The organism is Serratia sp. NCCP-200, from assembly GCF_059697885.1.
This window is the reverse complement of the sequence record NZ_BAAKUJ010000003.1, coordinates 885470-942627: the sequence shown is the minus strand read 5'-3', so window position 1 is coordinate 942627 and position 57158 is coordinate 885470. Positions and strand designations below refer to the sequence as shown.

At 54.3% G+C, this 57158-nt stretch carries 55 protein-coding genes, 1 tRNA gene and 1 other RNA gene (2 of these 57 running past the window's edge); 34 read left to right on the top strand and 23 right to left on the bottom strand.

Annotated elements, in window-relative coordinates; all coding sequences use genetic code 11:
• The 5 genes in view from lsrF to lsrA are tightly spaced (at most 44 nt apart) and all read right to left on the bottom strand, a layout consistent with a single transcriptional unit that may run on beyond the window.
• Positions 1-709 carry the 5' portion of a 3-hydroxy-5-phosphonooxypentane-2,4-dione thiolase gene (gene lsrF / locus AC6HVW_RS14495; protein ID WP_071683346.1) on the bottom strand. 167 nt of this gene lie to the left of the window's left edge, so 709 of the gene's 876 nt are visible here — the first part of the coding sequence; its start codon is at positions 707-709; its stop codon lies beyond the left edge, outside the window.
• A 34-nt stretch (positions 710-743) separates the two neighbouring features.
• On the bottom strand, positions 744-1766 hold the full coding sequence (gene lsrB, locus AC6HVW_RS14490) for an autoinducer 2 ABC transporter substrate-binding protein LsrB (protein ID WP_179246644.1): 1023 nt from the start codon (positions 1764-1766) through the stop codon (positions 744-746).
• 44 nt (positions 1767-1810) lie between these two features.
• The gene (lsrD, locus tag AC6HVW_RS14485) at positions 1811-2812 is read right to left on the bottom strand and encodes an autoinducer 2 ABC transporter permease LsrD (RefSeq protein ID WP_137751158.1); all 1002 of its coding nucleotides are present in this window, start codon (positions 2810-2812) and stop codon (positions 1811-1813) included.
• Entirely contained in the window at positions 2809-3858 is a 1050-nt protein-coding gene (lsrC, locus tag AC6HVW_RS14480) for an autoinducer 2 ABC transporter permease LsrC (RefSeq protein WP_021181117.1), read from the bottom strand. Before lsrC ends, lsrD begins: the two co-directional genes overlap by 4 nt.
• Positions 3852-5420: an autoinducer 2 ABC transporter ATP-binding protein LsrA gene (gene lsrA / locus AC6HVW_RS14475; protein WP_071683348.1), complete on the bottom strand. Its 1569-nt coding sequence runs from the start codon at positions 5418-5420 to the stop codon at positions 3852-3854. Before lsrA ends, lsrC begins: the two co-directional genes overlap by 7 nt.
• Before the next feature lie 249 nt (positions 5421-5669).
• Here lsrA and lsrR point away from each other — a divergent pair, with 249 nt between their 5' ends.
• From lsrR to AC6HVW_RS14455, 4 genes are all read left to right on the top strand, one after another.
• Complete coding sequence (gene lsrR / locus AC6HVW_RS14470) at positions 5670-6635, top strand: transcriptional regulator LsrR (protein WP_137751157.1); 966 nt, start codon at positions 5670-5672, stop codon at positions 6633-6635.
• 52 nt (positions 6636-6687) lie between these two features.
• The gene (gene lsrK / locus AC6HVW_RS14465) at positions 6688-8280 is read left to right on the top strand and encodes an autoinducer-2 kinase (RefSeq protein WP_037376010.1); all 1593 of its coding nucleotides are present in this window, start codon (positions 6688-6690) and stop codon (positions 8278-8280) included.
• A gap of 11 nt (positions 8281-8291) precedes the next feature.
• Positions 8292-8642: a cupin domain-containing protein gene (locus tag AC6HVW_RS14460; protein WP_071683350.1), complete on the top strand. Its 351-nt coding sequence runs from the start codon at positions 8292-8294 to the stop codon at positions 8640-8642.
• Positions 8643-8773: 131 nt separating this feature from the next.
• Positions 8774-9784 carry an AI-2E family transporter gene (locus AC6HVW_RS14455; RefSeq protein ID WP_021181122.1) on the top strand — a complete coding sequence of 337 codons (1011 nt, stop codon included), beginning with the start codon at positions 8774-8776 and terminating at the stop codon, positions 9782-9784.
• A gap of 448 nt (positions 9785-10232) precedes the next feature.
• On the opposite strand, the gene AC6HVW_RS14450 is transcribed toward AC6HVW_RS14455, so the two are convergent.
• Positions 10233-10365: non-coding RNA, RtT sRNA (locus tag AC6HVW_RS14450), on the bottom strand.
• Between the two features lie 45 nt (positions 10366-10410).
• Positions 10411-10500, bottom strand: a tRNA-Ser gene (locus tag AC6HVW_RS14445).
• Between the two features lie 224 nt (positions 10501-10724).
• Here AC6HVW_RS14445 and ghrA point away from each other — a divergent pair.
• The 3 genes from ghrA to AC6HVW_RS14430 all read left to right on the top strand — a co-directional run bounded on the left by ghrA (position 10725) and on the right by AC6HVW_RS14430 (position 13127).
• Positions 10725-11666 carry a glyoxylate/hydroxypyruvate reductase GhrA gene (gene ghrA, locus AC6HVW_RS14440; RefSeq protein WP_497569494.1) on the top strand — a complete coding sequence of 314 codons (942 nt, stop codon included), beginning with the start codon at positions 10725-10727 and terminating at the stop codon, positions 11664-11666.
• A gap of 106 nt (positions 11667-11772) precedes the next feature.
• Entirely contained in the window at positions 11773-12510 is a 738-nt protein-coding gene (locus AC6HVW_RS14435; RefSeq protein ID WP_166732713.1) for a phosphatase, read from the top strand.
• 38 nt (positions 12511-12548) lie between these two features.
• Positions 12549-13127, top strand: a complete 579-nt coding sequence (locus AC6HVW_RS14430) for a TorD/DmsD family molecular chaperone (protein ID WP_071683353.1) — start codon at positions 12549-12551, stop codon at positions 13125-13127.
• Between the two features lie 40 nt (positions 13128-13167).
• Here AC6HVW_RS14430 and AC6HVW_RS14425 read toward each other — a convergent pair whose 3' ends face one another.
• The 4 genes from AC6HVW_RS14425 to mdtH form a co-directional block, all read right to left on the bottom strand.
• The gene (locus AC6HVW_RS14425) at positions 13168-13731 is read right to left on the bottom strand and encodes a lipoprotein (RefSeq protein ID WP_071683354.1); all 564 of its coding nucleotides are present in this window, start codon (positions 13729-13731) and stop codon (positions 13168-13170) included.
• Between the two features lie 144 nt (positions 13732-13875).
• Positions 13876-15516, bottom strand: a complete 1641-nt coding sequence (locus AC6HVW_RS14420; RefSeq protein WP_186486278.1) for an ABC1 kinase family protein — start codon at positions 15514-15516, stop codon at positions 13876-13878.
• Between the two features lie 31 nt (positions 15517-15547).
• Positions 15548-16195, bottom strand: coding sequence for a glutaredoxin 2 (gene grxB / locus AC6HVW_RS14415; protein WP_071683355.1), 648 nt, complete (start codon positions 16193-16195; stop codon positions 15548-15550).
• A 169-nt stretch (positions 16196-16364) separates the two neighbouring features.
• On the bottom strand, positions 16365-17570 hold the full coding sequence (mdtH, locus tag AC6HVW_RS14410) for a multidrug efflux MFS transporter MdtH (protein ID WP_071683356.1): 1206 nt from the start codon (positions 17568-17570) through the stop codon (positions 16365-16367).
• A 334-nt stretch (positions 17571-17904) separates the two neighbouring features.
• Between mdtH and rimJ the strand changes: the two genes are divergently transcribed.
• From rimJ to murJ, 4 genes are all read left to right on the top strand, one after another.
• Positions 17905-18489: a ribosomal protein S5-alanine N-acetyltransferase gene (gene rimJ, locus AC6HVW_RS14405; protein WP_024486700.1), complete on the top strand. Its 585-nt coding sequence runs from the start codon at positions 17905-17907 to the stop codon at positions 18487-18489.
• Between the two features lie 10 nt (positions 18490-18499).
• Positions 18500-19144 (top strand): YceH family protein, encoded by a 645-nt coding sequence (locus AC6HVW_RS14400; RefSeq protein WP_024486701.1) that lies wholly within the window; start codon positions 18500-18502, stop codon positions 19142-19144.
• On the top strand, positions 19137-20054 hold the full coding sequence (locus tag AC6HVW_RS14395) for a Gfo/Idh/MocA family protein (RefSeq protein WP_071683358.1): 918 nt from the start codon (positions 19137-19139) through the stop codon (positions 20052-20054). The genes AC6HVW_RS14400 and AC6HVW_RS14395 overlap by 8 nt, the downstream gene beginning before the upstream one ends.
• Before the next feature lie 119 nt (positions 20055-20173).
• Positions 20174-21709 carry a murein biosynthesis integral membrane protein MurJ gene (gene murJ / locus AC6HVW_RS14390; protein ID WP_037376007.1) on the top strand — a complete coding sequence of 512 codons (1536 nt, stop codon included), beginning with the start codon at positions 20174-20176 and terminating at the stop codon, positions 21707-21709.
• A 69-nt stretch (positions 21710-21778) separates the two neighbouring features.
• On the opposite strand, the gene argS is transcribed toward murJ, so the two are convergent.
• Positions 21779-23509 carry an arginine--tRNA ligase gene (gene argS, locus AC6HVW_RS14385; RefSeq protein WP_447887951.1) on the bottom strand — a complete coding sequence of 577 codons (1731 nt, stop codon included), beginning with the start codon at positions 23507-23509 and terminating at the stop codon, positions 21779-21781.
• Positions 23510-24367: 858 nt separating this feature from the next.
• Between argS and AC6HVW_RS14380 the strand changes: the two genes are divergently transcribed.
• From AC6HVW_RS14380 to AC6HVW_RS14370, 3 genes are all read left to right on the top strand, one after another.
• Positions 24368-24937: a VOC family protein gene (locus AC6HVW_RS14380; RefSeq protein ID WP_166732708.1), complete on the top strand. Its 570-nt coding sequence runs from the start codon at positions 24368-24370 to the stop codon at positions 24935-24937.
• A gap of 233 nt (positions 24938-25170) precedes the next feature.
• Positions 25171-25920 (top strand): copper homeostasis protein CutC, encoded by a 750-nt coding sequence (gene cutC, locus AC6HVW_RS14375; protein WP_037376006.1) that lies wholly within the window; start codon positions 25171-25173, stop codon positions 25918-25920.
• A 745-nt stretch (positions 25921-26665) separates the two neighbouring features.
• The gene (locus tag AC6HVW_RS14370; RefSeq protein WP_497569493.1) at positions 26666-27163 is read left to right on the top strand and encodes a hypothetical protein; all 498 of its coding nucleotides are present in this window, start codon (positions 26666-26668) and stop codon (positions 27161-27163) included.
• Positions 27164-27222: 59 nt separating this feature from the next.
• Here the strand turns inward: AC6HVW_RS14370 and cmoB are convergent, their stop codons facing one another.
• The 5 genes from cmoB to AC6HVW_RS14345 all read right to left on the bottom strand — a co-directional run bounded on the left by cmoB (position 27223) and on the right by AC6HVW_RS14345 (position 30992).
• On the bottom strand, positions 27223-28194 hold the full coding sequence (gene cmoB / locus AC6HVW_RS14365; RefSeq protein ID WP_021181137.1) for a tRNA 5-methoxyuridine(34)/uridine 5-oxyacetic acid(34) synthase CmoB: 972 nt from the start codon (positions 28192-28194) through the stop codon (positions 27223-27225).
• Positions 28191-28934, bottom strand: a complete 744-nt coding sequence (gene cmoA / locus AC6HVW_RS14360; protein WP_021806664.1) for a carboxy-S-adenosyl-L-methionine synthase CmoA — start codon at positions 28932-28934, stop codon at positions 28191-28193. Before cmoA ends, cmoB begins: the two co-directional genes overlap by 4 nt.
• 95 nt (positions 28935-29029) lie before the next feature.
• Entirely contained in the window at positions 29030-29425 is a 396-nt protein-coding gene (locus AC6HVW_RS14355; RefSeq protein ID WP_024486445.1) for an MAPEG family protein, read from the bottom strand.
• A 101-nt stretch (positions 29426-29526) separates the two neighbouring features.
• Positions 29527-30342 (bottom strand): DUF72 domain-containing protein, encoded by an 816-nt coding sequence (locus tag AC6HVW_RS14350; protein ID WP_497569492.1) that lies wholly within the window; start codon positions 30340-30342, stop codon positions 29527-29529.
• Between the two features lie 77 nt (positions 30343-30419).
• Positions 30420-30992 carry a hydrolase gene (locus AC6HVW_RS14345; protein WP_059200996.1) on the bottom strand — a complete coding sequence of 191 codons (573 nt, stop codon included), beginning with the start codon at positions 30990-30992 and terminating at the stop codon, positions 30420-30422.
• A 201-nt stretch (positions 30993-31193) separates the two neighbouring features.
• On the opposite strand from AC6HVW_RS14345, the gene AC6HVW_RS14340 reads away from it, so the two are divergent.
• The 7 genes from AC6HVW_RS14340 to ruvB all read left to right on the top strand — a co-directional run bounded on the left by AC6HVW_RS14340 (position 31194) and on the right by ruvB (position 36912).
• Positions 31194-31424 (top strand): FmdB family zinc ribbon protein, encoded by a 231-nt coding sequence (locus AC6HVW_RS14340; protein WP_021181142.1) that lies wholly within the window; start codon positions 31194-31196, stop codon positions 31422-31424.
• An 82-nt stretch (positions 31425-31506) separates the two neighbouring features.
• The gene (gene aspS, locus AC6HVW_RS14335) at positions 31507-33291 is read left to right on the top strand and encodes an aspartate--tRNA ligase (RefSeq protein WP_021181143.1); all 1785 of its coding nucleotides are present in this window, start codon (positions 31507-31509) and stop codon (positions 33289-33291) included.
• Complete coding sequence (nudB, locus tag AC6HVW_RS14330; RefSeq protein ID WP_021181144.1) at positions 33291-33737, top strand: dihydroneopterin triphosphate diphosphatase; 447 nt, start codon at positions 33291-33293, stop codon at positions 33735-33737. The genes aspS and nudB overlap by 1 nt, the downstream gene beginning before the upstream one ends.
• Positions 33738-33758: 21 nt before the next feature.
• A complete protein-coding gene (locus AC6HVW_RS14325; protein ID WP_071683364.1) occupies positions 33759-34502 on the top strand; it encodes a YebC/PmpR family DNA-binding transcriptional regulator in 744 nt (247 codons plus the stop codon).
• A 67-nt stretch (positions 34503-34569) separates the two neighbouring features.
• Positions 34570-35091 carry a crossover junction endodeoxyribonuclease RuvC gene (gene ruvC / locus AC6HVW_RS14320; RefSeq protein ID WP_021181146.1) on the top strand — a complete coding sequence of 174 codons (522 nt, stop codon included), beginning with the start codon at positions 34570-34572 and terminating at the stop codon, positions 35089-35091.
• Between the two features lie 180 nt (positions 35092-35271).
• Positions 35272-35886, top strand: coding sequence for a Holliday junction branch migration protein RuvA (ruvA, locus tag AC6HVW_RS14315; protein WP_021806658.1), 615 nt, complete (start codon positions 35272-35274; stop codon positions 35884-35886).
• 18 nt (positions 35887-35904) lie between these two features.
• Positions 35905-36912: a Holliday junction branch migration DNA helicase RuvB gene (gene ruvB / locus AC6HVW_RS14310; protein WP_071683365.1), complete on the top strand. Its 1008-nt coding sequence runs from the start codon at positions 35905-35907 to the stop codon at positions 36910-36912.
• 42 nt (positions 36913-36954) lie between these two features.
• Here ruvB and znuB read toward each other — a convergent pair whose 3' ends face one another.
• Positions 36955-37740, bottom strand: a complete 786-nt coding sequence (gene znuB / locus AC6HVW_RS14305; RefSeq protein ID WP_021181150.1) for a zinc ABC transporter permease subunit ZnuB — start codon at positions 37738-37740, stop codon at positions 36955-36957.
• Complete coding sequence (gene znuC, locus AC6HVW_RS14300) at positions 37737-38495, bottom strand: zinc ABC transporter ATP-binding protein ZnuC (RefSeq protein WP_021181151.1); 759 nt, start codon at positions 38493-38495, stop codon at positions 37737-37739. The genes znuB and znuC overlap by 4 nt, the downstream gene beginning before the upstream one ends.
• A gap of 78 nt (positions 38496-38573) precedes the next feature.
• Here znuC and znuA point away from each other — a divergent pair, with 78 nt between their 5' ends.
• The 3 genes from znuA to lpxM all read left to right on the top strand — a co-directional run bounded on the left by znuA (position 38574) and on the right by lpxM (position 42018).
• Entirely contained in the window at positions 38574-39515 is a 942-nt protein-coding gene (znuA, locus tag AC6HVW_RS14295) for a zinc ABC transporter substrate-binding protein ZnuA (RefSeq protein WP_071683692.1), read from the top strand.
• A 21-nt stretch (positions 39516-39536) separates the two neighbouring features.
• Complete coding sequence (gene mepM / locus AC6HVW_RS14290; protein WP_037376005.1) at positions 39537-40859, top strand: murein DD-endopeptidase MepM; 1323 nt, start codon at positions 39537-39539, stop codon at positions 40857-40859.
• Between the two features lie 190 nt (positions 40860-41049).
• Complete coding sequence (gene lpxM, locus AC6HVW_RS14285) at positions 41050-42018, top strand: lauroyl-Kdo(2)-lipid IV(A) myristoyltransferase (RefSeq protein WP_071683366.1); 969 nt, start codon at positions 41050-41052, stop codon at positions 42016-42018.
• Between the two features lie 222 nt (positions 42019-42240).
• Here the strand turns inward: lpxM and AC6HVW_RS14280 are convergent, their stop codons facing one another.
• The 4 genes from AC6HVW_RS14280 to AC6HVW_RS14265 form a co-directional block, all read right to left on the bottom strand.
• Positions 42241-42393, bottom strand: coding sequence for a Hok/Gef family protein (locus AC6HVW_RS14280; RefSeq protein ID WP_021181155.1), 153 nt, complete (start codon positions 42391-42393; stop codon positions 42241-42243).
• Between the two features lie 292 nt (positions 42394-42685).
• Positions 42686-43567 carry a leucine-rich repeat domain-containing protein gene (locus tag AC6HVW_RS14275; RefSeq protein ID WP_071683367.1) on the bottom strand — a complete coding sequence of 294 codons (882 nt, stop codon included), beginning with the start codon at positions 43565-43567 and terminating at the stop codon, positions 42686-42688.
• 75 nt (positions 43568-43642) lie between these two features.
• Positions 43643-45085: a pyruvate kinase gene (gene pyk / locus AC6HVW_RS14270; RefSeq protein ID WP_021181157.1), complete on the bottom strand. Its 1443-nt coding sequence runs from the start codon at positions 45083-45085 to the stop codon at positions 43643-43645.
• A 190-nt stretch (positions 45086-45275) separates the two neighbouring features.
• Positions 45276-46142 carry a MurR/RpiR family transcriptional regulator gene (locus AC6HVW_RS14265; protein WP_037376120.1) on the bottom strand — a complete coding sequence of 289 codons (867 nt, stop codon included), beginning with the start codon at positions 46140-46142 and terminating at the stop codon, positions 45276-45278.
• A 392-nt stretch (positions 46143-46534) separates the two neighbouring features.
• Here AC6HVW_RS14265 and zwf point away from each other — a divergent pair, with 392 nt between their 5' ends.
• The 10 genes from zwf to mdtJ form a co-directional block, all read left to right on the top strand.
• Positions 46535-48010, top strand: coding sequence for a glucose-6-phosphate dehydrogenase (gene zwf / locus AC6HVW_RS14260; protein ID WP_021181158.1), 1476 nt, complete (start codon positions 46535-46537; stop codon positions 48008-48010).
• Positions 48011-48296: 286 nt separating this feature from the next.
• A complete protein-coding gene (locus AC6HVW_RS14255; RefSeq protein ID WP_021181159.1) occupies positions 48297-48938 on the top strand; it encodes a bifunctional 4-hydroxy-2-oxoglutarate aldolase/2-dehydro-3-deoxy-phosphogluconate aldolase in 642 nt (213 codons plus the stop codon).
• Positions 48939-49129: 191 nt separating this feature from the next.
• The gene (gene dagR / locus AC6HVW_RS14250; protein WP_071683368.1) at positions 49130-51940 is read left to right on the top strand and encodes a transcriptional regulator DagR; all 2811 of its coding nucleotides are present in this window, start codon (positions 49130-49132) and stop codon (positions 51938-51940) included.
• 137 nt (positions 51941-52077) lie between these two features.
• Positions 52078-52494: a PTS sugar transporter subunit IIA gene (locus AC6HVW_RS14245; RefSeq protein WP_021806651.1), complete on the top strand. Its 417-nt coding sequence runs from the start codon at positions 52078-52080 to the stop codon at positions 52492-52494.
• Positions 52495-52499: 5 nt separating this feature from the next.
• A complete protein-coding gene (locus AC6HVW_RS14240; RefSeq protein WP_071683369.1) occupies positions 52500-52985 on the top strand; it encodes a PTS sugar transporter subunit IIB in 486 nt (161 codons plus the stop codon).
• Positions 52986-53017: 32 nt separating this feature from the next.
• A complete protein-coding gene (locus AC6HVW_RS14235) occupies positions 53018-53764 on the top strand; it encodes a PTS mannose/fructose/sorbose/N-acetylgalactosamine transporter subunit IIC (protein WP_071683370.1) in 747 nt (248 codons plus the stop codon).
• Complete coding sequence (locus tag AC6HVW_RS14230) at positions 53764-54624, top strand: PTS system mannose/fructose/sorbose family transporter subunit IID (RefSeq protein ID WP_161629439.1); 861 nt, start codon at positions 53764-53766, stop codon at positions 54622-54624. The genes AC6HVW_RS14235 and AC6HVW_RS14230 overlap by 1 nt, the downstream gene beginning before the upstream one ends.
• A gap of 10 nt (positions 54625-54634) precedes the next feature.
• The gene (dgaE, locus tag AC6HVW_RS14225) at positions 54635-55759 is read left to right on the top strand and encodes a D-glucosaminate-6-phosphate ammonia lyase (RefSeq protein WP_071683371.1); all 1125 of its coding nucleotides are present in this window, start codon (positions 54635-54637) and stop codon (positions 55757-55759) included.
• Positions 55746-56492 carry a 2-dehydro-3-deoxy-phosphogluconate aldolase gene (gene dagF, locus AC6HVW_RS14220; protein WP_071683372.1) on the top strand — a complete coding sequence of 249 codons (747 nt, stop codon included), beginning with the start codon at positions 55746-55748 and terminating at the stop codon, positions 56490-56492. The genes dgaE and dagF overlap by 14 nt, the downstream gene beginning before the upstream one ends.
• 553 nt (positions 56493-57045) lie before the next feature.
• Positions 57046-57158, top strand: partial view of a multidrug/spermidine efflux SMR transporter subunit MdtJ gene (gene mdtJ / locus AC6HVW_RS14215; RefSeq protein ID WP_021181165.1) — the 5' portion only. It continues 256 nt past the right edge of the window; only the first 113 of its 369 coding nucleotides appear in the window; its start codon is at positions 57046-57048; its stop codon lies beyond the right edge, outside the window.

Sequence of the window (57158 nt, the reverse complement as noted above, 5' to 3'; positions counted from 1 at the left end):
CCAGCGCCTCGCGCTCTGGCAGCTTTTTCCCACCGGCGATGACGATGGGGACTGGGCAGCCAGCCACAATGCGTTCGAACCCTTTATCCACGTAATAAGTCTTGATGATTTGCGCCCCCATCTCGGCGGCGATACGTGTGGCCAGTGAGAAATAGCGCTGATCGCGCGCCATATCTTTCCCTACGCCGGTCACCGCCATGGTAGGCATGCCGACTTTCAGACCCGCATCGACCAGTTGGATGATGTTTTTAATCGACTGGTGTTCATGTTCCGTACCGATATAAACCTGTGCCGCGACGGCACAGCTATTCAGACGCACCGCGTCGTCCATGGCGACCGCCACCGCCTCATTGCTCAATTCGGTCAGAATGGAGTTTGCTCCTGAAGCGCGCAGGACGATGGGTTTGTTAGTGGCCGGCGGGATCACGCTACGCAGAATACCCCGGGTACACATCAACACGTCTGCATGCTGAAACAGCGGTGCAATATTGATATCAATCCGCTCCAGCCCGGTCGTCGGGCCTTGGAAATAGCCGTGGTCAAAGGCCAGCATCACGGTTCGGTTAGTGCGGGGGTTGAAAATGCGGGCAAGGCGGGACTGCATGCCCCAATCCAGCGCACCGCACCCTTTTAAACTGAACAGGGCATTTTGCTGCGGCTTATCGATATGGAAGTCTTTACCGTCTTTGATGTCATCTAAATCAGCCATTGTCTTACTCCCTCCAAATAATCGGGGCGATAGGTTAGAAGTTGTATTTGTCGATATTGTCTTTATTGAACACCACGCGCTCAGGTAGCAGCACGATGCCATTGCCTTTTGCCTGGTAGTCATAGCCTTGTACGCTGTTTGGCGAAACCTCGACCTGGCCCACACCAGGAATATCGAGCTTGTCGCCAACCTTCAATTCACCGTTTTTCAGCAGGGCGTTGGCCACGTAAACCGAAATTTTCCCCTGTTCGACCACGTCCCACAGGCCGAACTCTTTAACCGTGCCGCGCTGAATATAAGGGCGCATGACGTTTGGGGTGCTGAAACCGACGATCGCCACGTTGTCACGCTTGAGGTTTTCTGCCGCCTGGGCCGCTGCGGGCAGGGCATTGGCATCCGGGGCGATGATGGCGTCCAGATCGCCGTAGGCTTTCAGGATCCCTTCGGCGGTTTGCAGTGACTTGGTGGCATCGTTGTAACCAAACTGCGTGGTGACCACTTCCCAGCCCGGATGGTCTTTCTCGATTTTACGTTTGGCTTCATTCACCCACTGGTTTTGGTCGGTGACCGTCGGGCTGGAATAGAAGAAAGCGACCTTGGCCTTTTCTTTCTTCACCTGATTGGCTGCCATATCGACCAACATGCCCCCGAGTTGGGCTGGCGTACCCTGATTGATGTAATAAGAGCGGCATTCGGGCTTGGTGTCTGAGTCCCAGGTCAATACCTTCACGCCTCGCTGCATGGCTCGTTTTAACGCCGGGCATAGCCCTTCCGGGGAGACGGCAGAGACGATGACGGCGTTATAGCCCTGGTTAACGAAGTTATTGATCAACTGAACCTGGCCGGAAACACTGGGCTCGGTTGGGCCATCGTAGGTTACGTCAACGCCCAGCTCTTTCCCCGCCTCTAAGGCTCCATTACCGCCGCTGGTGAAAAAGCCGACGCCCACCAGCTTGGGGATAAAGGCAATGCGCTCTGCTGCTTGTACGCCAATGCTTAGCGAAGCCATGCCGAGTACGCTTAAAAGCGCGATTTTTTTGATACGTTGTAGGGTCATGTTGTTCTCCGTATATCGCGTTGTCAGAAGTTGTCTGTCTGAGCTCAAACCTGATGGATGCCGCTGCGCCGTTGGATCCACTCTCTGATTTGATGCCGATGCAGGCTGATGGAGCGGCCAACGACGACAATAATCAGCAGCGCTCCAGAAAGTGCGCTGGAGATCTGATTAGGCACGCCAGCCATTTGTAATCCTTGTTGCAGATAACCGACCAGCAAGACGGCTACGGCGGTACCGAGAATGGAACCTGAGCCGCCGTAAATATTCGCCCCGCCAAGCACTACCGCCGTGATGGCTGGCATCAGGAAGGAGGCGCCGAGGTCGGAACGAGCCGAACCAAAGTAGGAAACCAGCAGCACCGCAGCGATGGCTGAAGCAAAGCCGGTCATTGCATAGAGTGCACACAGCGTTCGGTTAACCGGGGTCGCACTGTATTGCGCCACGCGCTGGCTTTGGCCAATCAGGAAGATGTTGCGCCCGGCGTGTGTCCGGTGCATCAGCAGCCAGCACAGCAGCACACAGACCATAAAGAAGGTCAGCGGTACTGGCAGGCCAAATACCGTCAGGTTGGCGAAATCGGTAAAGGCCATCGGGAATCCACCGATGCCTTCATAGCCGGTGGCACCAGAGATGCCCGAAAGTAGCAGGGCGCTACCGCCAAACAGGTACATAGTGCCGAGGGTGATCACTAGAGGATTGATACCGGTGTAGATGATCAATCCGGCGTTGATCAACCCGCACAGGGCGCCCAAGGCCAGCGTTATCGTTATTGCAAACGGCAAGGGCAGGCCTGCCTGGAACATCACCCCTAGCGCAATGGCGCACAGGCCAATGGTGGAACCAAATGAAATATCAATGCCGCCACTGACGATCACCATGGTTAACGGCAGCGCCACAATGCCAATACAGATAAAATCGCTGGTGCTGAACAGCAGGACATTAATGTCCAGCATGCGTGGATTTACGACCCCGAACGCCAGGATCTCAATCAACAGCAGGGCGGCCAGCGCCAGTTCCCAGCCGAAACGTCGCCATTGTGCCATCATGCGATCTCCCGTTTTTTTCCCTGGGCAGGGAGTTGGGTGGTGTGAGGGGATGTGGGCGACGAGGGAGGAGGATCGATAAACCGCGCATATTTCTGGCGGCGGATATTCTTTTGCAGGGCGCAGCGCAGGCGGCCGTCAAACACCAGAACCCCCAACAAAACCAGGCCAGCAATAAAGTCGTTCCACCAGGCAGGAATGCGCAACAGTACCAGCACGCTGTCGATCTGCGTAAGGAAATAGGCTCCCAAAATGGCCCCCACCACCGTGCCAGAGCCACCAAGCAGGCTGATACCTCCCAGCACGCAGGCGGCAATAGCCTTCATTTCCAGGCCGGTGCCGGTTTGATTAGGAATAAAGCCAATCTGTGCGGCAAACACGATCCCGGCGAGCGCTGCCATTAGCCCATTCAGTGAGAAAGCGATGATGCGGATGGCCTCGGTGCGGATCCCGAGTTGACGAGCCCCCTGCAGGTTGTCACCGGTGGCATAGAAGCTGCGGCCGAATGAGGTTTTCAACAGTAGCCAGGCCATTAACGCCACCAGCAGTAAGGTTAGCCAGCCAATCGGTGAGATGCCCAGCAGCACCGGTGAAGAAAGCTGCTTGAGCGAGCTTGGCAACCCTTCGATCCATTTACCTCCTGTCCATAGCAGCATGATGCCACGATAAAGACCAAGGGTGCCCAGGGTGGCGACTATGGCAGGAATTTTAAACCAGGCGACCAGCACGCCATTAAAAAAGCCCGCCAGCAAACCGAGTAGCAGCGTGACGCCAAAGGCGACGGGCAAGCTGTACCCGGCATTGAGCGTTATCCCAAGCAGCACCGCGCACATCCCGGTGATGGAACCGACGGAGACATCAATGTTACGGGTCAGCATGACCAGCGCCGCGCCGATGGCCAGCAACATCAGGATTTGCGAACTGCTGAAGATCATGGTCAGCGTCTGAAAACTGAAATAGCTGCTATCAATACTCCCCAGTAGCGCAAACAGAGCGATGATGGCCAGCAGCGCCGTCAGTTCTCGGTTGTTTTGTATTATCTTTAGCATGAGGTCTCCCCGTTGGTATGAGGTTGATAGGAGGAGGGAGATACGACGTGTTGTTCGCCAAAGGCCATATGCATGATGGTATCCACAGTAATCTCGTCGCCACACAGAGCGCTGCTTGCCACCTCGCCCTGGTGCATGATGCAGACGCGATCGGACATCATGGCTATCTCTTCGAGATCGGATGAAATAAACAGGATAGCGACATGCTGTTGGGCAATGCTCCGAATGAGCTGATAGATATCGTTGCGTGCACCGACATCGACGCCACGGGTCGGTTCATCAACGATCAGCAACTGTGGTGATGCCTCCAGGCATTTGGCGATCAGTATTTTTTGTTGATTACCGCCAGACAGGGTGCGGGCCGGTTGTTCTGGGTGGTTGAATTTGATATTCAGTGCCCGGCGATAACGTTCAAGCGTAGCGTTATCACGCTGTGGATGGGCCCAGAACCCGCCGTTATTATGGGTCAGGGCACAGACGTTCCAGGATAACGATGAATCCAGATACAGCCCGGAAGACTGCCGGTCTTCCGGTAAATAGATCAGCCCGCGCTGCAACCGCTGGCGGGTGCTCAGTTCTGCGATCTCTTCACCATTGAGCAGGATGCTGCCCGCACTGGCTGGGCGTAATCCATACAGCGTTTCAGCCAACTCGGTGCGCCCGGAACCGACCAGGCCAGCCAGACCCAGGATTTCCCCGGCGTGGACGTTGAGTGTCACCTGCCGGAAGCCTTCTCCAGTGAGTTCCCTCAACTGCAATACGGCTTTGCCCTGAGGGTTGGCTGGCCGATTGCCAGGCAGTTCGAGCCACAGTTTCTGGCTAGCGGAGAGATCCACATTACGGGCGGCTGGGGTGATTGCCTGAATAATCTCATCCGTGGTCAGCGAGGCGGTTTTCCCCGTCAGGGCGATTTTGCCGTCACGCATTACGCTAACACGGTCCGCAATCTGGCGGATTTCCGGCAGCTTATGGGAAATAAAGACGATACCGACACCTTTGCCAAGCAGTTCATGCAGGCGGGCAAATAGTCTGTCCGTTTCGGCAGGCGTCAGCGACGCCGTGGGTTCATCCAGGATCAGGATCTGGGAATCACGCATTAATCCCCGCATGATCTCTACAATCTGGCGGTCAGCCACATCCAGCGACCCTGCCATACTGTTGGGCTCAAGCTTGCATCCCAACAGTTCGAGTAATTGCTGCATTTTTTCAACAGCAGCCCGCTTGGCAGGCAGACCAAACAGAATATTCTCTTTAACCGACAGGCTGGGGAACAACAGCGGTTCCTGCGGCACCAGATAGATCCCCAGTTGATGCGCTTTTACCGGGGTCAGGCTGGCACAACGCTGGCCATTGATCTCGATAGTGCCGCCGTCCGGTGGTACTACGCCAGCAATGATCTTCATCAGCGTGGACTTCCCTGCGCCATTGCCACCGAGCAGGGCATGTACCTCCCCGGCGTGCAAGGTAAAGTCGATGCCTTTCAGCACCTCAACACCGGAATAGTGCTTATTGATATTTTGTACACAGAGCAGAGGTGGGTCTGGGTATTCACCGGTTTGCATCTTGCCTCCGTTCACTCAAAGATGAGCGACTGAGTTGAACAAATATTTTTTAGAAAACTAATTGTTCATAACCTTAGTCATGGTTTGGCGATAAAACCATCACTGCGATCACGTTTTTTGAATAATTGTGTTCTGTAGAAACCGATGTTCAAATTTGGTGTATATTTGTGGCATGACTCACAGCTATTGTTGAGCGATAGCGGAACAATTGTGTTCAAGATTTAAAAATGTTCAAAGAGAAGCGGATTTATGACGATAAATGACAGTGCATTGATTACCGAACATGGCATGTGTGAGGAGGAGCAGGTTGCTCGCATTGCCTGGTTCTACTACCACGATGGGCTGACGCAAAGCGAGATCAGCGCCCGGCTTGGGCTGACGCGCCTTAAAGTTTCGCGTTTGCTGGAGAAAGGGCATCAGTCTGGGATCATTCGGGTGCAGATTAACTCCCGCTTTGAAGGTTGCCTACAGTATGAAGATGCGTTGAAAAAACATTTTGACCTGAAAAACATTCGCGTATTGCCCTCTTTGGCCGATGCTGATGACAGCGCGAGATTGGGGATCGGTGCGGCACACATGCTGATGGAATCGCTGCAGCCGCAACAGATGTTGGCGGCGGGATTTGGTGAGGCCGCCATGAGCACCTTGAAAAGGCTCAGCGGCTTCATTTCTTCGCAGCAAATTCGCCTGGTTACGCTTTCCGGTGGTGTAGGGCCTTATATGACCGGGATTGGTCAGTTGGATGCGGCCTGCAGCGTCAGCATGATCCCAGCGCCATTGCGCGCTTCCTCTGCCGATATTGCCCGTACCCTGCGGGATGAAAATAGCGTCAGGGACGTGCTGCTTGCGGCCCAGGCTGCCGATGTCGCCGTCGTTGGGATCGGTGCGGTGAGTCAAAAAGATGCCGCTACCATTTTACGCGCTGGCTATATCACCGAAGGCGAGCAACTGATGATTGGCCGCAAAGGCGCTGTTGGCGATATTCTTGGCTACTTTTTTGACGCCAGCGGCGAAATTATTCCCGACATGCAAATTCATCAAGAATTGATAGGGCTGAGCTTGAGCGCGCTTGCCACCATACCTACCGTTGTCGGGGTTGCGGGGGGAGTAGCAAAAGCCGAAGCGATCGTGGCGGCATTGAAGGGCGGCTATATCAACGCGTTGGTCACCGATCAGGACACGGCGGCAGAAATGCTCAAACTTATTGGAAAGTAAAGGTTAATAGCGATGTAACAGACTGTCTCAAACACCAGCCGAGGACAAACTCATGGCTCGACTCTGTACTCCTGCCACATCAGGCCAATACCTGATGGCTCTGGATGCCGGTACCGGCAGCATCAGAGCGGTAATTTTTGATTTGGAAGGCAATCAAGTCTCAGTAGGGCAAGCCGAATGGCAACATTTGGCGGTCCCTGATGTACCGGGCTCCATGGAATTCGATCTTGCCAAAAATTGGCACCTCACCTGCCAATGCATCCATCAGGCGTTAAAGATGGCGGCCATTGCGCCGGAGGCGATTGCGTCGGTAGCTGCGTGTTCAATGCGTGAAGGGATTGTGATCTATGATGCAGAAGGTCAGCCGATCTGGGCATGTGCCAACGTAGATGCACGGGCAACGCGTGAGGTCAGCGAGTTAAAAGAGATCCACAACCATACTTTTGAAGATGAGGTTTACCGTTGTTCAGGGCAGACACTGGCACTCAGCGCCATGCCCCGGCTGCTGTGGTTGGCGCATTACCGCCCTGATATCTATCGCCAGGCAGCCGCGGTCACCATGATCAGTGACTGGCTGGCTTACATGCTCAGCGGTGAACTTGCGGTCGACCCATCAAATGCCGGGACGACCGGGTTGCTTGATCTGGTCACACGAGACTGGAGAAAAGGCCTGTTGGAAATGGCGGGCTTGCGCTCTGACATCCTTTCACCGGTAAAAGAGACGGGAACGCCGTTGGGGTCGGTGACGGCCAACGCTGCCGCACTGTCAGGCCTGCGGGCAGGCACACCGGTGATTGTCGGGGGAGGTGATGTCCAACTGGGATGCGTGGGTCTTGGCATTGTCAGACCAGCACAGACCGCCGTATTGGGCGGAACGTTCTGGCAGCAGGTGGTGAACCTTCCTGCGCCGGTTACCGATCCCAATATGAATGTGCGTATTAACCCGCATGTGATCCCGGGAATGGCTCAGGCTGAATCCATCAGCTTTTTTACCGGCCTGACCATGCGTTGGTTCCGCGATGCCTTCTGCGCCGAGGAGAAGCTGATTGGTGAACGTCTGGGCGTGGATACCTATGCCTTGCTGGAAGATATGGCCAGGCGGGTACCATCAGGTGCTCATGGCATTATGCCCATCTTCTCCGATGTCATGCGCTTTAAGAACTGGTATCACGCCGCCCCCTCATTTATCAACCTGTCGATCGATCCGGAAAAGTGCAACAAAGCTACGTTGTTCCGCGCCCTTGAAGAGAACGCGGCCATCGTGTCGGCCTGTAATCTACAACAAATCGCCGAGTTTTCAGGTGTCAAAGCCGATTCGCTGGTGTTTGCCGGCGGTGGTTCAAAAGGCACGCTCTGGAGCCAGATCCTGGCCGATGTCACCGGGCTGACCGTACGAGTCCCGGTGGTTAAGGAAGCTACCGCGCTGGGATGTGCTATTGCGGCTGGTGTGGGGGTAGGGGTCTATTCGTCGTTGGCAGATGCGGGGGAAAGCCTGGTGCGTTGGGATAGGGAACATATCCCGAACCCAGATAACAGTGAGGTTTATCAACAGGCACGTCAAAAATGGCTGGAGGTGTATCTGGATCAACTTGGTTTGGTTGATCACGGGTTGACGACCTCAATGTGGAAGGCTCCCGGCCTTTAAAGGAGGGTATCATGTTCAAGACCAATGAAATGGATCACGACTATCGCTTCGGCGACAATGGCCCCAAATACCTGATCCGTGGGCCGATGTGCGATATGGGCGTCGTGGTGTTACAGCCAGGGCAGTCATTCAGAAATCACCGTCACAAGGAGGTTTGCGAAGTTTTTTATACTGTTAGTGGAGAAGTGTGCCTGTATTTGGAAGGGGAGATGCACATGCTGCGTGAAGGGGATGTGTTGCAGTGTGATCCTGGCGAGGCGCATTTCCTGGTCAATACTGGCTCGATACCGTGGAAAGGAGTATTTGTGAAATCGCCGCATATTTTAGGGGATAGTCATCCCGCAGAGCCTGAGAGTTATTAAGGCGAAAGCCTGAGTTCCCGTCTTGAAGCCAGGTGATTTAAGTTGTCCTGTTCTGTTTGGCATGTTAAATAAAACATAATACTAAAACAGGTACTTAAAAATCCTATCCTCTCAAGGACAAGCGAGTAACAATGCAGATAATGAATGTCAAACAGGCCAGGATAATCAGTTTCATCTTTGTGATGGGGGGGATCCTGCTGCTGTTGCCGTTGCATCTTCTTACCTGCTTTATGGCGGGGTTTCTGGTTTACGAGATCGTGAATATCCTTACGCCACATTTTCAGAAGGTGATTGGCGGCCATCGGGCCAGATGGCTGGTGGTGGCAGTGATCAGCACTTTGGTGGTCAGCCTGTTGATCGCCATTGTGGGGAGTATCGTCGGCTATCTGATGCAGGATATGAAGAATATCTCTGGCATCAACACCCGTATTGCGTTCATCCTGCAGGATGTCCAGCAAGAGGTGGCAAAATATATGCCGGGCTATCTGCCGTTGAGTGTGGCAGAACTGAAGAACGAGATCCTGAGCCGTCTGCAACAGCACATAGCGCTGCTTCAGACGATGGGCAAAAGCGTACTGCATGGCCTGGTGACCATGCTGATCGGGATGGTGCTCGGTGCCATAGTCTCACTGTATAACATTGATAGCAGCGAGGAGCGGCCATTACTGAAAAGTGAGCTGATGAAAAGGATTTCGCTGCTATCGCAGGCGTTCCGCAATATTGTGTTTGCTCAGGTTAAAATATCGGCAATCAATACCTTCTTCTCGGCTATCTTTATCCTTGGTGTGCTACCGCTGTGTGGGATCCATATCCCGTTGGCGAAAACGCTGGTGGTGTTTACCTTTATCTTTGGCCTGCTGCCGGTGATCGGCAATCTGATCTCCAATACCATTGTTTTCATCTCTGGCCTGTCGGTTTCACTCGGAGTGGCACTGATTGCGCTGCTCTACCTGATCGTGATCCACAAGTTTGAGTATTTCCTCAATGCCCGTATTGTCGGCACTAAAATCAGGGCTAACTCCTGGGAGATCTTGCTGGCGATGTTGGTCTTTGAGGCGGCATTCGGCCTGGCTGGCGTGGTTGCCGCTCCTATCTATTACGCCTATCTGAAGAGTGAGCTTAGGGAAGCTAAGCTGATTTGAGGGGGGGCGAACCCTGTTGAGGATTCTCACCCCTCCCAGAGTGCGGTACATGCAATAAAAAAGCCTGAATGTGAATTCAGGCTTTCTCATTTAAGATGGCGATGAGGGAGGGGTTGATTCGCAAGCTCACCCTGCGGGCGGCCGGTCGGCCGTCCAAAATGTCCCTGCGATGCGAGCCATTTTGTCGAACCCTGTCGAGGCTTCTCACCCCTCCCAGAGTGTGGTACATGCAATAAAAAAGCCTGAATATGAATTCAGGCTTTCTCATTTAATATGGCGGTGAGGGAGGGCTTGATTCGCAAGCTCACCCTGCGGCCGGTCGGCCGTCCAAAATGTCCAAGCGGTGCGGGCCATTTTGTCGAACCCTGTCGAGGCTTCTCACCCCTCCCAGACTGGGGAATATGCAAAAAAAAAGTCTGAACGTTAGCTCAGACTTCTTCTTTAAATATGGCGGTGAGGGAGGGCTTGATTCGCAAGCTCACCCTGCGGGCGGCCGGTCGGCCGTCCAAAATGTCTCTGCGATGCGAGTCATTTTGTCGAACCCTGTCGAGGCTTCTCACCCCTCCCAGAGTGTGGTACATGCAATAAAAAAGCCTGAATATGAATTCAGGCTTTCTCATTTAATATGGCGGTGAGGGAGGGGTTCGAACCCTCGATACACTTACGCGTATACACACTTTCCAGGCGTGCTCCTTCAGCCACTCAGACACCTCACCGTTTTGTCATCGGCAACGTTTACGCTGTCGACGGGCGCTAATGTAGGAGAATCTGATCCCAGCGTCAATAGCCTTGTGACATTACCGCGCGCGTTTAGCCAAACTTCCAGCAATCTGCTGATTTGTCGCACGATAATTCCGCCCTCCCAGTGACAGTTTATTCTTGCATCGTGCGGCAAAGCACGAAAGGATAGCTAAAAATCCATCCAACAAGGGAACCGGCAGTGAATATTATTTTCTATCACCCGTTTTTTGATGCGCAAGATTGGCTGGCAGGAATGGCGAAGCGCTTACCACAGGCGAATATCCGGGCATGGCAACCGGGGGATAATCGCCCGGCGGACTACGCGCTGGTATGGCGGCCACCCTATGAGATGCTGGCCAACCGCCGCGATCTGAAAGGGATCTTTGCTCTGGGAGCTGGAGTAGACGCCATTCTTGAGCAGGAACGTCAGCATCCCGGTGTCCTACCGGCGGGAGTACCGCTAATCCGGCTGGAGGATACCGGCATGGCGCAGCAGATGGATGAATACGCGCTGGCTGGCGTGTTGCGCTATTTTCGTCGTTTTGATGAGTATCAGTTGCAGCAACAGCAGCAGAACTGGTTGCCGCTTGAGCCTCATCAGCAGAGTGATTTCACCATCGGCATTCTGGGCGCCGGGGTGTTGGGAAAAAGCGTGGCGCAAAAGCTGGTGGCGTTCGGTTTTAACGTCCGTTGCTGGAGCCGCAGCCCCAAGCAGATTGAGCACGTACAGAGTTTTGCCGGGCAATCTCAGCTAGCGGCGTTTCTTGATGGCACGCGGTTGCTGATCAACCTGTTGCCCAATACGCCTGAAACTGCGGGTATCCTTAATCGTCAGCTGTTTAGCCGTTTGGTGCCAGGTGCTTACCTGATCAACATTGCGCGCGGTGCCCATCTGGTGGAAGACGATCTGCTGGCGATGTTGGCTCAAGGGCAACTGGCGGCCGCCATGCTTGACGTCTTCGTCAACGAACCTTTGCCGTCCGCTCATGCCTTCTGGCGTCATCCTCGTGTCACGATTACGCCGCATATTGCTGCTGTTACCCTGCCGGAACAGGCGATGGCTCAGGTTAGCGCCAATCTCCTGCGGCTTGAGGCGGGTGAGCAGCCTTCAGGCCTGGTTGATATTCAGCGTGGCTATTGATGCTTTCACAACCCGCTAACATGTCGATAGCGGCGTTAACTGCTATCATGAACAAGGATCGGCCCGCCATCCGCTGACCCTGGCGAGGGCCTAAGAAGGAGAAAGAATGTACCCCGTTGATTTACATATGCATACCGTAGCCAGTACCCATGCCTATAGCACCCTGCACGACTATATCGCCGAAGCGAAACAAAAAGGCATCAAACTGTTCGCCATCACTGACCACGGGCCGGATATGGCCGATGCGCCACACTACTGGCACTTTATGAACATGCGTGTGTGGCCACGCCTGGTGGATGGCATTGGCATTCTGCGCGGCATTGAAGCTAATATCAAAAACCTGGCCGGTGATATCGATTGCACCGGACCCATGCTCAACGAAATCGATCTGATTATTGCCGGGTTCCATGAGCCGGTATTTGCACCGCAGGATCGGGCCGCCAACACTGAGGCGATGATTGCCGCCATGGCGCAGGGCGATGTCCATATCATCAGCCATCCGGGCAATCCCAAATATCCGGTCGATATCCCGGCGATAGCCGCAGCGGCAGCCAAATATCAGGTAGCGCTGGAACTGAATAACTCTTCGTTTATTCATTCCCGCAAGGGCAGTGAATCAAATTGCCGTGCGATAGCGGCCGCAGTGCGTGACGCGGGCGGCTGGCTGGCATTAGGCTCAGACTCGCACGTGGCTTTTGCTCTCGGTGGTTTTGAACACTGCGAACGTATCATTGAAGAAGTGAATTTCCCGCAGGAGCGCATTTTAAATGTGTCACCGCGCCGGATCCTGAACTTTCTTGAGCAGCGTGGCAGACCGGCAATTGCGGAATTAGCCGATCTGTGACATCGTCACGGCAAATTTTGGTTTTATAGGGTGTTATCATGAATGAGTTTTCCGTTGTCTGCCGGGTGTTGGGCACGCTGTTTTACCGCCAGCCGCAGGATCCGTTGTTGGAGCCGCTGTTTACCTTGATCAAAGAGGGCAAACTGCAACAACACTGGCCGCTCGAGCAGGATGAACTGCTGACTCGTTTGCAACAGCATTGTACCGATCCGCAGTTGGCCGCCGATTTTAACGCGCTGTTTGTCGGCAGCGAATGTAGTGTGTCGCCACTGCGTACGTCTTACGTTGAAGGTGCCAGCGAAGCGGACGTGCGGGTATTTCTCCAGCAGCGTGGGATGCCATTAGGTGAAGCGCCAGCCGATCATTTTGGTTCGCTGTTGTTGGCCGCCTCCTGGCTGGAGGATCAGTCGCAGGAAGATGAAGTCCAGGCGCAAATCACGCTGTTTAACGAGTTCTTGCTGCCTTGGTGTGGCCGCTTCCTAGGTAAGGTCGAAGCACACGCCACCAGCGGTTTTTACCGTACTCTGGCAGAGATCGCTCGCCATGCCATCGCCGCCATGTATGACGAGCTGGCAGAGTATGAGCAGGATGAAGAAGGGAAGGACGAACAAGAGTAAATGAACGAGGGCGCAGCAAGCACTGCGCCCCTAACAACGATTAGTCGGTAAACGGGATCACCAACTGACCGGGCTTCACTTCCAACCCTTTAGCCAGTTTGAGTGCCATGGCTTCCGTTTTGCTCTTATCCGCATTGAGAACATATACCGGTTTCTGATCGAAATACGATTTCAACGACTGGTTCAGGTAAGGCGATAAAGCCTTCATCACCGTATCCATCTTTTCCGGCTGCACCTGGTAATCGATCAACTCCATGTCCTTGAGGAAGATTGCTCCTTTCTCGCGATCATAGACCGGTTGCGCCTTCAACGTTAGCTGCAAATCGGCGGCCTGTGGCCCGAGGATCGAAGTGATATTGACCTTGGCATTACCAGACAGTGTCACCTTGTTAGGTTCAGTGCGGCCAATCTGGCTCTGCAACTGGGTTAACACGATATTGGCATCAACCAACCCCGGTACGCCGATCTGCTTTTGGTAGTCGTTGTGTTTTTGCAGGTAATTATTCACTTCCTGCTCGCTGACGCTGTATTGGGTAAGCTGGTTACAGCCGACAAGCGTACCGGCAACGACCAGGGCAGCCATGCCCATCAGGATCTTCTTCATTCAAACCTCGTAAAACGAAAATGCGGCAGACTTTGGCTGTTGCAAACCAAAGGTGACTGCCAGCAAAGAAAAATTTCAGCTCGCAGGATAACAGATGACGCGGCGCAAAGGGTTTTTTACCTAGTCGGATAAGACTGAAATTACCTATCGCCGCAGCCGCCATACCAACAGCACCACGCCTCCCAGACAGGTTAACCCGCCAAGCGCGGGGAACAGAGGAATGCCCCACAGTTGACTGGTGGAACGCATCAGATAAGGAGCCAGCCCCAGTGCGAATGCCGCCGTGACGATCGCAATGGCCAGCGTGACCGCCGCACGTTCCAAAGCTTTGCTGAGCTGGCCGAGGTTCTTGACGTTGATTTCAGCGTCGATTTTGCCCTGCTTTAAACGGCGCATCAGCAAACGAATGGCCTGCGGCAGTTCCTCTCCGGCATCCAACGCCTCACCACCCAGCAATAGAGCACGACGGCGCAGCGCTTCGGGTGTATAGCGCTGGAGCATCACCTGGCGCAGCATTGGTTTCAGAGTGGCAACGATATCAAAGGCGGGATCCAAGCGGTGCAAAACGCCATCTGCGGTGATCAGCGCCTTGAATAACAGCACCAGATCGGGGGGCAACGGTAGTTGGTGCTCGCGGGCCATCACCAACAGGTCGGTGAGTGCCTTGCCTAGCGTCAGGGTGCTCGAAGCCTGCTTATCGAGAAAGTTTTGCGCAGCTTGTTCCAGATCGATCAGATCCAGCTCCTGGCTGTCAGACCAGGCGATCAGCGTATTGACGATGCCGTCGCTCTGGCGCTCCGCAATGGCCTGCAGCAACAGCAGCAGCTGATTACGCCGCCGTTCCGACAGTTGGCCAACCATGCCAAAATCGATAAACCCTACGTGGTTGTCACCTAATGCCATCACGTTACCGGGATGAGGATCGGCGTGATAAAGCCGATGTTCCAGCACCATGGCCATAAAAGCCTGCGCGCCACGCTGTGCCAACAACGGGCCATCGAACCCGGCGGCGGCTAATTGTTGCGGATTTTCGGGCGCGATGCCGGGTAGATATTGTTGTACCAGCAGGCGTTTTGACGAGTGCTGCCAATAAATTTTCGGGATCACCACGTCGGGCTGTTTGGCAAAGTGTTCCGCAACCCGATCGCAATTATTACCTTCATGCGTCAGGTCCAGCTCGTGATTAAGCGCGGTAGCCAGCGTTTGCACCATCTGGTGCGGGCGATAACGCGCCAGCGCCGGGCTTTGTTGCTCCACGGTTTCTGCCAGATAGGCCAACAGGCGCAGATCGGCATGAATGGTTTTGGCTAATCCGGGGCGCAACACTTTTACCACCACCGACTCGCCACTGTGCAGGCGGGCGCGGTAGATTTGCGCCATGGAGGCGGCGGCTAGCGGGATCGGATCAAATTGGGCAAAGACCTGCTGAGGGTCACTGCCCAGGTCGGCGGTGATCTGCGCAGCCAGCTTTTCCCAGGGTAGGGTTGTCGCCTGGCTATGCAGGCGCTCCAGCTCGTCGGTCCAGCGCTGTTCCAGCAGGTCGGTACGGGTGGCCAGGATCTGGCCGAATTTAACGAAGGTTGGCCCCAGAGCTTCCAGGGCCGCGCGCAGACGTTCTGGCAATGTCTGATTATCAACCTCCACGCCGCCGCCGCTCAGGCCGCCAAGCATCTTGCCTAACCCGAGCAGCCTGATCACGTCCTGCAAACCGTAACGGATCAGTACGGATGAGATTTCTTGCAGCCTGGCGCGGTCACGAGCGGTGACAAAAAACATTTTTAGCATCTGCGCGTGGCTCCCTTATCGCCGTTGCGGATCATTGCTCCATATCGAACAGCAACGGAATATCAATGCGCTGCGCCATGCGGTTGCGGTAAGCCTCCACGTTGTCCGGCAGGGCGACACCGGCCACGATCGACAGTGAGCGTAACAGCGGGAACAGATGGATATCATCTTCACTGAGAGTGCCGTTGACCGCTTCCGAAGACTGGATAAGCGGGGAGAGCGTGGCCAGATCCTCTTCCAACTGGGCGATCAGGTCGGCACTGTCGGCCAGTAACACGGAAAAATCACCGCTGGCAGCCTGTTTTTTGTCGCTGAAATAGCGGCGTGCGTTGTCAGTGGCGAACTCTTCGAAATCGGCATTGGCAAAGCGCGGTAACAGCAGTTTGTTGACGTAGGTGGCAGTGTGTTGCAACCACGCGGCGATGGCCGGATTGGTTTTCCCCGTCAGTAGCGGTTTTCCGTCCAGGTTATCGACGTAATGCACGATATCCATGCTTTCGGGCAGATAGCTACCGTCGTCTTTTTGCAGGATTGGCGCCATTTTCTTGCCGATCATGCTGGTGGGAGTAATTTCGTCATCGCTTAGCAGGGTCACCAAACGCACCGGCAAATCCTTGAGGCCGAATATCATGCGGGCCTTTACGCAGAACGGGCAGTGATCGTAAATAAACAGTTTCATGCTTGCTCCTGTTGTCGGGTTTAGCAGCCAGTCTGGGCCGCTGCGCAGGTTGTTGTGGGATGATGCTCCATCATAAGCCTTTCTGCGCCGTTTTTTGTACTATCAGGATAGCAACTTTGGCAGATTAGGTCGCCAGAGACTGGGCGCAAGGGAGGCGCCCGGGCAAAAATCAGCCACCACGGAGGATTGCGGGGGCCGCAGTACGCGGATTAAATTGCCAGTACAAGGCAAACAGCGTGATAAAGCCCACCAGCCCCAGCAGGAACCAGGGCAACTCCGGCATGCCCATCGCATTGCCAGTGTCATACATCCAGCCACCGCCGGTATAGCCCAACGCGCCACCGAGTGCCAACCCCAGGCGGCTAAAGCCCATGTAGCTGCCGCGTGCCCGTGAGTCGGCCAGCGAGGCGCTCAAGGTCTCACGCGCCGGTTCAGCGATGATCGATCCCAGATAGAAGCAGCAGATCAGAGTAAACACCGCTTGCAGGCTGGTGGCAAAGCCGACAGGCAATAGGCTGAGGGTCATCAGCAGCAAGCCGGCCATCAGGCGTTGTTCCAACCGGAAGTGTTTTTCGCTCCAACGTGCCAGCGGGTATAGCAATGAAAGCGAAAGCGCGGCTTCGATGGCGTACATCCATTTGACTGCCGACGGCGAACCGGCGATCTCGTTGACCATGATTGGCAGCATCAACATTACCTGTACCGATAACATATAATAGCCGGTCAACGTCAACACATAGGTCAGGAAGCGGCGATCGCGCAGCACGCGCATCATGCCATCTTTCATCGGTGCGCGTATGGTAGAGATCCGGTAGTTGGGTAACAGCCAGGCATTCCAACCGGCGGCCAGAACGAAAATACCCGCACCCACCCAGCAGACGAAATGAAAATCGTACTGCAGCAGCCAACTGCCGATTAACGCACCGATCACGGCACCGGCGCTGTCTTGCATCATCAGCAGCGAATAGAAACGGCTGCGCTCATGTGGGCGGGTCAGCTTGATCACCAGCGCGGTACGGGGCGGATCGAACAGGGTGCCGCCAATAGCGGACAGCGCGCAGGAAAACCACAGTATCCAGGGTTGATCGGCCATCGCCATGGTGGCAAAGCCCGCCGCACGCAGCAGCATGCCGGTGACGATCATCGGTTTGGCGCCAAAACGGTCGGCAATTGCCCCGCCAAAGATCCCCAATCCCTGCTGAATGAGCTGGCGTAATCCCAGAGCCAGCCCCACGACCACGGCCGCCCAGCCAAGTTGATCGACAAAGCGAATAGAAATAAGTGGGAAGACGACGAAAAAGCCTAAAACCACCAACAGGTTATCGAACAATAAAAAATACTTACCCAAGCTCCGAGCTTGCGATACCAGAGACATGCTTCACCACGAGCAGTTAAAAGGAGAGAAAGACTACCCGGTTATTCTCTACCCAATACATGATGGCTGATAGGGGGGAGATAGATAATATTTTTTCATCGTCAATACGTTACCTGAGTGGCAAAACTACACTTAAAACTGGGCAAAATGGTTAACTGGCGATTTACTGAGCGCTCAGGGGCTTACCTGCCGGGCGGGCTACGGTTATATTACCGGGGGAATACGCGGTTTTACGCTGATGGTCTGTCATGAGTTATGCGAGATAACGCCTGAGCCTGTAGACGTTGACCCAATCAATACTTCTTATCGAACCGTTCTGACCGCGGGGGAAATGATGTTTGGCTATCGCTCTGCATCACCGAAAATACGCCTTACCACCGACCGGCTGGTTGTCCGTTTAGTTCACGAACGTGATGCCTACCGTCTGGCCGAATACTATGCCGAAAACCGGGCGTTCCTGAAGCCCTGGGAACCGGTGCGCGATGATAGCCACTGTTACCCCTCTGGCTGGCAAGCCCGCCTGGCTATGATCACGGAAATGCAGAAACAGGGCAGTGCCTACTATTTTATCCTGCTCGATCCGGAAGAACTTCATGTGTGCGGCGTGGCCAACTTCAGCAATGTGCTGCGCGGTTCGTTCCATGCCTGCTTCCTGGGATACTCTCTGGGTGAGAAGTGGCAGGGGCAGGGGCTGATGTACGAAGCGTTGCAAACGGCCATCCGTTATATGCAGCGCCAACAGCGGATGCATCGCATTATGGCCAACTATATGCCGCATAACCAACGCAGCGGAGCGTTGCTGACCCGGCTCGGTTTTGAACGCGAAGGCTATGCCAAGGATTACCTGCTGATCGACGGACAGTGGCAGGATCATGTGCTGACCGCATTGACCAATAAAGAGTGGCAACCACCACGCTGAGGCCGTACCAATGAAATATGAATTAAATGCCAAAGAAGCCCGAGTGATTGGCTGCATGATGGAAAAGCAGGTGACCACCCCTGACCAATATCCGCTTTCCCTCAATGCCATAACGCTGGCCTGCAATCAAAAAACCAACCGCGAGCCGGTGATGGACCTGTCGGAAAGCGAAGTCCAGCAGCAGCTTGATTTACTGTTAAGAAGGCACTTCCTGCGCACCTTAAGTGGTTTTGGTAATCGGGTAGTGAAGTATGAGCAGCGTTTTTGCAACTCCGAGTTCGGCCAACTGAAACTGTCACCGGCCGAAGTGGCGGTGATTGCGACCCTGTTATTACGCGGCGCGCAGACGCCGGGTGAACTGCGCACCCGCACCAACCGAATGCATGAATTCAACGACGTCAGCGAAGTGGAAGAAGTGTTGCAACAGTTGACGACCCGTGAGGATGGGCCGTTCGTGGTGCGTTTGCCGCGTGAGCCAGGCAAGCGTGAGAGCCGGTTTATGCACCTGTTCAGCGGCCAGATCGATGCGGCTCCAGCTGAAGCTGAGGAGGCCAATGCGGGTGAATTGACTGAACGGGTGGTGCGTTTGGAGGCCGAAGTCGCCGAATTGAAACAGCAGGTGCAGCAGCTACTGGCGCGGGGGTCACATGAGTAAACTGCGTATAGGGGTTGTAGGTTTAGGCGGTATCGCGCAAAAGGCTTACCTGCCCATTCTTTCTCAAGCGGTGGACTGGCAGCTTGTTGGCGGCTTTTCACCGAATCAGCAAAAAGCCCAGCCGGTATGCGACAGCTATCGTATGCCTTATTTCTCTCGTCTTGATAGCCTGGCGCAACAGTGTGATGCGGTGTTCGTACACAGCAGTACGGCTAGCCATTTTCAGGTAGTGGGTGAACTGCTGGCGCAGGGCGTACACGTCTATGTGGATAAACCGCTGGCGGAAACGTTGGAGCAGGGCGAACAGTTGATCGAACTGGCCGCAAAGCAGGGCGTAGCACTGATGGTGGGTTTCAACCGCCGTTTTGCGCCGCTGTATCGCCAGTTGAAGCAGCAAATGCAGCTACCGGCCTCGATCCGCATGGATAAACACCGTGCCGATAGCGTCGGGCCAAAGGATCTGCGATTCACCCTGCTGGATGATTATCTGCACGTGGTGGATACCGCGCTGTGGTTAGGCGGCGGTAGCGCCAGCTTGCAGAGTGGCCAGTTGCGCGCAAACGAAGCGGGCGAGATGCTTTACGCGGAACACCACTTTGCCTGCGGTGACACCATCGTTACGACCAGTATGCACCGGCGTGCTGGCAGCCAACGGGAAAGCGTGCAGGCAGTCACCAACGGCGCGGTCTATCAACTGAACGATATGCGACAATGGCTGCGGGAAGACCCGCAAGGCGTGCTCGAGCAACCAGCCCCAGGCTGGCAAACCACGCTGGAACAACGCGGTTTTGCCGGTGCAGTTCACCATTTTATTCAGTCCATCAGCAACCAGACCGCGCCGGAAACTGCCGGAGAACAGGCCATTTACGCCCAGCGATTGATCGAGAAAATGCTGCGTGATGCCAGTTAACCCCATGTAACATATGGCGGTAGCTATTAATGGCGTGGAGCCGTAGACTAACGCCACTCAACTGACGCCTGCCGATGCAGGCGTTGATATTTACCCGTCGTACTCATCAGAAAAACCACATGAATCTACTTAAATCACTGGCAGCCGTTAGCTCGATGACCATGTTTTCACGGGTGCTGGGCTTTGCGCGTGATGCCATCGTGGCACGCGTTTTTGGGGCAGGGATGGCTACGGATGCTTTCTTTGTGGCGTTCAAGCTGCCAAACCTTTTACGCCGCATCTTTGCGGAAGGGGCTTTCTCCCAGGCGTTTGTGCCGATCCTGGCGGAATACAAAAGCCAGCAGGGGGAAGAGGCGACGCGTACCTTTGTTGCCTACGTTTCCGGCCTGTTGACGCTGGTGCTGGCAGTCGTGACCGTGCTTGGCATGCTGGCCGCGCCCTGGGTGATCTTTATTACGGCTCCGGGGTTTACCGATACGCCGGATAAGTTTGCCCTGACCTCGTCGCTGTTACGTATCACCTTCCCTTATATCCTGTTGATTTCGCTGGCCTCGCTGGTGGGGGCGATCCTCAATACCTGGAACCGTTTCTCCATTCCGGCCTTTGCGCCAACGCTGTTGAACGTCAGCATGATCGGCTTTGCGCTGTTTGCCGCGCCGTACTTCAATCCACCGGTGCTGGCTTTGGCCTGGGCAGTAGTAGTGGGGGGCGTGCTGCAACTGGGTTATCAATTACCGCACCTCAAGAAAATTGGCATGCTGGTATTGCCACGCCTGAAGCTGAATGACGCGGGCGTATGGCGTGTGATGCGCCAGATGGGGCCAGCGATCCTGGGGGTTTCGGTCAGCCAGATCTCGCTGATCATCAACACCATTTTCGCCTCGTTCCTGGTCTCCGGCTCGGTGTCGTGGATGTATTATGCCGACCGCCTGATGGAGTTCCCGTCCGGGGTGCTGGGCGTAGCATTGGGCACCATCCTGCTGCCGTCCTTGGCGAAGAGTTTTTCCAGCGGTAATCATGAACAATATAACCGCCTGATGGACTGGGGCCTGCGTCTGTGCTTTGTGCTAGCTTTACCGAGTGCCATCGCGTTGGGCATCCTCGCCAAGCCGCTTACCGTCTCGTTGTTTCAGTACGGCAAGTTCTCCGCCTTTGATGCGGCGATGACCCAGCGTGCGCTGGTGGCCTACTCGGTTGGCTTGATGGGCCTGATCGTGGTGAAAGTGCTGGCACCGGGTTTCTACTCGCGCCAGGACATCAAAACCCCGGTCAAGATTGCCATCATTACGCTGATCCTGACCCAGGTGATGAACCTGATATTTATTGGCCCACTGAAGCATGCCGGGCTTTCGCTGTCGATTGGTCTGGGGGCCTGTCTGAATGCTTCGCTGCTGTATTGGCAACTGCGCAAGCAGGATATTTTCCAACCGCAGCCCGGCTGGGCGATGTTCTTGTTCAAGCTGGTAGTCGCCGTGCTGGTGATGGCTGCGGTACTGCTTGGCGTGATGTGGCTGATGCCGGAATGGGATCAGGGCAATATGCTGGCTCGCTTACTGCGTCTTTCGGTCGTGGTGGCTGCGGGGATTGTTGCCTACTTTGCGGTGTTGGGGATCCTTGGTTTCCGTCCTAGAGACTTCGCTCGGCGGGTAGATTGATACCCCACAGCTAATCATCAGATAACAAAAAGGTCGCTAACGCGACCTTTTTTACAGCTATCGAATGGATTACATGCGTTCGACGGTTTCGATCCCGAGCGTATCCAGACCGGTTTTCAACGTTTTGGCGGTTAACAGAGCCAACTTCAGGCGGCTCTGACGTGCCTCTTCGCTTTCGGCGTTGAGGATCTGGCAATGCTCGTAGAAGCCAGAGAACAGCCCCGCCAGGTCGTACAGATAGGTACACATCACGTGCGGTGTACCTTCACGGGCGACCACGGTGAGGGTTTCTTCGAACTGTAGCAGGCGAGTTGCCAGCGCGACTTCACGCTCTTCGGTCATCACCAACGGCAGCGTCAGGTTGCTTTCATCCACGCCAGCACGCTTGAACACCGAGGCAACGCGGGTATAGGCATACTGCATATACGGCGCGGTGTTGCCCTCGAAGGTCAGCATGTTATCCCAATCGAAGATGTAATCCGTGGTACGGCTTTTCGACAGATCGGCATATTTCACCGCACCGATACCAACCGCGTTCGCCACGTTCTGCATTTCATCGGCAGGCATGTCTGGATTCTTCTCGGCAATCAGTTTGCTGGCGCGTTCAACAGCTTCATCCAGCAGATCGGAAAGTTTTATGGTGCCGCCTGAACGGGTTTTGAACGGCTTGCCGTCTTTACCCAGCATCATGCCGAACATGTGGTGTTCCAGCGAGACGGAGTCTGGCACGTAACCTGCTTTGCGCACGATAGTCCAGGCTTGCATCAGATGCTGATGCTGGCGCGAGTCGATGTAATAGAGAACACGATCGGCCCCCAGGGTCTCGAAACGGTATTTGGCGCAGGCGATATCGGTAGTGGTATACAGGTAACCGCCGTCTTTCTTCTGGATGATGACACCCATCGGATCGCCGTCTTTATTTTTGTACTCGTCCAGGAACACCACGGTAGCGCCTTCGCTTTCTACCGCCAGCCCTTTCGCCTTGAGATCGGCAACGATGCCCGGCAGCATGGCGTTGTACAGGCTTTCACCCATGACGTCATCTTCGGTCAGGGTGACATTCAGACGGTTATAGGTCAGTTGGTTCTGCGCCATGGTGATATCCACCAGCTTGCGCCACATCTTCAGGCAGTATTGGTCGCCGCCTTGCAGTTTGACCACGTAACCACGGGCGCGCAGAGCGAAATCTTCGTCTTCGTCGTAGTTTTTCTTGGCTTCGCGGTAAAATTGCTCCAGATCCGACAGCCCCATATCGCTGGCGTGCTCGTTTTGCATCTTTTCCAGGTAAGCGATCAGCATGCCGAACTGGGTACCCCAGTCGCCCACATGGTTGGCGCGTATCACTTTATGGCCCAGGAATTCCTGAGTACGGGCAGCGGCATCGCCAATAATGGTGGAGCGCAGGTGACCCACGTGCATTTCTTTCGCCACGTTGGGCGCAGAATAGTCGATCACGATGGTTTGCGGCTTAACGGGGGCAATGCCCAGCTTAGCTGCACCCAGGGTGGCATCGGCCTGGCGGGCAACCCATTCGCTGTTCAGGAAGATATTGATAAAGCCAGGGCCAGCGATTTCCACTTTGCTGCTGATGTCACCCAGGTCAAGCAGTTGGACTACTTTCTCTGCCAGTTGTCGTGGCGGCATACCAAGAGTTTTGGCAACGGACATCACGCCGTTGGCTTGATAGTCACCAAACTGTGCTTTCGCGGACTGACGAACCTGAGCTTCGCAATCGGCAGGCGCACCTGCGGCAATCAGCGCCTGGCTGACTTTATCTGATAGAAGAGCCTGAATATTCACCGGGTTACCTTAAATGACAAACGAGGGCCGTGCAGTACGCCCTCCGGATCAAAAGGTGGTTTTACTCTATTGGCCTGCAAACGTCTTGACGCACAACTTGCAGTCCAGCAGGGACGACGCCGCATATCGCAGGCGACGCTCAACCACAAAACAGCCTGCAATTGTAACCGATTGACGGCACCGCGTCAGTAGTTGACGCGGGCTGGCATGGTGAAAGATAGGGAAAAGTGAAGACCAAAAAGGTAAGTAGGTGAATCAAACCGTCCGCTGTCATTGGTTTGATGGGAGCGGATTAATGGACGCTTTAACGCTTTTTATTGCCTCGGCCAGAACGTAACACACTATTCTGACGAGTTTTGAAATGGCGATAAATCGCGTAGCCAGCAATGGCTATTAAAACAAGGGATATACCTAACAGGGCCATGTTTATTTATCCAAATTCAAATGCCCTCCTAACCTAACTTATTAACGGCATTGAATCAATTGTAATGACGCTGTTTAGGACTGTTCGCATGATTTTTGTTTTTTATCATTAAAAACAATGTGTTAAATTTGTTGTGGGGTTATGTTTAGATTCCATTTCAAGTGATTTATATATGTTGTCCTTGAGGGGATAAAGAACGATTAAACATTAGGCATTCTTAAGGTTATTAATAATGGTTTAATTAATTATGATATGAGATGATTCTTGATTGCTTCATCCTTCACGAAGGATAGTTCGGTCTAAAATAGGCACCAGCGCAAAAGAGGCAGCATTATGTTCATCCGGTAGGTTTTTATTCTCTTATCCATAGCCTCCAGGCGATTCGACGTGTAGATTATTGGCCTGCCAAAGATCCTGGAGAGCCTGAGAAACTTATGACTACCTTGTCATCGATCGCCGAACTTAACGACCTGACGCTGGATTTGCCTCGCTTTGAACTGGCGTTGGAACAGTTTGCACAACGGCTCCATCTTGAGCTGGCAACATTCAGCGCAGACCATATCTCGCTGCGTTGCCATCAGAACAGCACCGCCGATCGTTGGCGGCAAGGGTTACTACAATGCGGATCGCTACTTTCAGAAGCGATGATTAACGGCAGGCCGATTTGCCTGTTTGATCTCCATGAGCCGTTGAAGGTTGGCCCTTGGCAGATTGACTGTATCGAGCTGCCATACCCCGGTGAGAAGCGCTATCCGCATGAAGGATGGGAACATGTAGAGCTGGTGCTAAGCGGCGATCCCGCTACCCTGTATGCCCGCGCCCTGGAACATCTGCCTGACGAAGCCTTGCTGCTACCTGGCATCAAACTCAAGCAGAGCTCACCTAAAGGTGAGGGCGAACGCCTGGCCAATCCGACCTTGGCGATCAGCGATGGCAATGTCACCATCAAATTCCATCCGCATCATATTCGTGACATCGTGGCCAGTGAACGGGTGAAACCGTAGCGTGTCGTTTGTTGCCGATTTCGAATGGGGTGTTAGGGAGAAAAATGATGCGTTCGCGTTATTTATCCGACTTAACGCCGCCACTGTGACTGCGATCGATCCATTAATCAAAATTGAGTGCCATAGTTAGCACCTCGTGCCATTAAGACTTTTATCAGATTGTCATCCTGTGGCCTATAGGGCGACGGGTAAACGTTTGCTGTAGCATTTTTGACCGTTATCTGGGGGTAACAATAATGAAGCTGGAAGTTTGTTGCTATAGCGTCGACTGTGCCATGACAGCAGAGCATGCGGGCGCTGACCGCATAGAATTGTGTGCTAGCCAGAGTGAGGGTGGGTTGACGCCGAGCTTTGGATCGTTGCGGCTGGCTCGGGAGCGGGTAACGATACCCGTTCATCCAATAGTGCGGCCACGCGGGGGCGATTTCTGTTACAGCGCCGTCGATTTCGAGATTATGAAGAACGACGTGGCGCAAATCCGCGAGATGGGTTTTGCCGGTGTGGTCATCGGCATGTTGGACGATGAAGGGCATATCGATCTTGCGCGGATGCGCGAGGTGATGAAATTAAGCGGTAATATGGCGGTGACCTTCCATCGCGCGTTCGATATGTGTCAAAACCCGATGGTGGCGCTGGAACAACTGACGCAGCTCGGCGTGGCGCGCATTCTGACCTCTGGGCAGCAGCAGAATGCCGAGTTGGGCTTACCGCTGTTACGCGACTTGGTGCATGCCAGCAACGGCCCGGTGATCATGGCCGGTGCAGGTGTCCGTTTGAGCAATATGCATAAGTTTGTGGATATCGGTATTCAGGAATTGCATAGCTCGGCCGGGCATACGGTGCCTTCCACCATGCGTTACCGCAAGGCGGGTGTCACCATGTGTGCCGACAATGAGTTTGACGAATTCAGCCACTACTGCGTGGACGGGGAAACGGTAGAGGCGATGAAGAACGCGTTGGCCATGCTGACTCCTGTCGAATGAGATCGTAGGGCGCCGTATGCTGAGACCGTTTAGCAATGGCCCAACGTTTTGAGCCTGGTTTGAAGCCCCGAATATTCGGGGCTTTTTGCATCTGTGCGCAAAAAAAGCCCTGAACAGGGTAGAGGTGCTCAGGGCAAACAGGTTCATACTTCTCTGGTGTTGGCGCGATACCAACACTTTAACTCTAGTTAACGATGAGCCACTGCCTTAAGTTTAAATGTTGATAAAATGTAACCGGCTGTTGTCGCTTATCGCAGACTCTCCACCCAGTGACAAATGGCCGAAAGTATTTGCACGGTGCCGCCGATATTGAATATGACGGCAATCCCTATGCCGGTCATTATGGTCAGCAATGCCATCAACAGTCTGTCAACACCTCGCATTAATCACCCTTATGAATTTGTTGAGTTTTTCCAGTCTACTAAAAGCGTTCAGTCTTCAACGCTGAGCCTCGATAGGATTTCCCCACGATTGTATTGCCAGCGCTGACACACATGACAGGAGGCGACACGTTGATGTGTAGACGATACCGTTTGATGGTGCTGTTACTAAACAAGTTCAACCGCTTTTGGTCAGGAGGATACATGAGAGTTTATGTTGTGTGGTTAATGCTGGTTTGTTGTTCATTATCGGGCTGTGTTGCGGCCTATTATCGTTAACGGAGGAGGGGGAGATGCGTTATTTACTGATTGTCGGCCTTGTTATGTCGTTAACGGCCTGCGCAACGCTGTATTACAGGTGAGTGATGAGACATTTATTTATTTTGCTGGCCTTGGCATTGAGTGGTTGCGTCTCGGTGTATGGGCCAACTAAAACCGGTAACCAGCCCGGCAGTGCGGCTGAAACAGCCGCTGGTAAGTCGACTACTGCTGCGAAGCCGACCTTGATAGGCAACCGTAAGCCAGATGAGCTGTTAACCCGTACCGAGGCAATTTTTGCGCAGAAAGGGCTAGAGGCCAAGGTTGTCGACCCGCATCTGGGGATCGTTGGCACGACGGGCAATGACGCTGAACTGGCCAGCCTGTATCTGACTTGTTCAGACCAGCCAGGGCCATCTAATCTGAATGTTACCTACCGGATCCTGGTGCAGATTTTTAGCGCCGGAGAAGGGACTAACGTGATGGTGCAAGTCAATGGCGTTGCGGGGCTGGTGGCTGCGGATGGTAACGATAAGGTCAAGCCCTTCGAATGTTCATCCAGCGGGGTGTTTGAAAAGGATCTGCTACAGGCTTTGAGAAAATAACGGTGGCAACTAAAAGGGCGTAGCATTGCTACGCCCTTACATAGTGAGTTGGTTAAGGCTTACGGTTTTTTGGCGATCAGCACGGCGCGGATCGGTGCCGGGTAACCTTCAATCGTTTTGGTTGGATCCTGGGGATCGAGGAACTCGGCCAGTGACTCGCTGGTCATCCAGTCGGTGCGGCGCTGCTCTTCGGTGCTGGTTGGGCAGATATCGGCAATGCTGACGTCGACAAATCCGCATTTTTCCAGCCAGCACTTCAGCGCTTCGGCAGACGGAATAAAGTAGACGTTACGCATCTGCGCGTAGCGGTCGCCCGGCACCAATACCTGATGGCGATCGCCTGGCACGACCAGCGTTTCCAACACTAGCTCGCCCTCGGAAACCAGCTGGTTCTTCAACTGATACAGGTGATCCAGCGGGGAACGGCGGTGATAGAGCACGCCCATCGAGAAAACGGTGTCGAAAGCGGCCAGCTCGGGCAGTTGTTCGATACCCAGCGGCAACACATGGGCGCGTTGATCGCCACCCAGCAGTTTTCGCACCGCTTCGAACTGGCACAGGAACAGCTGCATTGGATCGATACCGACCGCCAGATGTGCTCCAGCACCGACCATGCGCCACAGATGGTAACCGCTGCCGCAACCCACATCCAGGATGGTACGGCCAGCCAGCGGGGAAATATGCGGCAGCACGCGATCCCACTTCCAGTCGGAATGCCATTCGGTATCGATATCAATGCCGTAAAGCGAGAACGGCCCTTTACGCCACGGCATCAGCGTACGCAGCATTTTCTCAATGCCTTCGAGCTGGCCAGGTGACAGCGGTTGTTCCATCTCGGCACGTACGCCATGCAATAAATCCAACTGGGTCGGCGTCAGGGAAGGCAGGTGCTCTACCGAATTGAACCACTGTTTGAACTTGCCATGCAGCGATTCGCGCTGCCAGGCGGTGATCTGGGCCGGCAGCGTATCCAGCCAGTGGCTCAGCGGGCTTTTGGCGATGCGCTGGTAGAAGTCTCCAAACTCGATCATGCGGTTTCTCCTGATTTCAGGGCGATCAATGAGCCGAAGTTGAAGCATTGGAACCAGACTTCTGCATGTTCAAAACCGGCTTGCCGAAGGCGCGCTTTATGCGCTTCGACCGAATCGGTCAGCATCACGTTTTCCAGCATGCTGCGCTTTTGGCTGATTTCCAATTCGCTGTAGCCGTTGGCGCGTTTGAAGTCGTGGTGCATGTTGAACAACAGTTCACCGACGTCCGCATCCTCAAAGCTGAATTTCTCCGACAGCACCAAGGCGCCGCCCGGACGTAGCCCGCGATAAACCTGTTCGAGCAGGCGCAGCCGATCGGCCGGTTCAAGAAACTGTAGGGTGAAGTTCAGCACCACCATCGAGGCATTTTCGATGGTAATGTCTAAAATGTCCGCCTCAATGACGTCGACGGGCGTATCGGCGCGAAAAGCATCAAGATGGCGGCGGCAGCGCTCTACCATCGCGGGGGAATTATCGACCGCAATAATCTGACAACCTTCGACGCTGATGTTCCTGCGCATCGATAGCGTGGCCGCGCCGAGCGAGCACCCCAGGTCATACACCCGGCTGTGCGGCTGGACAAAACGTTCGGCCAGCATGCCAATCATCGAAATGATATTGGAGTAGCCTGGAACGGAACGCTGGATCATGTCTGGGAAGACTTCAGCAACGCGCTCGTCGAAGGTCCAGTCGCCCAGTTTGGCGATCGGGGCGGAAAAAAGAGTATCGCGGTTTGGCATAGCGGCAAATCAGGTCAGAATTCGAAGGGGCGTATACTAACAGAAAAGCGACGCAGGCAGAAGCAGGCGGCGTGGCCGCCTGAACAGAGGGGATATCAGTGTAAACTAAAGATAATGTCCCACGGCAGATAAACGATATTGGCTATCACCATCAGTATCAATGAAAGATAGGTAGCCGCCATACCCGAACGGCGCCAGCGGACTTCACGGTTACGTAAACCGTAGTAGTGAACCAGCCGGCCTGCCATCAGCAGCAAACCACACAGATGCACCATCCAGACTTCAGCACCGTTCATCTCCATGATCACCAACAGGATGGCGGCGATCGGGATGTACTCTACGGCGTTACCGTGTACGCGGATCGCGGTTTGCAGCTCGTAGAACCCACCGTCACCGTAGGCGACCCGGTACTGCATTCTCAACCTGACCACGTCATAAGAGAGTTTGATCAACAACAATGCGCCAAGCACCACATAGAGCGCGCTTACCATTCTTAACTCCATTCGTAACCAAATCTGGCAACGAGCATCATAACTGCCATCCTCGCGACTGTCGCGAGGAAATATCCGATAGGACCCATCAGATTAATAGGTTAAAACAAGGCTTCTTGCTCTGGCCAGTCCGGAGGTATCGCTAAATTCGGAATTATGCCGTGTAGCCCTTGCCAGATTTTCTGTGCCTGCTGAGGAGAATCGCTGTTATCTGGTGTGTGAATAAACAGATAAGGCTGATGTTGTTGCGCCCAGTCAGGCAATCTCTGTTGCCATGAATCAAACCAGCGCTGATTGTCCGCCAGCACATCACCGCCGATAAAGCGGATCAACGGGTTGTCAGCCGTTATCACTGCATGTACCGGCAACTTGGGCTTTTTCTGCTGCGCATCGCGGATCGCTGGGCTGTGCGGTTTGGCATGGTGCAGCGGGCGGCTATCGAGGATAGTCCGATTTATGCCCCGTTGGTGCAAACCCTGATTCAGTTGGCGTTCTGCGTCACCCTTGGCGAAAAACTCCAGATGACGTACCTCGACTCCGTAGGTGAACTCCGGCGGTAAGGCATCAAGAAATGCCCACAGAACGCCCAGATGCTCGGGTGAAAAGGCGGCGGGCAACTGTAACCACAGTTGTCCGATACGCCCTTCAAGGGGGCGCAGGCAGTCATAAAATGCCTTGATATCGGCTTCACAGCCGCGAAGTGCTGCTTTATGGCTGATCGCTGACGGGAATTTAAAGCAAAAACGGAAATCATCGCCGGTCATATCGCGCCAGCGATGCACAATTTCCATCTTTGGCAGAGCGTAGAAGGTGGTGTTACCTTCCACACAGTTGAAGTAGCGGCTGTAGTCTGCCAGATCGCGCAGGCCAATGCGGTTCCAGGCCGGATGTTGCCATTGCGGTAGTCCGATATACATCAACGGTCATCTTCCATGCTTTACATTTTGGCAACAACGTTAACGTTATCTGCGCCACCTTTCAAGTGACACCAGGCTTACAGCGCGGCAAGGATCTCACTGGTGCTACGCACACGGGCAATACGCGGGAAGATATTATCGAAGGCGAATTGGTGCATCTCGGCGCTGTAGGTGCTGCACATGTCTTCGGCGATCACCAACTCGTAGCCATGTTCCCAGGCCGCACGAGCGGTAGACTCCACGCCGATATTGGTGGCGATACCACCCAATACCACCGATTTGATACCCCGACGGCGCAGTTGCAGGTCCAGGTCGGTGCCATAGAATGCTCCCCATTGACGTTTGGTGATCAGCACATCGCTGTCTTGTACCGCCAGCGCTTCGGGGAATTCCCACCAGGAGGCTGGCAGCCCGCCGACCGGAGAAGGTGAAGGCTTGTCTACCGGTTGCTTGAGCGCTTCGGCAAAGGAATCAGACCAGCCGACGCGCACCAGAAACACGGGGGCATTCAGCGCGCGGAAACGCCCTGCCAGATGGGCCGCATGGGTGACGACTTGGCTGGCACTGTGCGGGCCAGCGGCGTAAGGTAGAATGCCGTTTTGTAGATCGATCAGGACCAGGGCGGTGGTTTGGGCTTCAAGTTTCAACATTGGGAGCGTCTCTGGGTTAAAGTGGATTAAAGGTTGTGCTACCGGCTTTTGAAAGACGACGGATACATAGGCTACGTGATAAAACTGCTGCCAGTTAATGGGAAATTTGTTAACCGATGTGTTGTTTGCTACCGCTAGGTGCGATTTAGCATTGCAACAATGCCGTGTTCGCTCTTATCTGGCGCATGAATTTCCTTTATAATGACCGCCTTTTTTCACCAATCTTTAATCCAGCGATCTATGCCGATTTATGAATATGCATGTGGCTCATGCCAACATCGATTAGAGAAACTACAAAAATTTTCCGACGCGCCTTTGACTCAATGTCCGGCGTGTGGGCAGCCCGCACTGACCAAGTTGATCTCTGCCAGCGGTTTCCAGTTAAAGGGCACCGGCTGGTATGCAACAGACTTCAAACCGGGTGATAAATAACAATTCGTCAGATAATAGCCGTGCGGAAACAGCAACTGCTGCCAACCTCCGGCCGAATCGGCTTAAGTCAAAAGGATAGCGTATGCGTACTGAATATTGCGGGCAGTTGAATCTGGCCCACGTCGGCCAGGAAGTCACTTTGTGTGGTTGGGTCAACCGCCGCCGCGATCTGGGTGGCCTGATCTTTATTGATATGCGTGACCGCGAAGGCATCGTACAGGTGTTCTTCGATCCGGATCAGAAAGTGGCCTTCGACAAAGCCTTCGAACTGCGTAACGAGTTCTGCATCCAGATCGTCGGTACCGTGCGTGCGCGCCCGGAAAGCCAGGTCAACAAGGATATGGCGACTGGCGAAGTTGAGGTGTTCGCTCATCAGCTTGAGATCATCAACCGCTCCGAACCGCTGCCGTTAGACTCGAATCAGACCAACAGCGAAGAAGCGCGTCTGAAATATCGCTACCTGGATCTGCGTCGCCCGGAAATGGCCGACCGCCTGAAAACCCGTGCCAAGATCACCAGCTTTGTGCGCCGCTTTATGGACAGCCACGGTTTCCTGGATATCGAAACCCCAATGCTGACCAAAGCCACGCCGGAAGGTGCCCGTGACTATCTGGTACCAAGCCGCGTACATAAAGGTAAATTCTACGCGTTGCCACAGTCCCCACAGTTGTTCAAACAGCTGCTGATGATGTCTGGCTTCGACCGTTACTACCAGATCGTCAAGTGTTTCCGTGACGAAGACCTGCGCGCCGATCGCCAGCCAGAATTCACCCAGATCGACGTGGAAACCTCTTTCATGAGCGCCGAGCAGGTGCGTGAAGTGATGGAGCAACTGGTGCATGAACTGTGGCTGGACGTGAAGGGTGTCGATCTGGGCAAGTTCCCGATCATGACCTTTGCCGAAGCGATGCGCCGTTACGGTTCCGATAAGCCAGACCTGCGTAACCCGCTGGAGCTGGTGGACGTTGCCGACCTGGTTAAAGACGTTGAGTTTAAAGTGTTTTCTGGCCCGGCGAACGATGCCAAAGGCCGCGTAGCCGCGATTTGTGTTCCGGGTGGCGCGCAGCTGACCCGTAAGCAGATCGACGAATACGGCGCTTTCGTGAATATCTACGGTGCCAAAGGTTTGGCATGGCTGAAGGTTAACGATCGTGCTGCGGGTATGGAAGGCGTGCAAAGCCCGATTGCCAAATTCCTCAGTGCCGAAGTGCTGGAAGCGATCCTGGCGCGCACCAATGCGCAAACCGGCGACATTCTGTTCTTCGGTGCCGACAGCTTTAAAATCGTTACCGACGCCATGGGCGCGCTGCGCTTGAAAATCGGCCGCGATCTGGGCCTGACAAAGCTCGACAGCTGGGCACCGCTGTGGGTGGTCGATTTCCCAATGTTCGAAGAGGACGGCGAAGGTGGCCTGGCGGCGATGCACCATCCGTTTACCGCCCCGCGCGATATGAGCCCGGAAGAGCTGCAAAAAGATCCTACCTCAGCTATCGCCAATGCCTACGATATGGTGCTGAACGGCTATGAAGTGGGTGGTGGTTCCGTGCGTATTCACCGCAGTGAAATGCAGCAAACCGTCTTCGGTATTCTTGGCATCAACGAACAAGAACAACGTGAGAAGTTTGGCTTCCTGCTGGATGCGCTGAAGTACGGTACTCCTCCGCACGCCGGTTTGGCCTTCGGTCTGGATCGTCTGGTGATGTTGGTAACCGGTACCGAGAACATCCGTGATGTTATCGCTTTCCCGAAAACCACCGCGGCAGCCTGTCTGATGACCGATGCACCAAGCTTCGCCAACCCGGCTTCGTTGCAGGAACTGGCGATCAGCGTAGTGAAGAAAGCCTCAGCCGAACAAGAGAGCGAGTGATGAATTACAAGCGGCCCGAGTCTATTCTGGTGGTGATTTATGCAAAATCCAGTGGCCGGGTGCTGATGTTACAGCGGCGTGACGATACGGAGTTCTGGCAGTCGGTCACCGGCAGCCTTGAAGACGCCGAATCGCCGCCGCATGCCGCACAGCGCGAAGTCATGGAAGAGATTGGCATCGATATCGCAGCAGAGGGTCTGCCGTTGTTCGATTGCCAGCGCTGTGTGGAATTTGAACTCTTTGTCCATTTGCGACACCGCTATGCGCCGGGAACCACGCGTAATAAAGAGCACTGGTTCTGTCTGGCGTTACCTGATGAGCGCGATCCGGTCTTGACCGAACATCATGCTTACCAATGGCTTGAGGCGTCCGAGGCGGTCAAACTGACCAAGTCCTGGAGTAATCAGCAGGCGATTGAAGAGTTTGTGATCCATTCTGTCCAGTAGTTCTTTTTGGAGATATTTTTTATGGCAGGTCATAGTAAATGGGCCAACACCAAACACCGCAAAGCTGCACAAGATTCCAAACGCGGTAAGATTTTCACCAAAATTATTCGTGAGCTGGTGACTGCCGCCAAATTGGGCGGCGGCGATCCGGGTTCGAACCCGCGTCTGCGTGCGGCTATTGATAAAGCGCTGTCCAACAACATGACGCGCGATACCCTGAACCGTGCTATCGCCCGTGGCGTAGGCGGCGATGATGATACCAATATGGAAACCATCATCTATGAAGGTTACGGCCCTGGCGGCACCGCGGTAATGATTGAGTGCCTGAGTGACAACCGTAACCGTACCGTGGCAGAAGTGCGCCATGCCTTCACCAAGTGTGGTGGCAACCTGGGTACCGACGGTTCCGTGGCCTATCTGTTCACCAAAAAAGGCGTGATCACCTATGCACCGGGCCTGGATGAAGACACGGTGATGGAAGCCGCATTGGAAGCGGGTGCTGAAGATATCCAGACCTATGACGACGGTGCCATTGACGTCTTCACCGCCTGGGAAAATCTGGGTGAAGTGAAAGACGCGTTGACCGCCGCTGGCTTTGAGGCAGACTCGGCCGAGGTTTCCATGATCCCGTCCACCAAAGCGGACATGGATGAGGAAACTGCACCTAAGTTGCTGCGCTTGATCGACATGCTGGAAGACTGTGACGACGTGCAGGAGGTTTACCATAACGGTGAGATCTCCGACGAGATCGCTGCAACGCTGTAATGCAGGTGAATGATGGCGTTGCCAACCGGCAACGCCAGGCAACAATCAATGCAGGGTGGTGGTAGCAATGGCGATCATACTGGGTATCGATCCCGGCTCGCGCGTCACCGGCTATGGCCTGATCCGCCAGCAGGGCCGCCAACTGACCTATGTTGCCAGCGGTTGTATTCGTACCGTGGTGGATGATATGCCAACGCGCCTGAAGCTGATTTATGCTGGCGTGAGCGAAATCATCACCCAGTTTCAACCGGACTTCTTCGCCATCGAACAGGTGTTTATGGCCAAGAACCCGGACTCGGCGCTGAAGCTGGGGCAAGCGAGGGGCGTGGCGATCGTTGCCGCCGTCAATCAAAACCTGGAAGTGTTTGAGTATGCGGCGCGCCAGGTGAAACAGACGGTGGTCGGTACCGGTGCGGCGGAAAAGTCTCAGGTGCAGCATATGGTTCGCTCACTGCTGAAGCTGTCTGCCAATCCACAGGCGGATGCCGCGGATGCGTTGGCTATCGCCATTACCCACTGCCATCTCAGCCAGAACGTGCTGCGTATGAGTGAAGGGCGGTTGAATCTGGCGCGCGGGCGTTTGCGTTAGCGGTCTGACAAAGTCTCAGCGGGTTACGTTACGTAGGGGCGCTGCATGCTGCGCCCACCGAGGCATGGCCATTTTGTTATCAATCGGAGGCTGGATATTCATCCAGCCTTTTTTATGGTATAAGCTGTATCAATACTGCGTGGCAGAGCGCCACGTACAGGGATCCATTCAGGAGGGGTAATGATAGGTCGTCTCAGAGGAATTATTCTGGAAAAGCAGCCACCGCTGGTGTTACTTGAAACCAATGGCGTCGGGTATGAAGTGCATATGCCGATGACCTGCTTTTACGAGCTGCCGGAGCTGGGGCAAGAGGCTATCGTGTTTACCCAATTCGTGGTGCGTGAAGATGCACAGCTGCTGTATGGGTTCAATGATAAACAAGAGCGTGCGCTGTTCCGTGAGCTGATTAAAGTGAACGGCGTGGGGCCAAAACTGGCGCTAGCGATCCTCTCCGGCATGTCTGCCCAGCAGTTTGTCAGCGCGGTGGAACGTGAAGAGATCACTACGTTGATCAAATTGCCAGGCGTGGGTAAGAAAACCGCCGAGCGTCTGGTCGTCGAAATGAAAGACCGCTTCAAAGGCCTGAACGGCGATCTGTTCAACAACAGCAGCGAAATCCCTCTGCCGGCCAGTGCGGCCAAAGCGGCGGAGATGGATATTGAAGCCGAAGCGGCCTCTGCACTGGTGGCCTTGGGCTATAAGCCGCAGGAAGCCAGCCGCATGGTCAGCAAGGTTGCCAAGCCGGGTGCGGATTGCGAGGCATTAATCCGCGAAGCATTACGTGCCGCACTGTAGGCCGGAAAGGGGTAGACCATGATTGAAGCCGACCGCCTGATCTCTGCCGAGCCGTTCAATGAAGAAGAGGTGCTGGATCGTGCGATCCGCCCCAAGCTGCTGACGGAGTACGTTGGCCAGCCGCACGTGCGTGAGCAGATGGAAATCTTTATTCAGGCTGCCAAACAGCGCGGCGATGCATTGGACCATCTGTTGATCTTCGGGCCGCCTGGATTGGGTAAAACCACCTTGGCCAATATCGTGGCCAATGAGATGGGCGTTAACCTGCGTACCACTTCTGGTCCGGTGCTGGAAAAGGCGGGGGATCTGGCGGCAATGCTGACCAACCTGGAGCCGCATGACGTCCTGTTTATCGACGAAATCCACCGTCTTTCGCCGGTAGTGGAAGAGATCCTGTATCCAGCGATGGAAGACTATCAGTTGGATATCATGATCGGTGAAGGTCCGGCTGCGCGTTCGATCAAGCTCGACCTGCCACCATTCACCCTGGTTGGAGCCACCACGCGGGCCGGTTCCTTGACCTCTCCATTACGCGATCGCTTTGGCATCGTGCAGCGTCTGGAGTTTTATCAGGTGGCCGATCTGGAGCATATCGTTTCCCGCAGTGCCAACTGCCTGGGGCTGGATCTGTCTACCGATGGAGCACATGAAGTAGCCCGTCGCGCCCGCGGTACGCCGCGTATTGCCAACCGCCTGCTACGCCGCGTGCGTGACTTTGCCGAAGTCCGTGCCAACGGGGTAATCAATGGCGAAGTGGCCATGAAGGCATTGGATATGTTGAACGTCGATGCGGAAGGTTTCGATTATATGGACCGCAAGCTGTTGTTGGCAATCATCGACAAGTTTACCGGTGGCCCGGTGGGGTTGGATAACCTGGCGGCGGCAATTGGCGAAGAGCGTGAAACGATAGAAGACGTGATAGAACCCTTCCTGATCCAACAGGGATTTATTCAGCGTACTCCGCGTGGCCGAATGGCGACCAATCATGCCTATAAGCACTTTGGTATCGAGCGGGAAGAGAAGTAGCAATCCAGGAGTTACGCCAGGGGAGACCCTGGCGTAATGAGATCAAGCCTGCTGCTTTTTCGACAGGCTCAGTACAAACAGCACCGCAGCGCTTAACACTACCGAGGGCCCAGCTGGCGTATCGTAAAACGCCGAGAAGGTTAGCCCACCGGTGACCGCAATTATCCCTATCAATACCGCATAACCGGCCATTTGTTCAGGAGTGCGGGCAAAACGCCGTGCGGTTGCGGCTGGGATAATCAGTAGCGACGTAATAATCAGCGCACCGACAAATTTCATGGCCAGCCCGATGGTCAAGGCGGTGACCAGCATTAAAATGGTGCGTGCTCGGGGCAGGTTCACGCCGTCGACATGAGCCATCTCCGGGCTGATGGTCATCGATAGCAGATCGCGCCATTGCCACCAGAGCACCAGTAGCACAATCACCACGCCAGTACCGATCATCCAGATATCGCCGATCGTCACCGACAGCAAATCCCCAAATAGATAAGCCATCAGATCTACGCGCACGTTGGACATCAGCGCGACCACCACCAGACCCAGCGAAAGCGCACTATGCGCCATAATGCCGAGCAGCGTATCGATCGATAACTGCGGGCGGCGCTCCAGCCAAACCAGCACCAGGGCTAACAGTAGCGTGACGGCAATCACGGCGTAAAACGGATTGACGTCCAGCAATAAGCCGAAGGCAACGCCAAGCAGCGATGCATGTGCCAGCGTATCGCCAAAGTATGACATCCGGCGCCAGACCACAAAGGAACCCAACGGGCCCGCCGCTGCAGCCAGCAGCACACCGGCCAGCCAGCCGGGCAATAACAGTTCAATCATGCCTCACGGCCCCCGGTTTTTTTCAGCACAATTCTGCCTTGCAGGTCGTGACGATGATTATGGTGATGGCGATAGATCGCCAACTGTTCAGCGCCCCGGTTACCGAACATAGCGATAAACTCCGGATGCATTGACACCACTTCCGGCGTGCCGGAGCAGCAGATGTGTTGGTTCAGGCACAGGACGTCGTCGGTTTTGGCCATCACCAGGTGCAGGTCATGGGAAACCATTAGCACCGCGCAGCCCAGCTCTTTGCGCAATTGGTCGATCAGGTCATATAACGCCAACTGGCCGTTAACGTCCACCCCTTGCGTGGGCTCATCCAGCACCAGCAACTGCGGTTGATTCAACAGCGCTCGTGCCAGCAACACCCGCTGGTTTTCGCCGCCGGACAGCTTTTGCATGGGCTGATCCAACAGGTGCGCGGCATGCACGCGTTTGAGCGCGGGCAAGATATCGGCCTTTTTCACCCCGGGTTTGAGCCGCATAAAGCGGTTGACGGTCAAGGGCAGGGTGGCATCGAGATGCAGCTTTTGCGGCACATAGCCAATGCGCAGCCCCGGCAGACGTTCCAGCGTGCCTTCCGTTGGGGCAATTAAGCCCAGCACTACGCGAACCAGCGTTGACTTGCCGGCTCCGTTAGGCCCGAGGAGCGTCAGAATACGACCCGGTTGCAGGTTAAGAGAGATATTTGTCAGTACCCGCCGGGTACCAAAAGAAACAGAGATATTTTTTAGCGTTGCCAGTGTAGACATATCGTGATTACATTTTGCAGAACTAACCGAATGTTATAATATCACGCTTCTTTACTGAAAACGACGGGATTACTGATGATGGTACAGAAAAATAAATGGCTGCAACGCACTCTGCTGGCGACGGCTTTGGTAATGGCTGGCAATGCGACGGCCGCCGTAGTGACCTCTATCCGCCCGCTGGGCTTTATCGCATCCGCTATCGCAGATGGGGTCACGCCTACCGAGATTTTATTACCGGACGGTGCCTCGCCCCACGACTTCGCCTTGCGCCCGTCGGACATTCAGCGGCTGCGTAGCGCCGACCTGGTACTGTGGGTAGGACCAGATATGGAGGCTTTTCTGACCAAGTCCTTGACGCAACTGCCCGCCAATAAGCAGTTGGCGATCGGTGAACTGCCTGCGGTACAGCCGCTGTTGATGAAAGGCGATGACGATCATGACCATGATCATGCAGCCGAAGCGCATAGTCATGCGGATGGAGACGATGGACATGACCATCATCACGGTGACTATAATATGCACGTTTGGCTGTCACCAGAGGTGGCAAAAGTGACCGCGATCGCGATTCACGACAGATTATTGGAACTTATGCCGCAAAAGAAGGACAAATTAGACGCAAACCTGCGCCAGTTCGAGGATCAGCTAGCGCAAACTGATAAAAATCTTGTTAAGATGCTAACGCCTGTGCAAGGTAAGGGATATTTTGTTTTTCATGACGCTTATGGCTACTTTGAAAAACACTTCGGCTTGAGCCCATTGGGCCATTTTACCGTTAACCCCGAAATTCAACCTGGCGCACAGCGTTTACACCAAATTCGAACACAGTTGGTTGAGCAGAAAGCAGTCTGCGTTTTTGCTGAGCCACAATTCAGACCGGCCGTAATTAATGCCGTTGCCAAGGGTACCAATGTGCGTTCTGGAACGCTGGACCCGCTGGGCACCGGCATCGCACTGGGGAAAGACAGCTACGGGAACTTCCTGACAGCGCTGTCCAACCAGTACGTGAGCTGCCTGAAGTAAAGATTATGAGGATATTATTGAGTGCAGAAGATAGTCCGAACTATCACTCTGGCGTATAACAACCTGCCTCGGCCCCATCGCGTAATGCTAGGGTCGTTGACAGTCGTTACGTTGGCCGTCGCTGTTTGGCGGCCTTCCGTTTATCACCCAGAACATAACCCTATCGTTAAAAGCGTCGAGTTGGAAGCCAACCAGTTAAGGGCATTGCAGCCCGAAGCCAGTGAACCTATTGATGCCGACCAACCTACCCCCGATGATGACATCCCTGAGGATGAGCTGGACCAGAAGGTCGCCGGAGAGGAAGGTGTGCATGAATATGTGGTTTCGACCGGTGACACGCTCGGCAGTATTCTGACTCAGTACGGCATCGAAATGTCGGATGTTTCGCTGCTGGCTTCGCAGAACCGCGATTTGCGTAACCTGAAAATCGGCCAGCAACTCTCCTGGACGCTTACCGAAGATGGCGATCTCAAGCGCCTGACCTGGGAAGTTTCACGCCGTGAAACCCGCACCTATGACCGTGTGGGCAATTCCTTCAAAGAAACCAAGGAAACCCAAAAGGGTGAATGGCGCAACAGCGTGCTGACCGGCAAGCTGAACGGCAGCTTTGTCAGCAGCGCCTCGGCGGCTGGCCTGAGCCGAGCCGAGATCAATGCGGTGATCAAAGCCCTGCAATGGCAGCTTGATTTTCGCAAGCTGCGCAAAGGCGATCAGTTCGCGGTGTTGATGTCGCGTGAAGAGTTTGACGGCAAGAGCGAGCAAAGCCAACTGTTGGGCGTGCGTATGCGCAGCAGCGGCAAAGACTACTTCGCCATCCGCGCCGATGACGGCAAGTTCTACGATCGTCAGGGTTCCGGGTTGGCGCGTGGCTTTATGCGTTTCCCGACCATGAAACAGTTCCGCATTTCTTCCAACTTTAATCCACGCCGCGTAAATCCGGTGACCGGGCGCATTGCACCGCATAAAGGCGTCGACTTCGCCATGCCGGTCGGCACGCCAGTGTTGGCGGTGGGTGACGGTGAAGTGGTGATAGCCAAGCGCAGTGGCGCGGCAGGTAACTATGTGGCGATCCGCCATGGCCGCCAATACACCACGCGCTATATGCACTTGAAAAAGCTGTTGGTCAAGCCAGGGCAGAAGGTGAAACGTGGCGATCGCATTGCGCTTTCCGGTAACACCGGCCGCTCTACCGGCCCACATTTGCATTATGAAATGTGGACTAACCAGCAAGCGGTTAACCCATTGACGGCTAAGTTGCCTCGCTCGGAAGGGCTGATGGGTAAAGATCGCAGCGATTACCTGGCACAGGTGAAGGAAGTGGTGCCACAGCTGCAGCTGGATTAACCGTCGCTATCCCTTATGATTTCCCATCGGCCTGATTTCGGGCCGATGTTTTTATTAGTGCCTGCTCGAGATAACGATAGCTGCATTTTGTCAGTGAACGGTGATGGTTTTAACCTGGCTCACCCGCCTGACTGCAACTAGGTATATAGTTTATATCTTCCGAGCAGGTGCGTTGAATAAAGAGCAGCTCATGCAAAACGAGAAGAAATCGAACGTAGAGTTCATCCCACAATTTGATAAAGCCTTCTATCATCCGCGCTACTGGGGCGTTTGGTTGGGAACCGGGCTGATGGCCGGTATTTCTCTGGTCCCTGCTCGAATGCGAGACCCATTACTGGGTGCGATTGGTAAACTGGCTGGCAAGGTTGCGAAAGGGGCACGACGCCGCGCCCGTATCAATCTGCTTTATTGCATGCCGGAGCTGTCAGAACAGCAACGCGAACAAATTATCGATGAGATGTTTGCCACCGCGCCACAATCGATGATCCTGATGGCGGAACTGGCCTGTACCAAACCGGAGAAAGTACTCAAGCGCGTGCGTTGGCACGGTGAAGACGTGCTGGATAAAATCCGTGAGGAAGGGCGCAACGTGATTTTCCTGGTGCCGCACGGCTGGGCCGTTGATGTGCCAGCGATGCTGATGGCTGCGCGCGGGCAACCCATGGCAGCGATGTTCCATAACCAGAGCAACCCACTGGTCGACTATCTGTGGAATAGCGTGCGCCGCAAGTTTGGTGGCCGTATGCATGCCCGCAACGATGGCATCAAGCCTTTTATCAGTTCGGTGCGCCATGGTTATTGGGGCTATTATCTGCCTGACCAGGATCACGGTGCCGAGCACAGTGAATTCGTGGATTTCTTTGCGACCTATAAAGCCACATTGCCTGCGGTCGGCCGCTTGATGAAAGTCTGCAAAGCGGCGATCGTGCCGCTATTCCCGGTATATAATGGTAAAACCAGCATGCTGGACATTTATATCCGTGAGCCGATGGATGATCTGGCCGAAGCCGACGATGTTCACATTGCGCGCCGCATGAACGAAGAAGTGGAAAACCTGGTGGGCCCTAATCCAGAGCAATATACCTGGATTTTGAAACTGCTGAAAACGCGCAAGGAAGGTGAGATTGAACCTTACTCGCGGGACGATTTATATCGTTAACGTAGCTTATCAACTCTCTACCGGGCGTTACACTCTGCTAAATAAGCGCAGTATGCGGCGCCCCTACGCTCTAATCTGTTCGTTTCCTACAAATTCAGCAGCTTTTGGCAAACTGTAACGACGGGCTATAACCTGTCCTTTTGGTTTGTAGGAGAAGGGTGCTCCTAAGATCTACACGCCAACAACCAACGGGCGGGAGTAGGCCCCCGCCGTTGGGTTGCCTTACCGTTCGGATTCGTAGGCCAAAATGGCCGCAACCTCCGTGTTGCCCGATCGAATACGCAGCTCACAAAGTTTGCTGCGCGTTAGCCATACCAGCAAAATAACGGTGGTACAGATAACGACCAGTTTAACGATGTTTCCTTTATTCAACATTGTGTTTCCTTCTCCTTGCCTCTCGGCAGGTAAGAAGCTAACCTAACGTTGTCTGGCGTTAGAGTTGGCCTCGGGTTGATGTTATCGACTCGGGGCTTTTCTCTTTGTATCCATCACTTTGGCATTTGGCTCCAGATACAAAGATCCAGAGCACCCACGCGTAGTATATTCATCACACCCGTCTGGCTCGTGTCTGTTTTATTCCCAAATACCAACTCTGTGCAGCGTTACACAATGCTCTGCAACGGCCTGAAAAACCCACAGTTCACCGTTGCAGATTTTAGTCAGGCAATTAGCAATGAACCATACAGCCCTGCTGGATCAGCGGTTCAAGCACCGCTGGATAATGGTCGAAGTCATTCCAACGCAGGTCCAGTCGCCGCAGATTTTTCATCTGCGCCATGCTTGCCGGTAATGTGCTTAATCGATTGGCACGTAAATCCAATGAGGCCAGTGAACTTAACGCACCCAAATTCTCTGGCAATTGGGTTAACTGATTAAAACGTAAATTAAGCGTAGTCAGCTTAGGTAATTGGCAAAATTGATCGGGTAAGTACGCAATGGCGTTATTTTCCAAATCCATCACCTGTAACTCCGACAGTTGAGCGATCTCGCTGGGCAGGGTAGTGAGACGGTTTTTCATCAGGTGTAATTCACGCAACTGGCTCAACAAACCGATCTCAGAGGGTAATGCGGTGATGGCGTTATTGTAGAGACGCAACTCTTGTAGCGCCGCCATGGCGCACAGCGCCGTGGGGAGTTCCACTAGCTGATTATCCGTCAGATTCAGATAACACAACGCTTGCAACTGGCGCAGCGAATCGGGTAGCTGGCTGAAGCCGTTATCACTTAAATACAGATACTTTAATTCACGCAATTCCCCGATTTCGGCGGGAATTGATGCTGCCTGGTTGTGACCAAAATCGAACATTTGCAACTGGCGGAGCAAACCGATTTCCGTCGGCAGTTCGGCAATTTGGTTGCAGGAAATGTTGAGCACTTTCAGGTTACGATGGTGAAAAATCTGCTCGGGGAAGCGGGGCAGGCAATTATTGTACAGGCTGATTTTTTGCAGGGAGGTGCCGCTGAGATCTTCACTATCCAGATTGGCCAATTGCCGTCCATCAAGATCCAGCGAGCCACGAGTATATTGCTGATGATGTTGATGCAGCATGAAGAGGTTCCCCAAATAGCAATAAAAAAGCCAGTCAGCGTAAACCGACCGGCCTTAACATTAAATGCGCGGTAATCAGTCTACGCGCAGGATGCGGCTGGTATTGGTGGTACCCACGGTGCTCATAACGTCACCTTGGGTAACCAGCACCAGATCGCCAGACACCAGGTAACCTTTATCACGCAGACGGGCGATAGCGTCATTAGCGGCGGCAACGCCATCGCTGTGGCTGCCAAAGTAGACCGGGGTGACACCGCGATACAGCGCCGTCAGGTTCAGCGTGTGCTCATGGCGAGACATGGCGAAGATCGGCAAGCCGGAGCTGATACGTGACATCATCAGCGCGGTGCGGCCAGATTCGGTCATGGCGATGATGGCGGTAACCCCTTTAAGATGGTTAGCGGCATACATGGTCGACATGGCGATGGCTTCTTCGATATTGTCGAACTGCACGTCCAGACGGTGCTTGGATACGTTGATGCTTGGGATTTTTTCTGCACCCAGGCAAACACGCGCCATGGCGGCTACCGTTTCGGCTGGATACTGGCCCGCAGCGGTTTCGGCAGACAGCATGACCGCATCGGTACCATCCAGCACGGCGTTCGCCACGTCCATCACTTCGGCGCGGGTCGGCATCGGATTGGTGATCATCGATTCCATCATCTGCGTGGCGGTGATCACTGCACGGTTCAGCGTACGGGCGCGACGGATCAGTTTCTTCTGGATACCCACCAGCTCCGGGTCGCCGATTTCGACGCCCAGATCGCCACGGGCAACCATGACCACGTCGGAGGCCAGGATGATATCATCCATCGCTTCGTCGCTGCATACGGCTTCGGCACGTTCAACTTTTGACACGATTTTGGCGTTGCAGCCAGCGTCACGTGCCAAGCGGCGAGCATAGTTTAGGTCTTCGCCGGTGCGCGGGAAGGAGACGGCCAGATAGTCGACGCCAATTTTGGCGGCGATCAGGATATCGGCTTTGTCTTTCTCGGTCAGGGCTTCGGCAGAGAGGCCACCACCCAGTTTGTTGATGCCTTTATTGTTCGACAGCGGGCCACCGACGGTGACTTCGGTGAACACTTTCATGCCCTGAACTTCCAGCACTTTCAGCTGTACGCGGCCATCGTCCAGCAGCAGCACATCGCCAGGCACCACGTCCGCAGGCAGGCCTTTATAGTCGATACCGACTTTTTCTTTATCGCCTTCACCCTTGGTCAGGTTGGCATCGAGCAGGAATTTGTCGCCGATGTTAAGGAAAATTTTGCCTTCCTTAAAGGTGGAAACGCGGATTTTTGGCCCCTGAAGATCGCCCAGGATAGCGACATGACGCCCCAGCTTGGCCGCAATCTCACGCACTTTATCTGCCCGTGCCTGATGGTCTTCTGCATTGCCGTGGGAAAAATTAAGCCGAACTACGTTCGCACCAGCAGCAATAATCTTTTCCAGATTATTGTCGCGGTCGGTAGCCGGACCCAGTGTGGTAACGATTTTGGTTCTTCTGAGCCGTCTGGTCATGTATTACTCCGTTGACTTGTGACGCAAGTATTGGTGTTGCTGAACGTCAGATAACGAAACCGGATGAGGGGGCCGACGCTTTTCGCCTACCCAATTTTCATCTGGGTTATCTGTATGAACGAGCTATCAGGGTACAACTATAATCCCGCGGGTCAACTTGTGATCTGACCGGCGGTTTTTAAAACCGTTTTCAGTCGAAACTGTTGGGGACGATCCCTTTATCAAAGCGCGATTCTTTCAACGCTTCCTTGACCCGCTTCAAGTTATCTCTGAATTTAGCCCCTCGACGCAAGGTAAATCCGGTGGCCAGCACGTCAATCAGGGTTAACTGCGCAATTCGGGACACCATTGGCATATAAACATCGGTATCTTCTGGCACGTCCAGCAGTAGGGGGAGGGTCGCAGCCTGGGCCAGTGGAGTATCTTTCGAGGTGATGGCAATGACCGTGGCGTCATTCTCTCGTGCCAGATGCGCCATCTCGACCAGATTCTTGGTGCGCCCGGTATGGGAGATCAGTACCACGACATCCCCCTCGACGGAGTTCATGCAGCTCATGCGCTGCATGACGATATCGTCAAAATAGACCACCGGAATATTGAAGCGGAAAAATTTGTTCATGGCATCGTGCGCCACGGCGGCAGAGGCCCCGAGCCCGAAGAACGAGATTTTTTTGGCCTGGGTAAGCAGATCAACCGCACGATTGATTGCGGTAATGTCGAGATTTGCCTTTACTGTATCCAGGCTGGCCATCACCGACTCAAAGATCTTACTGGTGTAAGCGGCAACGGTGTCGTTTTCTTCGACATTGCGGTTTACATAGGGCGTACCGTTAGCCAGGCTTTGTGCCAGATGCAGTTTGAAGTCGGGGAACCCTTTGGTTTCCAGGCGGCGGCAAAAGCGATTAACGGTCGGCTCACTGACATCGGCCAGTTTGGCCAGCCGGGCGATGCTGGAGTGAATAGCGGTTTGTGGGGAGGCCAGGATCACCTCGGCGACTTTCCTTTCCGATTTGCTCAGGAGCTCCAGATGGCTCTGGATTTTTTCCAGCGTATTCATATAACGGGAGTCACTCATGGTTTATACCTGCCGGACACCTGCTTTCACGGGTGATCCATCGGGTATGTCGATTTCAATCAAAGGAGAAATCAATCCGGTTTAATGAAAATATACTACGTGCTGGTAAGCGTTGGCAGTGTCGACAAGGGATAAGCTGGCTTTTTTCACCAGAACATGACCTGTGTCTAACTTTCATAATGGTAAAAGAGTGTCAAAAAAGACAGAAAATTACAGTTTTCCCTGTTGCCAACAGCGTTCGCGCTGCACCAGGGATAACGCCGTAGTTTCGGGGCCTTTTTTTCTGCTTTTGATCCGGGTTTACTGGCCGTAGCGAAAGAGAGTACATTAGTAATGTAAGAAAATTACAAATATCCTGCATCGAGGAGATGAACATGGCGGTAACCTCTACAGCCCAGGCCTGTGACCTGGTTATTTTCGGCGCGAAAGGCGATCTGGCGCGTCGTAAACTGCTGCCTTCCCTGTACCAGTTAGAGAAAGCCGGTCACATCCACCCGGATACCCGTATCATCGGGGTAGGCCGTGCCGAGTGGGATAAAGAAGCTTATACCAAGGTGGTCAAGGAAGCCCTGGGCACCTTTATGAAAGAAAAGCTGGACGATGAGCTTTGGGCCACGCTGAGCGCACGCCTGGACTTCTGCAATCTGGACGTCAACGACAGCAAGCACTTCGCCGAATTGGGCAAGATGCTGGACCAGAAACATCGTACCACCATCAACTATTTCGCCATGCCGCCAAGCACCTTTGGCGCCATCTGCAAGGGCCTGGGCGAGGCCAAGCTGAACAAAGAGCCGGCGCGCGTGGTAATGGAAAAGCCACTTGGTACTGACCTGGCATCCTCACGGGTGATCAACGATCAGGTTGCTGAGTACTTTAACGAATCCCAGGTTTACCGTATCGACCACTATCTGGGCAAAGAAACGGTACTGAACCTGCTGGCGCTGCGCTTTGCCAACTCCCTGTTTGCTTCCAACTGGGATAACCGCACTATCGATCACGTGCAGATCACCGTGGCGGAAGAGGTGGGTATTGAAGGGCGCTGGGGTTACTTCGATCAGGCCGGGCAGATGCGCGACATGATCCAGAATCACCTGTTGCAGATCCTGACCATGATCGCCATGTCGCCACCGGCAGACCTGACCACTGACCGTATCCGTGATGAGAAAGTGAAAGTGCTACGCTCGCTGCGCCGTATCGATCAGACCAATGTCCGGGAAACCACCGTGCGCGGCCAGTACACCGCAGGCTTTGTGCAGGGTAAAAAAGTGCCGGGCTACCTGGAAGAGGAAGGGGCAAACAAGAGCAGCAACACCGAGACTTTTGTTTCCATCCGCGTCGATATCGACAACTGGCAATGGGCCGGGGTGCCGTTCTATCTGCGTACCGGTAAGCGTTTGCCGACCAAATGTTCAGAAGTGGTGGTGTACTTTAAAAACCCACCGCTGAACCTGTTCCGTGACTCCTATCAACAACTGCCACAGAACAAACTGACCATTCGCCTGCAGCCGGACGAAGGGATCGAAATCCAGGTGCTGAACAAGGTGCCGGGGCTGGATCACAAGCATCGTTTGCAAACCACCAAGTTGGATCTGAGCTTCTCGGAAACCTTTAACCAGGAACACGTGGCCGATGCCTATGAGCGTCTGCTGCTGGAAACCATGCGTGGTATCCAGGCGCTATTTGTGCGCCGTGACGAAGTGGAAGAGGCCTGGAAGTGGGTTGACTCAATCATGGATGCCTGGAAAGCGGACAACGAAGCGCCTAAGCCCTACCAGTCTGGGACTTGGGGGCCGGTGGCTTCCGTCGCGATGATCACGCGCGATGGCCGTTCGTGGAACGAATTCGAATAAGCAGCAATTAACCAGTTCCCTCTCCCTCACCCTAACCCTCTCCCAAAAGGAGAGGGAACCGATCGAGCTCGCCGCTGCCTAGGTATTCTTTCTGAGGCCGTAGGTAGATTGAGACCGATTTATTTTCGGAGCGGTAGGGGCTGGTAACACGTCAACAGAATTAGCCTAGGTGACCGGCGTCAGCCTGTCTGCTGGCTTTTAGCGGTGCGATCGGAATCTGCAGCGATGCGGAGCCCTGTGGCAGGGGCGTGCCATACACCAACCGAAAGTAATGGAGAGAATGACGATGAAAAACTGGAAAACCAGTGCAGAACAAATCCTGACGGCAGGCCCCGTAGTTCCGGTGATTGTGATTAACAAGCTGGAACACGCTGTGCCGTTGGCTAAAGCACTGGTTGCAGGTGGCGTGCGCGTGCTGGAAGTGACGCTGCGTACCGCCTGTGCGATGGACGCGATTCGTGCGATCGCCAAAGAAGTTCCTGATGCCATCATTGGTGCGGGCACGGTGATCAATCCACAACAGCTGCAGGAAGTGACCGAGGCTGGCGCTCAGTTTGCCATCAGCCCTGGCCTGACCGCCGATCTGCTGAAAGCTGCTACCGCAGGCAGTATTCCATTGATCCCGGGTATCAGCACAGTTTCCGAGCTGATGTTGGGGATGGATTATGGCCTGCGCGAGTTTAAATTCTTCCCAGCGGAGGCCAACGGCGGCGTCAAGGCGCTGCAAGCCATTGCCGGGCCGTTCTCACAGGTGCGCTTCTGTCCAACGGGTGGCATCACGCCGAACAACTATCGTGACTATCTGGCACTGAAAAGCGTGCTGTGCATCGGTGGCTCCTGGTTAGTGCCTGCGGATGCGCTGGAAAGCGGCGACTATGCACGTATCACCGAATTGGCGCGTGAAGCCGTCAAGGGTGCTACTGCCTAAACCCGCGTTCGCTCCTGCTGATGCCAATCCTCTGTGATTGGCATTTTTTTGCCTGTAAATACCACAACTTCACATTTTGCGGTGGTTGTTTTCCCTAACCCTGTATTAGGATGACTTTTGGTTAGATTGGCTGCCCGCTTGCCAATTACCGTCTATTTCTTCTTTATAACTAATAATAACAACAGGTTAAAATGAAACGTAAAGATGCAGTTCGCCAGGAGCTGGAACGTCTTACCCTTACGCTTAACCGGGAAACGCTTGAACAAAGCGCTGGCGGTTTCGCCGCGGAAACCATCGCTTTCAACCTGGGATTGGCACGTAACTCTGTCAGTAAAGATCTCAACGAGCTGCACGCTGAGCGATTGGTCATCAAGATTAAATCCCGTCCCGTGCTGTTTTTGCACCGGGCAGTCTGTGAGCAACTGATTGAGCAGTCGTTGCCAGATGACAGGTTGGCAGCAAAAGATTTACTGGCGTTATTACCCGCCAAAGCCTTGCCGCAGCCAGCCAGTGACGATCCTTTTCATACGGTGATTGGCTATGACCGCAGCCTGAGGTTGTCGGTAGAGAAGGGTAAGGCGGCGGTGCTTTATCCCGGTGGACTGCATGTGTTGCTTACCGGGCCTTCCGGGGTGGGGAAAACCTTCTTTGCCGAGGTGATGCACCAATTCGCCATGGTGCAACAGCCCCAGCGCCAAATCCCGTTGGTGTATTTCAACTGTGCCGAGTATTCCCATAACCCGGAGCTGCTTTCATCCCATCTGTTTGGTCACAAACAGGGCGCGTTTACCGGCGCGATTGAAAGCAAACGTGGCCTGATCGAACAGGCGGACGGTGGCTTTCTGTTACTCGATGAAGTCCACCGCTTGCCCTACGAAGGGCAGGAGAAACTGTTTTCGATCCTGGATAAAGGTGAATATCGGCCACTGGGTTCAAGCGAGAAAGCCCGACCCATCAGCGTACGGCTGATCTGCGCTACCACCGAAAGCCCAGACTCAACGCTGCTACGTACTTTCCTGCGGCGTATTCAGGTCTCGATTGCCATACCGGCGTTGCGGGAGCGCTCATTGGAGGAGCAGGTAGAAATCATTACCGGTTTCTTACAGCTCGAGAGCCGCAAGATTGGCCGCATTATCCGTTTGGATAAGGGGCTGCTGCTCTATCTGCTGGAGAAGCCGCTGAGCGGCAATATCGGCCAACTTAAAAGCGATATCCAGTTTCTCTGTGCCCAGGCCTGGGCCAGCGGTATGGGGCACAGTAGCCCGAGGCTGTTGCTGGATAAGCGGCTGATGGATGTCCCGCACTCTGCCAGCGCAAGCAGTCGCCTGCTGGTGGACGCGATATTTGGTCAGCAGGAGTATCTGGATATCAGCTCACAGCCTCTCGAACAGCTCAAGCAGCATCTGAGCGCCTTGAGCAGCGAGCAGGACAGCGATCTGTTTTACACCTATCTGACGCGCGAATACGTCAACCTGCGCAACAGCAACGTGCCGCCGCAGGAAACCCTGTCGATCCTGAAGAACAAGCTACGTACCATTTTTGAATATGGGCTTTACAGCCGCAACGGCGGGGAAAGTGAGGAACGCTATTATGGCGGCCAGGTCGAGCAACGCATTACGTTGTTGATTGGCTGCATTGAACAGGTGTTGGGTTTCCCGCTGCCACAGAATATGGCCGGCCATCTGCGTAAACACCTGCTGGCGCTGCTTTCCTATGTGCAGAAAGGCCTGATCCCCAACCTGTACTCCTCCAGCCTGATCCTGGATTACTGCAAGGATGAGTACGATAACGCCAACCAGCTATGCCGCAAAATCAATGAAATCTTCCACATCCAATGTCCGTCGACGGAAATCGTCTACCTGTGCCTGTTTTTGAAGGAGTGCCGTAGTTTCCGCCAGCGCAAGGAGGTTAGCCCTGACTGCGGTGCCATGTTGATCGGCCACGGCACCACCACGGCTAGCAGCATGGCGCACTATGTCAATCGGGTGCTGGAATGTGAGCTGTTTACCGCCATCGATATGCCGTTCGAGCAGTCGGTGCATGACACATTGGAATTACTGATCGCCACACTACGGGAAAAGCGCTATCAGCGCCTGATCCTGATAGTGGATATCGGCTCGTTGGTGCACTTTGCCAGCACCGTCAGCAAACTGTTCCACATCGATGTGCTGCTGATCCAGAACATCACCCTGGGGGCGTTGCTGGAGATTGGGCTGGATCTTACCTATGAAACCAGTGATTTCGCGCCCTTGATGGAACTGATGGCCAGCAAAGGGATTGCCCATCAGCTTTGCGACCAGCGTGAAGATGAGATCGGCAAGGTGTTGGCAATTTCCTGTATCACCGGGATGGGCACGGCGGTGAAGATCAAGAAAGTGCTGGAGGAAAGCTTCGGTGAGCTGATGGCGGAAGACACCCGCATGGTATTGGTGGATTACAACGAAGTGCGCAGCCTGGAGCGGTTGCGTCAGGCGATAGGCGGTAACGAGCGTCTGGTGGGGATAGTGGGCACCTTCCAGCCCGGCTTGCCGGATATCCCGTTTATCGCGTTGGAAGAGCTGTTCTCCGAACAGGGGCCGGAACTGGTGCTCAGCCTGTTGAACCCGGACCTTGGCAGCGCCGAACGCCAGTTGCAGGTGGAGCGCTGTTCAATGCGCTTTATCAGCGCGCTGACGCTGGAGAGCATCATCAACCATATTTCCGTGCTCAATCCTCAACGTATCCTGCAAGAGATCGAAGCGGTGTTGCATCAGATTTGCCGCACGCTGGATCTACAGCCCTCAAGGCAAGTGACACTTCGCTTCCTGATCCACTGCTGTTGCATGGTGGAGCGTATCGTTTTAAGCCACAAACCGTTACAGATTGCCCTGGATGCCCAGCAGGATATCGACCAACAGGCGTTTTCTGTCATCAAAGACGCGTTTTCGCCGATTGAGCGTGCCTATTCTATCCGCCTGTCCGATGCGGAATATTTTTATATCTACGAGCTTCTCTACCGCTAGACCCTGCCATAGCGGGCCTTCACGGCCCGCTCACCACTGACCTCCCTCCGGTGTGCCACAAAATTGGCACAGGCATTGCTATATCTCTAGGGAACGGAAATTTTCAATGACTTTCAATAGATTGCCAGGAGGCCATTTTGGCTGCATTACCACAGATTTTACTACTGACCCACGGCGGCTGGGGCCAACAACTGCGTGAAAGCGTCCGCATGGTGATTGGCGAAACCAGCGGGATATTCGATATCGCGCTGATGCCGGTCGACACGCTGGCGGAGTTCCATGAACGCGTTGAACAACAGGTGAAAACCATGCCGGAGGGTTCATTGATCCTCACCGACTTTATTGGCGGCACCACCTCTAACGTGGCGGCTCGCTTGAGCCGTGACTACGCCATCGGTGTGATTTCCGGCCTGAATGCCACCTTGCTGCTGGCTGCCATCGATTTACGTGAGCAGGGCAATTTTCTCAACCATCTCGACGAGTTGGTTGAACTGGGGCGAAACAGTTGCCTCGACGTAGTTAAACAAATTAAATCAATAACATCAGGGGAATAATCATTATGGCCAACATCGTTTTATGCCGCATTGACAGCCGTTTGATCCACGGCCAGGTCGTTACCAAGTGGGTTGGGCAGTCGCAGGCCAACCGTATCGCGGTAGTGAGTGATGAGCTGGAAGCCGATCCGTTTATGAAAAGCATCTATCTGATGGCCGCTCCGCCGAATGTGAAAGTGGATTGCTATGGCAACCAGAGTTTTGCGGCGGCTTGGCGGGAGAATCAACTGGGGGAGGGCAGCGTATTGGTCTTGTTCCCGAACCTGGTTACGGTGCAACAGGCGGTGGTCGACGGGTTTGACGTCAAAAATATCCAGGTGGGTGGCCTGGGCGGTGGGCCGAACCGTAAAGCGGTATTCCAGAACATTACGCTGGATGAGGCTGATGTAGCGATCCTGCGTGACCTACAGCAACGCGGTGTGACGGTGTTCTTCCAGACCATCCCGGAAGACAAGCCGCAGGCACTGGCAGATATTTTGAAGAAGTTCTGATATTCGGCATCTGATCGATTAGGAGCAATACCATGGATAACTTGACCGTTGCCATTTGTATGGGGCTGTATTACTGGTTTGCCCGCCTGCGCTTGGGCTACACCCTCTCGGGGATGTTGGTGCAACCCATCGCCATCGCGGTATTCGTCGGCTTCCTGCTGGGGGATATGAAAACGGCGATGATTATCGGCGCCGGGATGCAGTTGGTGTATCTGGGTGTCACCTCTACGCCGGGTGGGAACGTCCCTTCAGATCCGGCGCTGGCGGCCTGTATCGCGCTGCCGATCGCCGTGAAAGCAGGGATGGATCCTAACCTGGCGATCGCGTTGGCAATCCCGTTTGGGGTGATAGGTGTGTTCGTTGACCAGTTACGCCGTACCGTGAACGCCGTTTGGGTACATATGGCCGATAAGCACGCGGAAGAGGCCAATATCAGCGGGATCATGCGCTGTGCCTTCCTATATCCGGCACTGCTTGGCCTGGTGATCCGCTTCCCGGTGGTGTTTGCCGCCAACTATTTCGGTCAGGGCGTGGTCGAGAAGTTCCTGGCGCTGATGCCACATTGGCTGACCCACTCGTTCGAAATTATGGGCGGCATCCTGCCTGCGCTGGGCTTTGCGATCACCATCATGGTTATCGGCAAGAAAAGCCTGCTGCCTTACTTCATTGCCGGGTTCTTCGCGGTGTTGTATCTCAAGGTCGACATCATGGCGATGGCCATCTTCGGTACCTGCGCGGCATTCCTGGTTAAAAACATGGCCAAAGGTGAGGGAGTCTGATCATGAGCAGCGACATCATGCAACACGAGCTGGTGGAAAGAGCACGCCAAACCAACGTGCTGACCAAGCGGGACATCACCAAAGCCTGGTTTATTTACTGGTTGGGAGCCGAAGTCTCCAACTCTTATGAACGTTTACAGAGCCTGATTTTTTGCGCCTCAATGACGCCGATTATTAAAAAGCTCTATCCGCAGAAAGAAGAGCAGGTTGAGGCACTGAAACGCCACCTGAACTTCTTCAACAGTGAACAGACCTTTGGTGCGGTGATCCAGGGCGTTGCCATCGCCATGGAAGAACAGAAGACCCGTGGCGAGCCGATTTCCGATTCGTCCATCACCGGGATTAAAACCGGCCTGATGGGGCCGCTGGCTGGAATTGGTGACTCGGTGGTCTGGGCGGCGATCATGCCGCTGTTGATCGCCATCTTCATACCCTTCGCGGCCAACGGCAGCGCCATGGGCGGCATCATGCCGGTGGTGTTGTATACCGTGATCACCATGGCGATCAGCTACGGCTTGGCCCACAAAGGCTACACGCTAGGGCGGGAATCGATCATCGGGCTGCTGCAAGGGGGCAAGATAAAAGAGCTGATCTACGGGGCCAACGTGCTCGGGCTGATCATGATGGGAGCGCTGTCTGCCAGCTACGTCAAGATCACCTCGCCGCTGAAAATCAGCGCGTTGGAAGGCTCTGAGGTGGTGGTGCAACAGATCCTGGACTCCATCGCTCCCGGCCTGTTGCCGCTTGCTGCGGTGTTCTCGATCTACTTCTATCTGGTCAAAAAAGGGCCGCGCTATACCACCATTCTGCTTTCGGTAGTGGTACTGAGCGTGGTGTGTTCCCTGTTGGGTATTTTGTAACGGAGCAGCGATGAATATTTATCAACGGCTCGGGTTGAAACGGGTGATCAACGCCAGCGGCAAGATGACCATCCTTGGTGTTTCTTCGGTGCCGAAAGAAGTGATGGCGGCCACGGCCGAGGCGGCGTCGGCCTTTGTGGAAATTGATGCGCTGGTGGATCGCGTTGGCGAACTCATCTCTCAGCATACCGGTGCGCAAGACAGCTATGTGACCTCCTGCGCCTCCGCCGGAGTGGCTATTGCGGTCGCGGCAGCCATTACCCGAGGGGAGCCGGAGCGGGTGGCACAGATGCCATGCAGTGAAGGTTTGGCAAATGAAATCGTCATGCTGCGTGGCCACAATATTGACTACGGTGCGCCGATCACCACCGCTATCCGGCTGGGCGGCGGTAAGGTGGTTGAGGTGGGGCAAAGCAATCTGGCGGCCCGCTGGCAACTGGCAAAGGCCATCACGGCGCAGACGGCGGCGCTGTTTTACGTCAAGTCGCATCACTGTGTGCAAAAGGGCATGGTTGCGCTGAGCGATTTTGTCTCCGTGGCCCGTGATGCCGGGCTGCCGCTGATTGTGGATGCGGCCGCAGAGGAAGATTTGCGGGCCTATGTTGCAGCCGGGGCCAACATGGTGGTGTATAGCGGGGCCAAAGCGCTGGACGCACCGACCTCCGGTTTTGTCACTGGCGACCAGCACTGGATCGCCTGTTGCAAGGCCCAGCATAACGGCATTGCGCGTGCGATGAAGATCGGCAAGGAGAACATGGTGGGGCTGGTGATGGCGCTGGATCATTATCAGCAACATCAACCGGACTGGAGCCGCCAATTACCGGCATTGCGCGAATTGGCACAGCAGATTTCCGCGCTGCCGGGCCTACAGGCGGAGATCGAACAGGATGAAGCCGGGCGAGCGATTTATCGAGTGCGGGTAAGCGTAGACGCCTCCAGGCTAGGATTAACCGCCTATCAGGTGGAAGATCAACTGCGCACTGGCGAGGTGGCGATTTACACCCGCCATTACTGGCTGAATCAGGGCGTCTTCAGCTTCGATCCACGGGCGCTGCGCGACGACGACTTTGCGTTGATTGTGGAGAGGTTGACGGAAATTGTGCAACAGGCCAGGGGGCAACATGCAACAGCTTGATTTTTACCAGGGGCGAGTGGCTATCAACGTGCTGGCCAAAGATATCCCTAACGCATTACAGGTACACCATGCCGCTGAAGGACATGCCGCTATTGGCGTGATCTCGGCGCAGTTCACCAACGTCGAACAGGGTGTGGCCGAGGTGAAGCGCTGGATGGAGCACATCCCGGCTATTTCCGTTGGCTTGGGGGCAGGGTCGGCGGCACAGTTTTATAAGGCGGCAATGATTGCGGCGGCCACCGCGCCTGCACACGTCAACCAAACCTTCACAGGCTGTGGTTTTGCCGCGGGTGCATTGGCGGCCCGTGGCATCAGCAATACCTGCATCAATGCCTTGATCTCGCCAACCGGCACGCCAGGGAAGGTGATCATTTCCACCGGAGTTCACAGCAGCCAGGGCGAGCCTGCCGTGGTGAGCTGTGACAGCGCGGTACGTATGATCCTCGATCTGGGTGGCCATGCGGCAAAATTCTTCCCGATGGGGGGGGTATCGTCGCTGGCAGAACTGCGCGCATTGGCGGAAAGTTGCGTGCGCAATGGCATGACCATGATCGAACCCACCGGCGGGATCGATACGCGAAACTTCCTGCCAATACTGGAAACCTGTCTTGACGCAGGAGTCGCAAAGGTGATGCCACACGTTTACAGTTCCATCATTGATCCACTCAGTGGAGAGACCCGTGCCGAAGAGGTCGCGTTGCTGCTGGAAGGCATCAAACAGATCCTGCGCTAAGGCGCGTGGCGCCTGAATTTGCCGCACTTACCGGCTAGCGAAATTCTCACAAGGCTCAGGTGTCAATATGAGCCTTTTTTTAATTTTTAAAAACATTAAGGCTCTTATTTATAACTCATTTTTTTTCGCTAAATGTGAAAACGGCGGTTTGCTTTCTGATTTTCGCTATGGTAAAACTAATGCAGTTGAAAATTTTACATTCATGAGGATATTGGGCAAATCGCACGGTGTGCGGCTGAAGATAGAGAATAATTATGATGAAACTTAATGGAACGCCTCTCAGAACATCTTGTTGCCAACTTTTCCTTTCTGCCATTCTTGCCAGTGAGCATCACTGGTGCAGCGAGCTATAGCGTCTTTCTCCCTTAACCGGTGCTGATGACTGGGTTCACTTCCCGTCGTTTGGCGTTGCCGGGCAAACTTCTTTAATACGTTTGGGTAGGTTTATCCCCAGAGATTTCTATATCTCAAGCGCCGCCGTGCGCCTGTTTGATGAGATAGATTGGGATAAATACGCCTTAGCGTGCGTGATTCGCCGTTTGGGAGAAAAATTATGATTTATTGGATCTTTTTAGGCTTTGCCATTACCGCCGAAATTATCGGCACCCTGTCCATGAAATACGCTAGCGTCAGCGGCGGTATGACCGGACATATCGTCATGTATGT

What these genes read in the sequence shown, in the direction of transcription:
- lsrB (WP_179246644.1), bottom strand. Translation starts at nt 1,766, where the DNA reads ATGACCCTACAACGTATCAAAAAAATCGCGCTTTTAAGCGTACTCGGC.
- lsrD (WP_137751158.1), bottom strand. Translation starts at nt 2,812, where the DNA reads ATGATGGCACAATGGCGACGTTTCGGCTGGGAACTGGCGCTGGCCGCC.
- lsrC (WP_021181117.1), bottom strand. Translation starts at nt 3,858, where the DNA reads ATGCTAAAGATAATACAAAACAACCGAGAACTGACGGCGCTGCTGGCC.
- lsrA (WP_071683348.1), bottom strand. Translation starts at nt 5,420, where the DNA reads ATGCAAACCGGTGAATACCCAGACCCACCTCTGCTCTGTGTACAAAAT.
- lsrR (WP_137751157.1), top strand. Translation starts at nt 5,670, where the DNA reads ATGACGATAAATGACAGTGCATTGATTACCGAACATGGCATGTGTGAG.
- lsrK (WP_037376010.1), top strand. Translation starts at nt 6,688, where the DNA reads ATGGCTCGACTCTGTACTCCTGCCACATCAGGCCAATACCTGATGGCT.
- AC6HVW_RS14460 (WP_071683350.1), top strand. Translation starts at nt 8,292, where the DNA reads ATGTTCAAGACCAATGAAATGGATCACGACTATCGCTTCGGCGACAAT.
- AC6HVW_RS14455 (WP_021181122.1), top strand. Translation starts at nt 8,774, where the DNA reads ATGCAGATAATGAATGTCAAACAGGCCAGGATAATCAGTTTCATCTTT.
- AC6HVW_RS14435 (WP_166732713.1), top strand. Translation starts at nt 11,773, where the DNA reads ATGTACCCCGTTGATTTACATATGCATACCGTAGCCAGTACCCATGCC.
- AC6HVW_RS14430 (WP_071683353.1), top strand. Translation starts at nt 12,549, where the DNA reads ATGAATGAGTTTTCCGTTGTCTGCCGGGTGTTGGGCACGCTGTTTTAC.
- AC6HVW_RS14425 (WP_071683354.1), bottom strand. Translation starts at nt 13,731, where the DNA reads ATGAAGAAGATCCTGATGGGCATGGCTGCCCTGGTCGTTGCCGGTACG.
- AC6HVW_RS14420 (WP_186486278.1), bottom strand. Translation starts at nt 15,516, where the DNA reads ATGCTAAAAATGTTTTTTGTCACCGCTCGTGACCGCGCCAGGCTGCAA.
- grxB (WP_071683355.1), bottom strand. Translation starts at nt 16,195, where the DNA reads ATGAAACTGTTTATTTACGATCACTGCCCGTTCTGCGTAAAGGCCCGC.
- mdtH (WP_071683356.1), bottom strand. Translation starts at nt 17,570, where the DNA reads ATGTCTCTGGTATCGCAAGCTCGGAGCTTGGGTAAGTATTTTTTATTG.
- rimJ (WP_024486700.1), top strand. Translation starts at nt 17,905, where the DNA reads ATGTTTGGCTATCGCTCTGCATCACCGAAAATACGCCTTACCACCGAC.
- AC6HVW_RS14400 (WP_024486701.1), top strand. Translation starts at nt 18,500, where the DNA reads ATGAAATATGAATTAAATGCCAAAGAAGCCCGAGTGATTGGCTGCATG.
- AC6HVW_RS14395 (WP_071683358.1), top strand. Translation starts at nt 19,137, where the DNA reads ATGAGTAAACTGCGTATAGGGGTTGTAGGTTTAGGCGGTATCGCGCAA.
- murJ (WP_037376007.1), top strand. Translation starts at nt 20,174, where the DNA reads ATGAATCTACTTAAATCACTGGCAGCCGTTAGCTCGATGACCATGTTT.
- AC6HVW_RS14380 (WP_166732708.1), top strand. Translation starts at nt 24,368, where the DNA reads ATGACTACCTTGTCATCGATCGCCGAACTTAACGACCTGACGCTGGAT.
- AC6HVW_RS14370 (WP_497569493.1), top strand. Translation starts at nt 26,666, where the DNA reads ATGAGACATTTATTTATTTTGCTGGCCTTGGCATTGAGTGGTTGCGTC.
- cmoB (WP_021181137.1), bottom strand. Translation starts at nt 28,194, where the DNA reads ATGATCGAGTTTGGAGACTTCTACCAGCGCATCGCCAAAAGCCCGCTG.
- cmoA (WP_021806664.1), bottom strand. Translation starts at nt 28,934, where the DNA reads ATGCCAAACCGCGATACTCTTTTTTCCGCCCCGATCGCCAAACTGGGC.
- AC6HVW_RS14355 (WP_024486445.1), bottom strand. Translation starts at nt 29,425, where the DNA reads ATGGTAAGCGCGCTCTATGTGGTGCTTGGCGCATTGTTGTTGATCAAA.
- AC6HVW_RS14350 (WP_497569492.1), bottom strand. Translation starts at nt 30,342, where the DNA reads ATGTATATCGGACTACCGCAATGGCAACATCCGGCCTGGAACCGCATT.
- AC6HVW_RS14345 (WP_059200996.1), bottom strand. Translation starts at nt 30,992, where the DNA reads ATGTTGAAACTTGAAGCCCAAACCACCGCCCTGGTCCTGATCGATCTA.
- AC6HVW_RS14340 (WP_021181142.1), top strand. Translation starts at nt 31,194, where the DNA reads ATGACCGCCTTTTTTCACCAATCTTTAATCCAGCGATCTATGCCGATT.
- aspS (WP_021181143.1), top strand. Translation starts at nt 31,507, where the DNA reads ATGCGTACTGAATATTGCGGGCAGTTGAATCTGGCCCACGTCGGCCAG.
- nudB (WP_021181144.1), top strand. Translation starts at nt 33,291, where the DNA reads ATGAATTACAAGCGGCCCGAGTCTATTCTGGTGGTGATTTATGCAAAA.
- AC6HVW_RS14325 (WP_071683364.1), top strand. Translation starts at nt 33,759, where the DNA reads ATGGCAGGTCATAGTAAATGGGCCAACACCAAACACCGCAAAGCTGCA.
- ruvC (WP_021181146.1), top strand. Translation starts at nt 34,570, where the DNA reads ATGGCGATCATACTGGGTATCGATCCCGGCTCGCGCGTCACCGGCTAT.
- ruvA (WP_021806658.1), top strand. Translation starts at nt 35,272, where the DNA reads ATGATAGGTCGTCTCAGAGGAATTATTCTGGAAAAGCAGCCACCGCTG.
- ruvB (WP_071683365.1), top strand. Translation starts at nt 35,905, where the DNA reads ATGATTGAAGCCGACCGCCTGATCTCTGCCGAGCCGTTCAATGAAGAA.
- znuB (WP_021181150.1), bottom strand. Translation starts at nt 37,740, where the DNA reads ATGATTGAACTGTTATTGCCCGGCTGGCTGGCCGGTGTGCTGCTGGCT.
- znuC (WP_021181151.1), bottom strand. Translation starts at nt 38,495, where the DNA reads ATGTCTACACTGGCAACGCTAAAAAATATCTCTGTTTCTTTTGGTACC.
- znuA (WP_071683692.1), top strand. Translation starts at nt 38,574, where the DNA reads ATGGTACAGAAAAATAAATGGCTGCAACGCACTCTGCTGGCGACGGCT.
- lpxM (WP_071683366.1), top strand. Translation starts at nt 41,050, where the DNA reads ATGCAAAACGAGAAGAAATCGAACGTAGAGTTCATCCCACAATTTGAT.
- AC6HVW_RS14280 (WP_021181155.1), bottom strand. Translation starts at nt 42,393, where the DNA reads ATGTTGAATAAAGGAAACATCGTTAAACTGGTCGTTATCTGTACCACC.
- AC6HVW_RS14275 (WP_071683367.1), bottom strand. Translation starts at nt 43,567, where the DNA reads ATGCTGCATCAACATCATCAGCAATATACTCGTGGCTCGCTGGATCTT.
- pyk (WP_021181157.1), bottom strand. Translation starts at nt 45,085, where the DNA reads ATGACCAGACGGCTCAGAAGAACCAAAATCGTTACCACACTGGGTCCG.
- AC6HVW_RS14265 (WP_037376120.1), bottom strand. Translation starts at nt 46,142, where the DNA reads ATGAATACGCTGGAAAAAATCCAGAGCCATCTGGAGCTCCTGAGCAAA.
- zwf (WP_021181158.1), top strand. Translation starts at nt 46,535, where the DNA reads ATGGCGGTAACCTCTACAGCCCAGGCCTGTGACCTGGTTATTTTCGGC.
- AC6HVW_RS14255 (WP_021181159.1), top strand. Translation starts at nt 48,297, where the DNA reads ATGAAAAACTGGAAAACCAGTGCAGAACAAATCCTGACGGCAGGCCCC.
- dagR (WP_071683368.1), top strand. Translation starts at nt 49,130, where the DNA reads ATGAAACGTAAAGATGCAGTTCGCCAGGAGCTGGAACGTCTTACCCTT.
- AC6HVW_RS14240 (WP_071683369.1), top strand. Translation starts at nt 52,500, where the DNA reads ATGGCCAACATCGTTTTATGCCGCATTGACAGCCGTTTGATCCACGGC.
- AC6HVW_RS14235 (WP_071683370.1), top strand. Translation starts at nt 53,018, where the DNA reads ATGGATAACTTGACCGTTGCCATTTGTATGGGGCTGTATTACTGGTTT.
- dgaE (WP_071683371.1), top strand. Translation starts at nt 54,635, where the DNA reads ATGAATATTTATCAACGGCTCGGGTTGAAACGGGTGATCAACGCCAGC.
- dagF (WP_071683372.1), top strand. Translation starts at nt 55,746, where the DNA reads ATGCAACAGCTTGATTTTTACCAGGGGCGAGTGGCTATCAACGTGCTG.